This is a genomic window from Sphingomonas aquatilis, assembly GCF_014196115.1.
Lineage (GTDB): Bacteria > Pseudomonadota > Alphaproteobacteria > Sphingomonadales > Sphingomonadaceae > Sphingomonas > Sphingomonas aquatilis.
The window spans coordinates 333,024-387,934 of sequence record NZ_JACIDB010000002.1; the positions used below are offsets into that span (position 1 = coordinate 333,024).

Genomic DNA, 54,911 nt, shown 5'->3' on the forward strand with positions numbered 1-54,911 from the left:
ATGACGCCAATAAGCGTGTCACCACAACGGCGAACGGTAATACCAAGATCGGCATGACCGGCGCGGCCAAGGTGGCGGCGGACGCGGCCGGCAACGTCAAGCTGATCCCGACGGTCTGATCATGCCCGGCTTCCCCGAACACCGGCGGGCGCTGACCGACGCCGCGTTCGCCACGTTCGGGGAAGACGCGGCATGGTCCGGTCGCGCGCAGTCGGTCCGCGTGCGCGTCAGAGGCAAGGACGAAGACGATCGTTTTGGATCGGTTAGCCTCACCCGGCGTACCGTCGTCGTCCTTGTCCGCAGCTGGGAGCTGACGCCGGCGCAAGGCGACATCGTCATAATTTCAACTCCTGCTTTCGCCGGATCGTGGCGTGTGAAGGCGCGGCCGATGCGCGACGGCAAGGGCGTGTGGGTCTGCTCGGTGGAAGAGGTCGCATGACGGCCGCGAAGTTTGGCACGACCGGCTTTCGGGAACTGGATCGTCAGCTCCTGCGGCTGTCAGCCGGCGTCAGCGACGACGAGAAGCGCGCGGCGCTGCTTGAGGGCGGCGAGATCATCGCCACCGAGGCGCGACGCTTGGCGCCGTATCTGACCGGCTTGTTGCAGGAAAGCATTCTGGTCGTGGATGCGCGGGATGCGCGTGTCTACGGCAAGGTCAACCTGCCCGACATGTCGGTGTATGTCGGCCCCGTTGGTTCGACCGACGACGGCGACGTCTATTACGCGCGCTTTCAGGAATTCGGCTGGCGAGATAATCCCGGCAACCCCTTCATGCGTCCGGCTATCGCCACCAAGCGTCCGGAGGCCGAACTTGTCATCGCGCGACGACTGGGCGCGGCTGTCATCGGTGCGGTGCGATGACGATCGAGGAGGCGCTGACCGCACGGCTCGCTGACAGTCGCGATTTCGCGCCAATGCTCGCCGAACACGGCGGCTGGTCGTTGCGGCTGATTAACGTTCCTGGGCTGACACTTCGGATCATCAGCGACGCGCGGCCGCAGCACTACAAGGGGTTCCAATCCCTTCGCCCGACGATTGTACAGGCGGATATTTGGGCGGAGCGTGCCGACACCTGCGCGGCGTGCCGCGACCGGTTGATCGCCTTCCTCGTACCAGCTGCCGTGGTCGGCAGCGTGCGCTTCCAACGCGCCGACGTGACTGGCGTACGCTCGGGAACCGACTTCGATCGTACCGCCGACCCTTCCTCCTATCGCGACGCGCTGGCGCGCGCGTCGATCGATTTTCTCTTCCTCCACAACGCCTGAAGGAGCATTTCATGGACGCCAGCGGCAACAGCGAGGCACAGTCGGGCTACGGCACCGGCTTTTTCCTCACCCCTCCGGGGGGCGCGAAGACCGAAATCGACGAGGTGACCAAGGTCCCGTTCGCCGAAGAATCGGCGGAGACATTCGAAAAGACGCACTTCAAGTCGCCCGGGCGGCGCAAGGAATATGGCGTCGGCATGATCGAACCGGGCGAAGACACGCTGGAGATCAACTACATTCCCGGCAGCCCGACCGATGTGCTGTTGAGGGCCGCCCACAACTCGGGCAAGCCCCACGCCTACGAAACCTATTTGCCCGCGCCAGACGGAAAGTGGTGGAAAGTCTCAGGCTTCCTGATCGTCAAATCCCGCGGCCGTGCGATCCCGATGAATGATCGCATGACCCAAACGATCAACGTCCAGTTCACCGGGGCGTCGGACGAGGCCGCGGCCGCAGCGCAGCCGGTGAAGGCTGCCACCGGCGGCACCGGGGGCGCCTGATGATCGGGGAGCAGACGTTCGACGCCGCGGGGCAGCGCTGGACGCTGTTCCTCGGCAACGCGGCCCAGTGCGCGGTCGAGGAGCATTACGGAAAGGGGTTCTTCGGAGTCGTCGCCGATGCCATTCCGGACATCGATCCAGAAACGGCGTTTGCGATCGGCACCGCCATGTCGACCGGCAACCTCGATGGCCTGAGCATCGCCGCGATCGAAAAGATGCAGGCGGCCATGAAGACCGTGCGGCTTTCTGTGCTGCGCGATCTCGCGTGGTTCGGGCTGCGCCGTCATCATCCCGATGTGACCCTCGACGACGTCAGCGACATCGCCGACGATATCGGCCACGAGGCCTTCGGCGATATCATCGGCAAAGCGATCCGGGCTGCGCAAGGCAAGGGGGATGGCGATGACGCCGCCCCGGGAAAGCGCCGGACCCGCGCGAGCGGACCGACTGGGAAGACCTCGTCCGCGAATGGACGCGAGCGGGGTTCGAGCCTGCCAGCTTCTGGCACCAAACCCCGGCGAGCTACGCCGCGGCCCTCCGCGGAAGGCTGAAGGCGCGCAGCGATGACCTCGAACGCATTCTGTTCGGCGCATGGAAGGGTGAATTTTTCGCGCGCGAAGAGAAGCTGCGCGGTTTCGCCTATTACCTAAAGAAACTGACGGCCCCGGCTCCGAAGCGCTCCGATCGGCAGACGCCGCAGGAGATGCTCGCCGCCTATGCGTACCGCGCCGCGGCGGGGGCGCCCATCAAAATTGAATTGGTGGATCAGAGGGAGTGACCGGCGCGCGTGTGCTGCTATCGTCGCTCAACAATGGTTGGGAGGACCAAAATGCGCGTGATCACCTACGGTCTCTTACCAATGCTCGTGGGGTGCCAGCAGGTTCCGGGAACGGTCGATTACGACCTTCGTGCACGGATGGAAGAAGCCGTTAAAGGGCATCTTAAAGATCCAGAAAGTGCACAATTTTCGGATGTCTCGTATTATTCTGAACGCAATTTAGCATGCGGAATGGTTAACGCAAAAAATTCGCTCGGCGGGTATACTGGGCCAAAGGCATTCGCGTATATTGAAGGCGATGCCTATTCTACGGAGTGGGGCGCTGACCATAATAAATTTCTTCGGGCCAACCATGAATGTTTGGCTGAGCGTATAAAACAGCTCCGGGCCGAGAACCCCGGCGTGAAATTCGACGATCCCGGCCCCTTCCAACCCCTCAAATGACCTTGTCGAGTATGTCCCGAATGGCTTGAGGGCGGGATAAATGCATCTGAGGTTGTCGCGCGATCCATGCATCGAGCCTCTCGATCTGATCCGGCTGTAGGCGCACACCGACCAACTGCCCAACGCCGGTAGGCTTTGGACCGCGTTTCTTTGTTATCACGGTTTCTTGATCGTCCACGGAAACCGTGTTAACAAGGAAGCGAGCCGGACGGAAGCGCCAACTTCTGCCCGGCTCTAACCCATCGCACGGAAGGAACCCGATGCAACAGGCTGACAGAGCGGCTAGCATCCGCGCCGGTGACGCGTCACCGGGAAAGTTCGACGAAATTTCCACCCAAACGGTCGTGCTGGAGATTGCACAGATCGACACGATCGAGCCGCTCGCCGATCATGGCATCCGGCAGCTCGATCGTATCCGTACGCTGCTGCGCGCGGCGGACGAGGTGGCGGAAGAGGCATCGGGGCTGCAGGGCTACTGGTATCGTGAGTCAGGTTGGCAGTTTAGGCGTTTCAACCAGATCAGCTCGTTACTGGATTTGGTCGGTGACGAGGTCGAGCGCCTCGATAAGCTGTTGCATGCCGGGCGGCCGCAATGACCGCCGTTGCATTGCAGAGCTTTGGCTTCGGTGAGCAACTGGTCCGGGCGGTCGATCGCGATGGTATCGCGTGGTTCGTTGGCAACGATGTCTGCGCGGCGCTGGAGATCGGCAACGCCCGCGACGCGCTTCGCCGGTTGGAAGACGATGAGCGCGATGACGTCGGTATTACCGACGTCATCGGGAGGGTTCAGCAAACCACGGTCATCTCCGAATCCGGCATGTACGCGCTGGTGTTCACCAGCCGGAAGGAGGCGGCGAAGCGGTTCCGACGGTGGGTGACGCAGCAGGTGCTGCCGGCGCTGCGCACGACCGGGCGGTATGAGGTGATGCCGGCCGATACGGTCGAGCCGGTGCCCGTGCTGGAGACGCCCGACGAATTCGACGTGCTGCGCGCGCGTTTGCAGATGGTGCGCGAGGCGCGGATGGCGTTCGGCCTGTCCGCCGCGCGGCGCGCATGGCGCATCGTCGGTTTGCCCGAGTTGTCGGAGCGGATGGAGCAGGTCGTTCTGCCGATCGGAACCGTCGCGAACTTACATAGGTCGATCGGCGAATGGATGACCGCGCGGACTGAGGCGGCGCCTGGCCACCGTGAGCCGAGCCAAACACTGTATAACGATTATATCGGGTGGGCGCGGGCGGAAGGTTTCCCGGCCGGCGAGATCGTTAACCTGACCGCGTTCGGCCGCGCGCTGACCAATTGCGGGATTGGGTCGATCAAGTCGGATCGTGTTCACCGGATCGGGCTCAAGCTGGCGGCGTAATTTCGGCCCTATAGCAACATGGTGGCCGTCGGAGTGATCCGGCGGTCATTTTTTATTGGAGACCTAAGTTGCAGGCATTGCTGGCATCGCTCGTCGTCTCGATGGGCGTGAAGGATACTGCCTACAAGGCGGGGATGGCTGCCATGCGCGCCGAGACCAAGAGAACGGGGCAGGACGTTGAAAAGAGCACCGACGGCATGGCCAATGCCGTCGAGCGGACTGCGAAGCGGGTGAATGAAGCCGCGGTCCGCATCGCCGATGCCGTGGCCGAGGCGGGCCAGAAGGTCCGCACCACGGGGCTTGCCCTCACCGCGGGTTTGACGCTCGGCCTGGGGGGCATGGCAAAAGTGTCGAAGGACGCGGCCTCCGACTTTCAGGCGTCGATGAACGCCGTGCATGCGGCGCTGCTGGGTGCTTCTCCAGAGCAACTCGATAAGTTGCGCGCGGCCGCCCTGCAGATGGGGCCTGCCGTTGGGCGTAGTGCCACGGAAGCCGCCGGTGCGATCGAGGCGCTGGCGAAGAACGGTATGAGCGCAGCGGACATTCTCGCAGGTGGCCTGCAAAGCGCGCTGACGCTCGCCGTTGTTGGGCAAACCGACCTCAACGTCGCGGCAGACGCGACGACCGACATCATCCAGCAATTCGGCAAGTCAGCCGGCGATCTCCCGGAGATCGTCAACAAGATCACCGGCGCGCTCGACGTTTCCAAGATGGGGATGGATGACTACCGCCTTGCCATCGGGCAGGCCGGTGGTGTCGCGGGCGGCCTTGGTTATAGCTTCGACGACATGAACACAGCGCTTGCCGCAACCGCGTCCTACTTTCAGTCGGGATCGGACGCCGGCACTTCGTTCAAAACCTTCCTGACGACGCTCAATCCGCAGTCGAAGGAAGCGGAGCGGGTGCTGACCAAGCTCGGCGTCATCACCAAGGAAAATGGAAACGCCTTTTTCACCGCGGCCCACCAGGCGAAGCCGCTGGCGGAGATTGCCGAGGTCCTGCGACAGAAGTTCGGCAAGCTCAGCGATCGGTCGTTGCAGGACGCCATGACCACGGCGTTCGGGACGGACGCCATGCGCACTGGTATCGCGCTCATGAAGGAAGGCGCGGCCGGCATCAACGAGGTGCAGGCCAGCATCGACAAGGTGACAGCAGGCCAGAAGATGGCCGTGCTGCTCGATGGCGAGGCTGCGGCGACGCAAAGGCTGGCTGGCGCCTGGGAACAGCTGAAGATCGCTATCGGCGACGCCGGGATCATACAGGCTTTAACTTTGATCAAGACCACTACGGCGTCGGTGATCGGTGCGATCGCCGGGCTGCCGCGGTGGTTCATGATTATGGTCGTTTCCGCCGGCGCTGTTGCTGCTGCCACTGGTCCGCTCATCTTAGGACTCGGCGTGCTCGCAAAATACGCCATCCCATTCCTATTGCTGCGACTGGGTCCGCTGGCGCTTGGGTTTGCCGTTCTGATTAACCCCATGGGTGTCGTCATCAGGCTGCTAGCCCAACTCGCTCTGCAAGCAGGAGCCACCGCGATGCTTGGTGCGCTCGGCACGCGACTGTTGGCGCTGGCTGGCCCTATCGGCTTGGCCATCAGCCTGTTGACGATCTTGATCCCGCTTATGGGAAAGACGGCGGAGGCCTCGCAAGCGGCCCGCGATGCCGCGCTGAAGCTCGGCGATGCCAACGGTGCGGCGACCGAGACGGCGACCCGGCTTGCGACGGCCACGGGCAAGGCCCGGGACGAAGTGCTGTCGAAGGCGAAGGCCGATCGCGCCGGTGCCGCCGCGGCGATCGCGAGTGCCCGGGCCAACCTGGTCGCGGCCCGCGCTGAACTCGCGCGCGCTCAGGCGCAGGCCCCGAAGACAGGGTCGACGATCGGCACCGCCCTCGATCTGCTCGCCATGGGAGGCTTTGACCCGACGCTGCGCCTGCCGCGTCAGGGGCGCGTCGAGGATGCCCGTGTCGAGGTCGCACAGCGCGCCGCGAACGCCAAGGCGGCAGAGGACAACTTCCGCATCCTCGATGACGCGATCAATGGCGCGGAGGCGGCGGGCAAGGTCTCCAAGATCGACATGAACTTCGACGATCCCAAGAAGACGCCAAAGGGACCGAAGGGGCGCGACGCGGCCAAGGACGAGGCGAATTACCTCGACGAGCTCGGCCGCTCGCGCGTCGATCGCCTGCAGGCCGAGGCCGACCTCACCGGTAACGTCCGCGCCAGATACCGCGCCGACATAGCCAGCCTCGAGGAGGAGCGCGCGTCGTATGTCCGTCAGGTCGCGGTCGACAAGGGCCTTGACGATGCCGAACGCGCGAAGCTGATCGCGGCGAAGGATCAGGTGATCGAACGGCGTCGCGACGTCGCCCAACAGGCGCTGACCGTCGCGCTGGCCCAGGAGGACTATGACCTAGCGAAGGCAAAGAACGATGCCGCGCAGGAGGAAGTCCGCGCCTCGATCGACGCGGCGGACAGCGTCGCCGCACGGCGCGACGGCGAGCTGCGACTGCTCGAACTCCAGCGTCAGCAGGAGGAAGCGGATCTCGACCTCATTCTCGCGACGAAGGCGACGGGATCGGCGGAATGGAGCAATGCCGCGGCCCGCAAGGCAGCGCTCGACGGCGTTTACGCGCAGCGGCGGGAAGCCGCGATGCGCGGCAACGAAACTTCGGCGCAGACCTTCATGCGCCAGATCAACATGTCGGGCGATGCGATGCGGGAAAGCGTCGAAAACGCAGGTGTATCGGCATTGCGCGATCTCAACAGCGAACTGACGGATGCCATCATGGGGGCAAAGAACCTCGGGGCGGCCTTCACGAACATGGGCCGCCGGATCATCGGGTCGCTGATCGACATCGCGTTGCAGCAGGCGATCATCAAGCCGCTCGCCAACAGTCTGTTTGGCGCAGGGGGTGGAGGTGGGTTATTCGCCTCGATCGGCCGCCTCTTCTCCGCGAAGTTCGGCGGAGCCCGCAAGTCGGGCGGCGGAATACAGGCCGGCAAGTGGTACAACGTCGGCGAGGACGGGCCGGAACGCTTCTACCCGGGGATCAGCGGCACGATCGTACCCAACGACGGCAAGGCGGCGCGCTCCGGTGTAGGAACCCAGTACATCGACATGCGCGGTGCCATGGTCGATCGCGATGTCTGGTCGGAGGTCGATCGCATCGCGAGCTTCCGGGCGGGTGAATCCTACAAGGCATCGGTTCAGCACACGCAGGAAACGATGGCGGGCGTCGCCCGGCAGCGCCTGTAATGGCGATCATCGCCGTGCCCGACGCGCTCGCAATCCGCCGCGTCGAATGGTCGTTCGATCGACCTGCTCAGGTGAACCGCTCGGGATGGACGATGCGTCGGCAGGTCGTGCAGCAGCCCGGGCCATCGCTGTGGAGCGCAACGGCGGAGCTTGCCGTCCGCTGCGGCACCGATGAATGGCTTGAGGCCGAGGCCTTTCTGATCGATCTCGAAGGTGCGATCAACACGTTCAGGCTGGAGGCGTCCGCTACCCCGCAGGCACGCGACGATTTGCTGCCTGCCGTCGATGGCGCTGGTCAATTCGGCCGCAGCCTGCGGTTACGCGGCGGGATAGCCGGTGAAGGCCTCAAGCGCGGGCACAAGCTGACGGTCAACGATCAGATGGTGTCGGTCTCGGCGCCCTTCGTCTTCAACGCGCAGGGGGTCGCAACCGTGTCGTTCAAGCCCTCGTTGCGGCAGTCGCCGCCCGACGGCGCGGCCGTCGAAGTCCGCCGGCCGTCCGTCTTGGTCGCGCTGTCGGACAGCGCTGTCGGGTGGACGGAGGATCTGGGCTCGGTCTTCCAGGCCAAGGCCCTGCAGCTGGAGGAGGCCTGGTGAGCTTTGACCCGGCAACTCTATCGATGCTCGGAGCGCCGGTCGTTCGGCCGCCGTTCCTCGTGTGGCTGGACATCCCGGGCGATCCGGTGAGGGCTACGACATGGGAGACCTCGCTCCGTCTTGCGGGGACCGGTGATCCAGACCTCGACGGTCAGCTGTTTTCGTCGATCGATCCGACGATGGGCAACGTGACCGGCGTGAAGCGCGCGACCGGAGGCACCGAGACCGTCGCGGTGACACTGTCGGGCATCGTGGGGCCGAATAGCGACCTGCTGAACATTCTCGGCGACGAGACGCAGTGGAAGGGCCGGGTAGCCCGGTTGTGGTTCCTGACGCTGAACGCCGACGGCAACCGGGTCGGTGCCGTAGTGCCGTTCTACACGGGCCGCATGGTCGGCTTCGCGATCTCGGGATCGCCGAAGGTGCAAACCGCCAAGGTGACGATCGAGACCTATCTCGCCTCGCTGACGTCCGCGTCCAACCGGACGTACCTCGATCAGGGTGACTTCGACCCTTCGGACCGGTCGGCGTCCTTGACGCTCGCCGTCGCCAATGGCGCGAAGGCCGGCTGATGCGGCTGCCCGACTGGGAGGTCCGCCTCGCTGCGTATCTTGTCGCGGTGGCGTCGGAGCCGCACGCCTACGGAAGCCACGACTGCGCGCTGCATGGGGCAAACGCGGTGCTGGCGCAGACCGGCCGCGATCACGGTGCGCCTTTCCGTGGCCGCTACCGAACGCAGCTTGGCGCGGCGCGGGCGCTGCGGAAATACGGCTCCGGAGACCTCGTCACGACGTTCGATCGGCATTTGGATGTCATCCCGCCGTCGCTCGCCCGCCGCGGGGACCTCGTTCTGGCGCAGGGCTCGGTCGGCGTGTGCATCGGGGGCGACGCGATGTTCGCCGGCGCGGACGGATTGGAGCGAATCGCGCGTCTGGAATGGTCGCGCGCCTGGCGCGTGTAGCGAAAACTAGGGGGAACGAACTTGGGTAAGGTTATTGCCACGGTCGGCGTCGTCGTGGGCGCCGTCGCGCTTGCGGCGACCGGTATCGGGGCCATTGCCGCGCCTGCGCTTGCGGGTTCAGTCTCGTTCTTCGGCGTCAGCGCTTCGACGCTGCTGCTCGCCGGCACCGCGCTGCAGGCGGTCGGGCAGGCACTTATCAAGCGGCCGGAGGCCTCGACCTCGACCATGGACCGCCTAAATGCGAGCCTCGTCACCGACACGCCGCGGAAGATCGCCTTCGGCCGAACGGCGCTCAACACGGACCTGCGCTACCAGGAATGGTGGGGTGCCAACCAGGAATACTGCAGTCAGGTCTTCGTCGTCGCCTCGCACTGGTGCGAATCGATTGACGAGATCTGGCTGGACGACAAGCTCGCTTGGTCGTCGGCCGGCGGGGTGGCCGCGCCGTTCGCGGGCTACCTAGTCGTCCAACCCCGTCCGCAGGCGACATCCGGCTTGGCCTTCGCCGCGGGCTGGTCGGGGCGCTGGGGTGTAAACGCCTCGTTCGCGGGCTGCGCGACCCTTTATCTGCAGTTCAAGGTTACCGGAAACGGCAAGAAGGCGACCAGCCCGTTCGCCTCGTCGATCACGTCCCGCGTAACCGTGGTAGGCAAGGGAGCGCGGCTGCCGGATCCTCGCTTCGACAGCACTGCCGGTGGCAGCGGCGCTGTGCGCGTCAGTGATCAGTCGACATGGGCGTGGGCGCCGCAAGGATATGAGGTCGGCCGCAATCCCGCCCTCGCGTTGCTGTTCTACCTCGTGGGCTGGCGCATACAGAACCCGCAGACGGGCACTTGGACGCTGGCGGTCGGTCGCGGCATCCCGGTCGACCGTATCGACCTCGACAGCTTCATCACGGCGGCTAACCTCTGCGACGAGCCTGTGACGCGGGCCGATGGATCGATTGAGCCGCGCTACCGCTGCGACGGCACCTTCTCCGAAGGCGACGATCCGCCGCAGGTCATCGCGGGCTTCGAGGCGTGCATGAACGCCAAGCTGCGCGACAGCACTGGTCGGTTCTCGCTCCAGATTCTGCACAACGACCTCGCCACGCCGGTGGTCGACTTCACCGACGACGATGTCCTCGGTGACTTCACCTGGACGGCCGGCAACAACCTGAACGATCGCAAGAACCTCGTGCGCGGTCGCTACGTGGATCCGTCTGCGCTATACCAGCTGGTCGACTTTCCGGCGGTACGGCTCGCGTCACTCGACGGGATCGACCGCATCGACAGCGTGGATCTCGGTTTAGTCCAATCGCCATCGCAGGCGCAGCGGCTAGCCAAGCAGCGCCTGCAGCGCATGCAGTATCCCGGCGCATTCGGTGCTGAGTTCAACGCGCGCGGCTGGGCGGTGAAGGACGGTGACATCGTGCGCCTGACGTTCTCAGCGCTTGGCTTCGATAGGAAGCTGTTCCGGGTCGCCGAGGGTCTGATCGATCCAACCGGCGTCGTGCCGCTCGTCCTCGTCGAGGAGCACGCTGACATCTATGCATGGGACCAGTCGGAGACGGCGGCCGTGCAGGCCGCTGAGCCCAACAGGTTCGATCCGCTGCTGCTGCCGCTCGTGCAGGCTATCGATGACGCCGGCAAGACGGCCGAATGGCCGGCCATCGTCGGCGAGGGCAAGCCGGAAGACTACGCCACGAATAGCGCCGATCCGAATTCTCCGTTCGGCGACAGCACAGTGAAGGAAGCGGTAGCGAAGCTCGATCGGATCGTGCCGATCGAGACGCGGTTCGGTCCGATCGAGACCGACGTTTCCGCGCTGAAGGATGCCAGCGTCGAGGCGGATGCGGCGTTGAGCGCGCTCACGGGCCGAGTGGACGACAGTGCGAGCGATATCTCCGCGCTGAAGGACGCCGACGCGAAGACGGCCGAGGCTCTCGCCGATCTGGGCGGCGCCGTTGCCGATCAGGACGCCGCGCAGCGTCAGGTCGACGAGTCCATCGGCCGAATCGAGGAAGGCCTGTTGCGGACGCTGCTGGAAAGCGCTCGCACGCGTGACGTGCTGCGTGATGCCGGCATCGTCGTCGATCCCGCGACCGGTCAGGTTCGTATCTATGCCGTCGACCAGCTGAAGGATCGGACCGCCAGCGCCGAAGTCGCGATCGATGGCGTGAAGGGCCTCGTCGCCACCAAGGCCTCGGTCAATTTCGTCCAAGAGCAGATCGCCCTTGCGGTGCTCGATCCGGGGCAGGTCGCCGAGCTGGAGCCGATCATCGCCCGCCTCACGCAGGCGGAAAGCGCGATCGACGGCCTTAACGCCGCGGTCACGTTGAAGGCGTCCGTCGCCGAGCTGACCGCGCTCGCCGCCCGCACCCGCACCGCCGAGATCGACATCGATGCGATGAAGGGCGTGATCGCGCTGAAGGCGAACGCCGACGTCGTCGATCAGATCGGCTTGCGGACGTCGGAGATCGAGCAGACGTTGACCGCGCTGCCCGACACCGCCGGCCTCGTTGTCAGCGTCCGCCAGGCGCGCGGTGCCGCCGATGGCTCGGCCGATGCAATGCTGCGCTCGCTGCTGTCGGGTGAGACGGCCGCCAAATACCAGGTCAGCCAGCTCGCGCAGGCGCGGCAGGAACTGTCGACCCGGATGGACGACGGCTTCTCGGCTGCCGCGGTCGCGCGCACCGCGTTGTCGGCGAAGGTCGACGCCGCCAGCGCTCTGGCGCTGACGGAGGCCGAGGCGAGCGTCACGCGCGACGCGGCGCTGACGCGGCAGCTGACGGCACAGGGCCTGGTGCTCGACGGACAGACGGCCGCGATCGGCCGCCTCGACGAAGCGCGCATCGATGCCGCCGGTGGCATCGCGGGCGCGCAGATGACGATCCGTCAGATGCGTGGTGCGGCCGGTGAAAGCGACGAGGCGCTACTGCGGGCACTGGCGGCCGGCGAGACGTCGGCGCAGACCCGTGCGGCGCAGCTGGTCCAGATTCAGACCGACTTCACGACGACGCTCATAGCCGACAAGGCGGCATCGGCGATCGCGCAGCAGGCGATCCTGGCGCGCATGGGCGCTGCCGAGGCGGCGATAGTCACGACGTCGAAGGTGCTGGCGGATACAACCGGCGCCTACGGCAGCCGGATTAATGCGCTCGAACTCGCCTATGCCGACCCGGTGTCGGGGCAGGCTGCGACGCAGGTGCGGATCAACGCGGTCGAACGCGGCAGCGCGGAGGCCGACGCGGCGCTCGGCGAGCGCATCGATAGCGTCGACGCGATCGTGAACGACGCGCTGACAGGCCTGCCCGCTACCCGCGCGCAGTTGAGCGAGGGCCTGAAGACGGCGGCAGATCGCAATTCCGCGCTCGTCGAGCAATTCGAAGAGCTGCGCGCCGAGCTGGACGATCCCAACACCGGGCTGGCTGCTGCGATGGCGACGATCATCGCCAACAAGGCAGCGCAGGTCGCTGCCGACAAGGTGCAGACCGAACGGATCGACGCGCAGGGCGTGGTGCTGGACGACCAGGTCGCCGCGATCGGCCGGATCGACCGCGCTCTGATCGACAGCGCCGGCGGCATCGCCGGTACGCAAATGACAATTCGTCAGGTGACTGCCGCGGCGGACACCGACGCCGAGGCGCTGCTGCGCTCCATGGCGGCCGGCGAGATTGCCGGACAGACCCGCGCGGCGCAGCTGGTGCAGATCCAGACGGAGTTCACGACGAGGCTGATCGCCGGCGAGCTGTCGGAAGCGACTGCGCGGCAGGCGCTGCTCGCCCGCATGGGCCTCGCCGAGGCGGCGATCGTCAGCACCTCCAAGGCGGTCGCCGACGCGCAGAAGGCGTTCACCTCTCGGCAGGACGCGCTCGAAGCAGCGTTCAACGACGCGGCGACGGGGCTTGCGGCGACCCGCGCGCGCATCATCGCGCTGGAGGACCTCACCGCTGAGCAAAACCGCGTGACGGTCGAGCGGCTCGACCTGATGGATGCGCAGCTGCTCGATCCGACGACCGGTAAGCCGATCTCGGGCGCGACCATCGCGGCCGATCGCAAGGCTGCGGCCGATGCGGACAGCGCGCGCGTCACCGATATCGCGCAGCTGCGGGGCGACGTGTTTGACGGGCCTTCCGGCCTGCCGGCCGTATCCGGGCGGATCGATCGCGAGCGCGAACTCAGCCTCCAGCGCGACAATGCGCTCGGGATCGACGTCGACCGGCTTGCGGTCGAGATCCACGATCCTGACGATGGCCTTGCGGCCGCGCACGCCTCGATCGCGGCCGAGCGGCAAGCCAGCGTGACGCGGGACAACGCGAACGCGCAGGCGGTCCAGCAGGTGACGGCGCGCCTGGATGGCATTGGTGGCGTCGGCGTCGAGCAATCGATCGAGACGGTCGTCGATCGGCTTGGCGTTATCGAAGGGCGCTACACGGTCACGATCGATGCCAACGGCAACCTTACGGGCTTCCAGCTGATCGGGTCCGATGCTGGCCCGGGCACGCTCAACCTCATCAACACCGATCTGCGCATGGGTACGGGCCGGATCGTCCTCAACACCGGCAGCTTCATGCAGGTGCAGGGCCTCGGCTTCGGCAAGGACAGCGACCTCATCGAGTGGTTCGGGCCGACCATGGCGATCAGCCAATGTTCGCGGGCGAACGGCGTGACGTACAAGACGCTGACCGGCATCGCCTATTTCGGCGGGGGCTTGGCTGCCGGCGTCATCAAGAACGCGGTGCAGACCACCGATACTGCGTTCAACGCCGTGCTCGATAGCGGCGTGTTCGGCAGCAACGGCCGATCGCGCCGCGTCGTCGTCAGCTACAATTGGTCGCGGGTAGCGGAGATTCCGCGCGCTCAGGCTGCCGGCAACGGGACGATCAGCGCTCAGCTCCTCATCTATCGCGGCTCGACGCAGATCGGCGAACTCAACGTCGGCGGCAAATGGACGGCCACCGCCTACGGCGGATCCTCGAACCCTGCGCGCTACGAGGAAGACATGGGCGGAGCCGTCACCGTCAACGACAACTTCGGCGGGACGAGCGTCGTGTACCGCGTCGTCTTGGCCACCCGCACGCTGGGTCCCGGCCCCGCCTCCGCGCCAAGCTTCGACAGCCAGGCGCAAGTCATCTCGCTCATCCAGACCGAAGAATAACCCCGAAAGGACATCGACAATGTCATGGTATCGCGCCGGCACGGTTGCGGTGACGAATGGCGGCGCCATCGTCACTGGCACGAACACCGACTTCGTTTCGAACACGCAGGTGGGCGAAATCTTCGTCGGGCCCGACCTGAAGGTGTACGAGGTCGACGTCGTCACGTCGGCGACGCAGATCTCGATCAAGCCGCCGTATCAAAGTGCGTCAGGCGCCGGGCAGGCCTATGGGATCGCGCCGACGCAGAGCTTCGCACGCGACCTCGCGCTGGCCTTCGCCGGGTTCAAGAACACCTTCGGCGGGATCCTCGACACCATCGGGCAGGGCATGTTCCCGGATGGCACGCTGGCCGCGCCCGGCATTCGCTTCGCGGCCGATCAGGACACGGGTATCGCTCGCTCCCAGGCGAATACGCTTTTGCTGATCACCGGAGGCGTCGAGCGGGTAAGCGTCACGAGCGGTGGACTCGGGTTGCCTGGCTCAAGTTCGATCGGCTTTGCGCCCGCAGATCGCTTCGATTACCTGGGAAACAGCGTCGCCAATTACGGTGTGACCTTCGGGGTCAATCTGGGCGGCTCGCCCGCGACGGTTGTTGCAGGCTACGGCGCGGTTGTCATCGCGACCGGGTCGCAAGAGCGATTGCGTGTCGGCCAGTCCGGGGCGGTTGGCATCGGCACCGCTACGCCGGCAGCAAAGCTGCACGCCAATGAGGCCAGCGGCGTCCCCTGTTATGCGATGATCGGCAACCCGACCGGCATGACGCGCATCGGCGTTCGCAGCGACGGCGCCTCTCAGGTGCTCGCCTATTCCAACAATCAGCCGCTGATCTTCGGCAGCGACAACCTTGCAGGGACCGTCACGGAGTGGGGACGCTTCGACGCGACCGGGAATCTCCTAGCCGGGGTCAGCAGCGGAACTGCGCACACGTTTCAAAAGGCAAGCGGCATTGGCGGCGCAATCCTCAACATCGTAAACTGCGGAACGTTCTTCGGTTGCGATGCGACTGGCTTCAATGGTGCTGCGAGCGCGTTGAAGCTGTGGATGAATTCGACGACCGGCCGCTCGATCAGCGCTTCCGGCACGATCAATGCCAGCGGAGCCGACTATGCCGAATATGTCCGCAAGTCGCTGGCTTGCGGCACGATCCTGAAGGGGGACGTCTGCGGCATCGACAGCAACGGCCAGCTTACCCGCACTTGGGCGGACGCGCGCCGCTATGTCGTCAAATCGACCGATCCCAACCTCGTCGGCGGTGACACCTGGGCGGCGCACCTCGGTCCTCGTCCCGAGGCGCCTCTGTATGCCGCCCCGGCCTATGATGGCCCGGCCGAGCCGACCAAGCCGGTCGAGCCCGCCGCATTCGTGCCGCCGGTGATCGAGGTGCCGGTGCAGCCGGTCCGCGCCGATGGCGAGGACGACGAGGCCTATCTGCTGCGGCTCGCCGCGTTCCTCAACGACCGGAACGCCACGATCGCCATGGCGCAGGCGGCGGCTGACGCCCAGGTCGAAGCCGCCAAGGCGCAGGTCGCCTATGCCGCGGCCGTCGACCAGTATCAGGCGGACCTTGCCGCCTATCGTGACGCGCAGGCGGCATATCGCACCGCGGTCGACGCGGCCGAGGCGGCGCATGCCGTCGCGCTCGCCGCGCATGGCGAAGCGCTGACCGCCTGGGAGGCCGAGCTGGAAGCCGCCCGTCAGACGGTCGACCGCATCGCCTTCTCGGGGCAGGTGCCGGTCAACGTCGACCCGGACACGCTCGCGGCGTGCGAAGCGGCGTTGGGCGATGGCGTGGCGGTCTATCTCGTCGCGGTTGCCCGCGGCGCCGGCATCGGCGTCACCGCCGTGCGCGAAACCGACATGACGCTGCCGCTCTACATGCGCCGCCTCGGAGCCGTCTGGGCGATCCGCGACGGCCGCCCCTGGATCGACGTGCAGCACGGGTAAGGGACCGCCCACATGACGAACAGCATTCCTGCCGCCCGTGATCGCGCGGGCGGGGCGCCACGGTCGTGACAGGCGCACCGAACCCGCCCCCTTGGTGGGCACCCTTCGTGCCCGTGATTTCGCTTATCATCGTGATTGCCGGCGTCGTGCTGGCGAGCGGTGGTTACATCAATCAGCTGAAGGATCACGGCCGCCGGCTCGACCAGCTGGAAACCGACGCCCGTACCGATGCGAAGACCCGCACAGAGATGTTGCAGCAGCTCGACCTTCGCCTCGCCCGAATCGAGGTGAAGCTTGAAATGATGGCGCCTCCGAAACCGGAGAAGGTGCCGTGATCGATGGCGGGCTGATCGTCATGCTGATCGGCGCGCTGGCGCTGGCGATCGGGCCGTTCGAACGCGTGCTAGCCAACCGGCGCTGGGTGCGAACCGAATTGATTGAGCCGGCGCTCCGTAGCGCCTTCCCGCCGCCCCCGCCGGAGCAGCGGCTGGATCGCTTGGCGGTGTCTGCCGATGCCGCCGTCGAGAGTGCGAAGCTTCGCCGTCTACGCCGGCCTTTCCGGCGGGGGCGGCCCTAGAACCGCGGGCGGCCGGCTGCCGCCGTTAAAGGAGACAGTGATGAAACTGATCGACGGGTGGCGCCATGCCTGGCGCCTCTGGTCCGTGCGGCTGTCCGCGTTCGGCGCGGTGCTGATGACGTGGGCGGCGCTGACGCCGGATGCGTTGTTGCAGGCGTGGAACGCCCTGCCGGCGGACGTGCGGGCGCTGCTGCCCGAACAGGTGTTGAAGGGGGTGCCGGTCATCCTGTTCGCCGCCACGCTGCTTGCTAGGCTGATCCCCCAGCCCAAGGCGGCGGCAAAGATCGAGGGGGCGGCCGATGGCAACGCCTGATCCGGTTCGGCGCCCGCCGTCGAAGAAGACGCTTGCCGGCGTCGTCGGGTCTGCCGCGGCCGCCGCTGCGCTGTTCATGTTCGTGCCGAAAGAGGAAAGCGGGCGACAGGTGGCGGCGACGGTTAATCCCGACCAGTCCATCACCGTCCGCCACGTCGCCGGCCGGCAATACCTCGACGCCTATCTCGATATCGTGAAGGTGCCGACCGCCTGCGACGGCATCACCAAGGGTGTCCGGCTCGGCATGCGGTTCACGCCGGCCCAGTGCGACGCCATGCTCGAACAGGAGCTTATCGCGCACGCTGAACCGATCATCGGGTGTATCCCGGCATTGAGGGGGCGGACCAACCAGGTCGTCGCGGCGGTGTCGCTGTCCTACAACATTGGGGCCACAGGTGTGTGCAAGTCGAGCATCGCACGGCTGTGGAATGCCGGGCAGTGGCGCGCCGGCTGCGACCGCTTCCCCTTGTTCAACAAGGCAGGCGGACGCGTGATCGGCGGCCTCGTCAAGCGTCGCGCCCGCGAGCAGGCGATATGCGTGCAGGGGCTGGCGGCGTGATCCGGGCGCGTCTGATCGCGGCGGGCGTCGCCGTCGCGGTGCTGCTGGCCATCGTATGGGCGATCCACCGCAGCGGCGAACGAACGGGCGCGGCGCAGGTGACGCAAGGCGTCGAGCGACAGCATTCCGCGCGTGCCGCCGAGGCGCGGGCCGACGAACGGGCCGCGGCTGCCGTTTCCGATTCCATCGGCCGCCGGGTGGCCCGGGCCGATGACCTCTCCACTCAGGCCGTGAAGGCCACGATAAAGGACCTGCGCGATGCGATCGAAGCTGTCCCGCCCGCTGCTGCTGGCGATCCTGTTCCTGCCGCTCCTGTCGACCGCCTGCAAAACAGCCTCAACGCCGGCATCGATCGCGCGAACCGAGCGGCCGAGGATCCCGGCGCTATCTCCCGAACTGGTGAAAACGGAGCATCTTGACCCCCTGACGGCGAAGCCCGTCGGGCAGCTCGTCACGATCGACGTCGCGATCCTCACCGAGATCATCACGCGCTTTGCTGAGGCGGTGGGGGCCGTTGAGCGTGGTAATCGCCGGTCGATTGGTGTCGCTCTGGAGCGCAGATGCACTGCGGGGCTTCTCGCGACGGGCAAAGCTCCGACCGGCTGCCCGTCGGCGTCACCCTGAGCGGCTGACCAGATCGGGGTGGGGGTGCGGTTCGTCCACACCCCATTTGCCATGAGACGGAGAGTGGGCTGAACCGACCATGTCGGGGCGCAACATCACGGTCTCGCTATCGACTGTGCCCATGATCCGCTGCACCAGGTCGTCAGTGACCTCGTTGCGGATGCGATCGACGTTAAGACTGAGCGCCCGCGCCTGGTATGGCTTCAACACAGACAGCGCGACCCAGATATTCGTGCGCAGTTCCTCGCGTGTGATCCGTCTCATGACGCGTGCGCCCAGAGATCGCGGATGCCGAGCGCGCGCTCGGGCAGGCCGAAAAATTCGGCGAGGCGCCTGTGCTCATCCTGACGCAATGCGAGCGGCACGCCGTCGACGACGAAGCGGCGCAGGTAGCCCGCCGGCCGGCCGATCATGCGCGACAACGCGGCATAACTGTCGGGTCCGGCCTCGATCACCTTTGCCAAAGCTGCGCGCGGGTCGGGCGTGCCGCCGCGCGGCGTTGCGGTTCCGGCCCTCATGACGCCAGCCACGCGCTTTCGGCATCCTCAAGGGCTTCCCAGTCGTCGCCGCTGGCGCGCTGCGCCTGTAGCCACTTGCGGGCGTCCTCGACTGTGCCGGTGCGGGGAAAGCTGCGATCCTTAGCGGCGCTGTCGGCAAGCTGCGCGACGAACCCGCGCGCGCCGGTCTGTTTGACCAACCATGCGCCGAACGGCTGGCGGTCGGCGTCGTCGATATATGCTGTCGCCATCGTCTGATCCTCCTGCGAATCGTATGCGCAATAAGATAATCGTTCCGCGTTTGTTCCGCTAGGTCGAACCCGTCAGAATCCCGTCGTCAGTATTCGCCACCAGCGCCGTAAACGTGCCCAAACGCCGGTGCGCGGCGGGGGTGGAGGCGGGCGCCTCGGCGCGGGCGGGGGGTCGATATGGCGTCGAGCGCGCGAGGATGACGGGCGGCGGGCCATTCGCCGGCTATACCATCCGCCGGTTCACGGCACCTGAACACTTCGAACACGTCCGCAGGCCGATGGCCGAGCGGGGGTGCCGTGCGTCAACACGGCAACCAACGGGATAAGAGCCCGTCACGCGCGGCTGGCCTAGCCGCAACGCCCCGCACCTGCGCAACAGGCGGGGCTCCAATGAGCGTCAAACATCATGGAGTCGAATCCTTATCACGTTGCCCCGACATCGTTTGTCGGGGGTGTGGCCGGTGAATCCGCCGGCTATCTTTTGAGCGCGGCCGCCGATCTGTTCGGTCATCGCGAGGTCGTGGGCTTCGGCGAACATGCGTTCTTCGTCGCCTTGCTTGATCGCGATCGAGCCGACGCGATCATTATCGACCGACACTATAGCGCGCGGGTCTATCGCGGCTCGACGCTGCACCTGGGCGTCTGGATCGGGGGGCAGCTGCAGGGCGTGCTGCAATACGGGTTCGCCATGAACCCCGCGTCGGCCGACAGCGTCGTCGCCGGCACTGGGATGACGGAGTACCTCGAACTCAACCGCATGTGGCTCGATGACGCCGCGCCCCGGAACAGCGAAAGCCGAGCACTGGCGGCGTCGATCCGGCTGATCCGGCGGCTGAAACCCGCGGTGAAGTGGATTCAGTCGTTCGCCGACGAGCGCTGCGGATTGTTCGGCACCGTCTATCAGGCAGCCGGCTTCACCTATCATGGGGAGCATATCGGCATTTTTTGGGAGCTGGATGGCGACTTTTACCACAACACGCTGATGACGGCCGGGGGCCGCCGGGCGCAGTCCCCGCGGGCATCGCACCTACTGTCGAACAAGGATCGCGCGATACGCCACGAACTGCGCCAATTCCGCTATCTGCGCTTCCTCAAGCCACGGTTCGCCCGCGGATGCCGTCACCCGGTGTTGCCGTTTCCGAAGCCTGATTATCGGGAAGGGGAATGATGGAGCGGCCCGACGGGGTCGCACCGTCCTCGCGCGCGGGGGAACCGCGCTCGTCCGATGGACGGGCCGCATTGCCGTTCTGCTGAATGATCCAGGCGGCAACTGCAAGCCTCAATCTCGCGGCCGGCGTAGAGGTCGCCGACCAAAATCCAGTTCGGGAATAGTTCGGGACTCTCGGCTCCGGACGTTTCCTTTTTGGTCTCGTCGGTTCCGCGAAACGGGCGCTTGCCCCGGCCAAAAATGGCGGTATTACGCGGGTCTCCCGAGAGGGGGCGCTTAGCTCAGTTGGTAGAGCATCTCGTTTACACCGAGAGGGTCGGCGGTTCGAGCCCGTCAGCGCCCACCATCACCCCGATGATCAGGCCTGTGCCGCCCCGAAGTCCGATGGCGTTCGCCGCGGACCGCCGCTGCCGCGCCGGTTGAGCGCCTGACGCACCCGATCGAGCAATTCGGTGCGCCGATAGGGCTTGCTGAGCACGTCGGTGGCGCGTTTGCGGGGTCCGTTGACGACCAGTTCCTCGTTGTAGCCGGTGGTCAGCAGCACAGAGACGCTGGGATCGCGCTCCATCACCGCATCGGCCAGCATCAGACCGTTCATGCCCCCCGGCATCACCAGATCGGTGAACAGCAGGTCGATATGATTGTCGGGGTGAACCTTGTCGAAGGTCTTGAGGCCCTGTTCGCCGCTAATCGCGGTGGTGACGCGATAGCCCGCGCTCGTAAGGATCTCGCTCGCCACCGCCAGCACTTCGTCATTATCCTCGACGATCAGCACATGTTCGACATAGCCACGCGGCTGCGCCGGTGCCGCGTTTAGCGCGTCGACGCTGGCATCGGACGTGCCCGCCTCTTCGGAGGGGCGCGCGACGGGGAAGATCATCATGACGCTGGTGCCGCGACCGTCTTCGCTCTCGATGTCGAGGCGGCCGCCGGACTGGCGCAGGAAGCCGCTGGCCATGGCGAGGCCGAGGCCCGTGCCCTGACCGACGCCCTTGGTGGTGAAGAACGGTTCAACCGCGCGTTCCAGCACCTCGGGCGGCATGCCCGTGCCTTCGTCCTTCACCTCGAGCACGACATAGTCGCCGGGCGCCAGTTCGCGTGCGGTTTCGGGGGTGAGCGACAAGCGGCGCGTGCCGATCGTCACCTCGCCGCCATTGGGCATGGCGTCGCGGGCGTTGTTGACGATGTTGAGCAGCGCCATTTCGAGCTGATCAGGATCGACGACGACGTGCGGCAGCCCGCGGCGCAGGCTGAGGTGCAGGTCGACGTATTTCGACACCGAGCTTTCGATCACCTCGCTGAATTCGGTGACGAGGTGGCTGAGATCGATCGCGCGCGGTTCCAGCCGCGTCTTGCGGGCGAAGGCGAGCAACTGGCGGGTGAGCTTGGCACCGCGTTCGGCGGCCGACTGCGCCGCGGCGACGTAGCGCTTGGCCTTGTCACTGTCGGTGACGGCGGACAGCAGGTCGAGATTGCCGTTCACCACCTGCAGCAGGTTGTTGAAATCGTGGGCTAGGCCGGCGGTGAGCTGGCCGATCGATTCCATCTTCTGCGCCTGGCGATAGCTCTGTTCGACGTTGCGGCGGCGCGTGACGTCGAGCTGGCTGGCGAAGAAATAGAGGAGGTTGCCCTCGACGTCGTAAACCGGGCCGATGAACACCGCGTTCCAGAACGGCGAGCCGTCGCGGCGGTAGTTGAGCAGTTCGAGCGCGATCGACTGGCGGGCCTCGATCGCCTCGCGCAGTTCGGCGACGGCGCCGCGATCGGTCTGCGACCCCTGCAGGAAGCGGCAGTTGCGGCCCAGCACCTCGGCTTCCTCATACCCCGTCAGGTCGAGGAACGCCTTATTGGCGAAGGCAATCGGATTGTCGTCCTGATTGGGATCGGTCAGGATCATCGGCATCCGCGTCATCTCGATCGCGGCGAAGAAGACGTTGCCGCGATCGTCGAGGCCGGGGCGCGTGATCGTGCTTTCGCGCCAGTGATGCAGGCCCGGGCGGCCGATCGGGTCGTCGTGACCGCTGTCGATCGTGCCGGCGGAGGGGACCCCGGTCGCCTGTCCGATCAATGGCGCGTCGGACGCGGTGCGTTCAGTGGGGTGCTGGGAGTCATCAGCCATGGATTCGGGCATGGCCCAGTCGGCCCCAACAGGCAACTCGCGACCGTGACTGGTTTATTCCACCGATCATGGTCGATCGCCACCCTCGTCGCGATATTTGATCTCTAGATAGCGGCCGCGCGTCGACAGGCTGTCGAGGTCGCTCTGTGCCAGCCGCGCGGTCATGTCGGCGATTTCCTGCTCGATCAGCTTGAGGCCGGCGACGAGTTCGGCGTCGGGCGTGCGGCCGTTGCGCTCGACGCGGCGCAGCGGTTCGGGAACGCGCGCATAATCGGTGACGAAGGCGGGCAGCTGTTCGCCGATCAAGCGGCGGACCTCATAGGCCTCTTCCTCGCGGCCGTCGAGCCGGCCGAGCTGCGCCGACAGCGTTTCGAGACGGACGCCGATCTGGTCGACCAGCCCGCGTGCCGGCGCGGGCAGCATCGGGCGCTGCGCATCGAGCCAGCGTTCGGTCTTGGCGGGCAACGTCTTGATGTCGGTTTCGCGCAGCACCTTTTCACTCGGCGCGCGGGCGGCAGGCGCGATGGCGATGGCGATCGTCACCGCCGCCATCAGCAGCAGCACGGCGAGCCCGCCGAACAGGCCGAGCGGCACGACCATCCCCGCCACCGCGGCGGCGATCAGGATGATCGCGTTGACCGCGCAGATGATCGCGAAGCGCGTGCCGACACCGACCGCCTTGCGCTTCAGCCGCTTGCCGTGCGCGCGATACACGGTGCCGAGCTTTTCGGCGACCGGCCCGCGATAGTCCTCGCTGATCCGGGCCATTGTCGCGCGGGCGCGGGCGATCTGTTCGTCGACCTCGGTCATGCCAGTCTCACAGCGACTCCAGGCGATAGCTGTCGGTCGACGGACCCTTCAGCGCGCCCTGCGCGGCGCCTTCGGCCCGCGCGATATAGCCCTTCGACTTCTCCACCTCGCTGCCAAGCGCCGTGACGGTGGTCTTCATCGAATCGAGCGCCTTGATCTTGAACGTGTCGATCGCATCCATCGTGTCGTAGATATTCTGGAAGGCGCGTTGCAGCGTTTCCAGCGGGATGGTCGAGGCGGCGGCCTGTTCGTGGATCGCGGCGGTGTTGCTGCGCAGCAGTTTGCCAGTCGAATCGATGATGTTGGCAGTCGTCGTGTTGAGCTGGGTGATCGATTCCAGCACCAGTTTCTGGTTGGTCAGCGCTTGCGCCACCGTCACCGCGGTGCGCAGCGCCGAGACGGTCGTGGTGCTGGCGCGATCGACGCCCTTCACCAGTTCGACGTTGTTCTTCTTGACGAGGTCGAGCGCCAGATAGCCCTGCACCGTCACTGCCATCTGCGTCAGCAGGTCTTGCGTACGCTGGCGCGTGTAGAACAGTGCGGTTTCGCGGATCGCCTTCGCCTTGGCGGGATCGGTGTGGTCGAGATCGGCCGCCGTCTCCTCCAGCTTGGCGTCCATCGCCTTGCTGAGGTGGATCATCTGCTCGAGCCGCCCCATCGCGCCCCACAGATTGGCGCGCTCGGTATCGATCGCGGCATTGTCCATCAGCAGCTCGTCCTTGCCCGACGCAAGGTTCTTCAGGATCGCGCTGATGTGCGTCTGCGACGACTGATAGCTTTCGAAATAGTCGCGCATCTTCGATCCGAAGGGGATGATGCCGAAAATCTTCTTGGGGCCGCTGAGCGCGCCCTTGCGGCCGGGATCGAGGTCTTCGATCACCCGGCGTAGCTGCGCGAGATCGGCACCGACGCCGCTTTCCTTGTCCATCGCGCGGATCGGGCGATCGAGAAAGCGGTTCGACTGGCCCGCCGCCTCGCGGATTTCCTTCGCGCCCATCGCGGTGATCGCATCGACGCGCTTGCCGAATTCAGGGCTGTTGACGTCCTCGGCGACGAGATCGCGGACGAAGGTGTCGACGCGGGTTTCGAGCTGCGTCTTCTTGGCGTCGTCGATCGGCACGAGCCCGGCGGCGCGCTCGGCCTGCACGGTCGGCACGGGATCGGGCGGGGTCAGCACCAGCCCCGGTTGCGTAGGTGCGCTCAAGGTATCGGCGCTCGTCGCCATCATCGTCCTCCAGCGGGCATCGGCCCGTTGCCCCGCAATGTGCCGGTTGCGGGGGCGGGGTTCAAGTGTGTCATTGGAATAATACGCTTGTGCTCGATGCCGGGGGTGATTCGGGTCGCGGAAGTGGACGAAGTGGACGGTACGTTACGTCCGGAAACGCCACCTGTGCTGCGCCTGCCGACGGAGGGCAGGGCGAGGGTGGGCGTGGCCATGGCGGCGGTATAGCGGATTGGGGGCGTGTAGGACAGCGGGGTTGCGATACGGTGGGAGGTTGGCGTCCACGTGGTCGTCGGTGACGATCGAAGCATATGGCGGCCATGCGCCCCTTTGGAACGATCGCGCCCGATCCGGCGGCTCACCCCCGTTGAAGGCCCAAGGGAGGACTTTAGCATTATTATCAACAACGAGCCGATAAATATTGCAAGCGCGCGCGAGCCAAAAGCTCTCGATAGTAAAACCGTCGACCGACGTTGTCGAATGCTTGTCGATCCATTTTCGGCTGGTAATGTTGCGAAGACCCTTCACTCGAATGGTCATTATCGGGGGATATATGAAATATTCGAAATTGGGGTTGCTTCCCCTGCTCGCTTTGGTGACCGCATGCGGCGGTAGCGATGGATCAAGCGCGGGTGGGGCGGTGAGCGTTACACCGGCTCCCTCGCCAGCCCCTACGCCGGCGCCCACCCCGACGCCGACACCCGCTCCTACGCCCACGCCCACTCCAGCGCCGACTCCAACCCCGACGCCGACATCGGCAACGCTGCCGATCTCCTCCCCCATCCCCAGCGATGGCAATTGGTCGACCCTGCAGGGTGACCCGGGACATACGGGTTATGTTGCCGGGAGCTATACAGCCGCAAAATTCGCCGACGCCTGGACGATTACGACCCCCAAACCTCCTAGCGATGTCGCGGCACGGGCGGGAAGCGTATTCTACAATGTGCTGCAGGCGGACGGCCACATCTACACGCAGGCCGTATCGACCACGAGCGGCGCGTCGCTGTGGGGTTTCGATCTTGGCGGAAACAATGTTTACCCAAATACGATGCCATTCGGTCCAGCCTACGCGAATGGTCGCGTAATATCGATGGCGCCGAATAACACATCATCTGCCGCACCGTTTCAGGTGATCAATGCTTCGAACGGTGGTTACGTCAGTACGGTAACGTACGATGCACAATTCAGTAACGGTAGCGTCGTAACGCCCGTTGGAGATGAATTGTTTTTCACATCAGGGTATTATGGCAACGTCGTGTTCGCCGCGAACGCCGCCACGGGAGACAAAATCTGGCGTAACTTGGACAGTACGCAGTATGGCGGCTATGTCATGCAGGGGGAGAGTGTCGCCGTCGATCAAAAATACGTCTACTTTTTCCGCGTTGGGTCGCTTTCGATCCTAGGTCGGGATGGAAATCTTCTGCAAAGCATTCAAAACCCGTTCTTTTCGCAAAATTACATAAGTTACTTCGGGGAATATGACGGCGCTCCGATGCTGGACGGTAATGGCCACGTATTTACCTATGCAGACAATTATATGTTCGGTAAATCGTTGCCGCTTATCGGTTTCGCCCTCAATGCCGCCAAGCCAATGTGGCGTACCAGTTATAGCTATACTGGACAGCCTGCAGTCCGGGGTGGTAAAATCTATGCTGTCCGGTCCTCCAGCACGATGGTCGACGTGATCGATGTGCTCACCGGCTTGGTCACGAGCTCGATCAACGTGGGCGGCAGCGGTAACCTGACCAGCAATGTGATCGTCACCGACAGCCATCTGTTCGTCGCGAATGCGGCAACGACGTTCGCCGTAGATCTGAATGGCGGTAATCCGGCGCCTACTTGGACAACGGCATTCGGCGGCAACCTGGCCATCACGCCGGATGGGTATCTGATCATTTCCACCAAGACGGGTCTGCACGCGGTGAAGCTCAGATAGGTTTCGGCTCGTACGGCGGCGGGGGGCGATGATCGGCGCAAGGATCACTCCGTCATCCATCCCCGCCCCCGCCCCCCTTCCCGCGACGCAACATTTCGGCTATGGGCGCCCGCGATACCCTATAGATCAGGAATTCCCATGAGCCTCCGCAACGTGGCGATCATCGCGCACGTCGATCACGGCAAGACGACGCTGGTCGATCAGCTCTTCCGCCAGTCCGGCACCTTCCGCGACAACCAGCGTGTCGAAGAGCGCGCGATGGATTCGAACGACCTCGAAAAGGAGCGCGGGATCACGATTCTCGCCAAGCCGACCTCGGTCGACTGGGCGCCTCCCGGTGGCGGCGAGACCGTGCGCATCAACATCGTCGATACGCCGGGCCACGCCGACTTCGGTGGTGAGGTCGAACGTATTCTCTCCATGGTCGACGGCGTCGTGCTGCTGGTGGATTCGTCGGAAGGCGCGATGCCGCAGACGAAGTTCGTGACCGGCAAGGCGCTGGCGCTGGGCCTGAAGCCGATCGTCGTCGTCAACAAGGTCGACCGTCCCGACGCGCGTATCCAAGAGGTGCTGGACGAGGTGTTCGACCTGTTCGTGTCGCTGGACGCGAACGACGAGCAGCTCGATTTCCCGGTGCTCTATGCCTCGGGCCGCAACGGCTATGCCTCGACCGACATGGACGCGCGTGAGGGCACGCTGATCCCGATGTTCGAGACGATCGTCAACCACGTGCCGCCGCCCAACCTGGACAAGGACGCGCCGTTCACCTTCCTGGTGACGCTGCTCGACCGTGACAACTTCCTGGGCCGCATCCTGACGGGTCGCGTCAATTCGGGCACGGTGAAGACCAACCAGCCGATTCATGCGCTCGACAATGACGGCAACATCATCGAGACCGGCCGCGCGTCCAAGATCCTGTCGTTCCGCGGGCTCGATCGCGTGCCGGTCGACGAAGCGAGCGCGGGCGACATCATCAGCCTCGCCGGCCTGACCGTCGCGACGGTCGCCAACACGATCGCCGACACGACCGTCAGCGAGCCGCTGCACGCGCAGCCGATCGATCCGCCGACGCTGTCGATGCGCTTTGCGGTGAACGATTCGCCGATGGCGGGTCGCGAGGGCAGCAAGGTGACGAGCCGCATGATCCGCGACCGCCTGTTCCGCGAGGCGGAATCGAACGTCGCGGTGAAGGTGACCGAAGCCGCCGATCGCGACAGCTTCGAAGTCGCCGGCCGCGGCGAACTTCAGCTGGGTGTGCTGATCGAGACGATGCGCCGCGAGGGCTTCGAGCTGGGCATCAGCCGCCCGCGCGTGCTGTTCGGCGAGGATGAGGACGGCAAGAAGACCGAGCCGTACGAAACCGTCATCATCGACGTGGACGAGGAGCATTCGGGCACCGTCGTCGAGAAGATGAACCTGCGGAAGGCCGAGCTGACCGACATGCGTCCGTCGACCGGCGGCAAGACGCGCATCACCTTCTCCGCGCCCTCGCGCGGCATGATCGGCTACCACGGCGAGTTCCTGTCGGACACGCGCGGCACCGGCATCATGAACCGGCTGTTCGAGCGTTATGGTCCGCACAAGGGCCAGATCGAAGGCCGCAAGAACGGTGTGCTGATCTCGAACGGGGCTGGCGAAGCGAACAGCTACGCGCTCGGCCCGCTCGAGGATCGCGGCATCCTGTTCGTCGGCCATGGCGAGGCGCTGTACGAAGGCATGATCATCGGCGAGAACGCCAAGACGGATGACCTGGAGGTCAATCCGATGAAGGCGAAGCAGCTGACGAACTTCCGCGCATCGGGCGGCAAGGACGATGCGATCCGCCTGACGCCGCCGAAGAAGATGACGCTGGAACAGGCGATCGCGTACATCGACGACGACGAGATGGTCGAGGTGACGCCGAAGTCGATCCGCCTGCGCAAGCGCCACCTGGATCCGCACGAGCGCAAGAAGGCGTCGCGGGCCAAGATGGCGGCGTAACGCTTTCGGGTTTGGGTTTGAGAAGGGGGCGTCCGAGCGATCGGGCGCCCTCTTTTTTTGTGTGCTGTGCGGCGGGCCGGTGATCTCGCCCTCCTCGTCACCCCCGGCTTGACCCGGGGTCCCGCTTTTTGGCGGGGCGGAGAAGAAGAAGCGGGACCCCGGGTCAAGCCCGGGGGTGACGGGGGAGGGGGCAAGAAGTGGCGACGTGCCGCCTCATGCCGTCGGTGGCGATCGCTTGGCGGGCGTGGGCGCTCGCCGATGAGGCGGGTGGAAGGTGTCTTGACCTCCCCGTCATCCCGGACGGGTACTCTGCAGCGAGGGGCGTTTTGCGCCTCTTGCCGCCCCCTGGCGTCCCGGTGGACCCCGGAACGAGTCCGGGGTGACGGTGTGGTTGGGGCGACGACGGGGCGCAAAAAAAGGGGCGGCGCCTTGTGGTGCCGCCCCTGCTTTAGGTCAGGGAAAATTGCTTACTTGAAGCGGCCGCTGACCGAGACGCCGATGATGCGCGGTTCGTTGAACACCGCGGCCATGTAGTTTTCGATCACGCCCTTCAGGTTCTTTTCGTTGGTGATGTTGCGGGCGAAGGCGGCGACTTCGTAATTGTCGTCCGGCGTCGTGTAGCCGATCTTCAGGCCGCCTTCGAAATTGCCCTTCGAATAGAATTCCGCGGTCTTGTAGAGCACGAAATTCGTATAACCCTGGATGTTCCAGTCGGTCGCGGCGAACAGCTTGCCGCCGTTCGACAGCGGCACGTCGTAGCGCGCGGTGGCGTCGAGGTTCCAGCGCGGGGCGTTGGGCAGCGGGTTGCCGTCGACCGCCGCGAAGGTGTTGGCGCCGACCTTGATCGTCGGATTCTGCACGGTGCATACGACCACGCCGTTGAGGATGCAGACCTGCGCATAGACGCGCTTGTCGCGGATCTTCGAGGCGAGCGCACTGGCGCCGAGGGTCAGCGTCAGGTTCGGGATCGGGCGGAATTCGCTGTCAATCTCGACGCCATAGGCGCGGGCCTTGTCGGCATTGAACAGCACGCCGTTGCCGTTCACGTCATTGCCGTTCAGCTGGATGTCGTTGACGACATAGGTGAACAGCGACGAATTGACGCGCAGGCGCCCGTCGAGGAACAGGCCCTTCGATCCGACTTCCCACGAGGTGATCGTTTCGCTGTTCGCGGTGGTGAACGGCGAGTTGAACACGGCCGAGCGACCCTGGATCGTCGGACCGCGGAAGCCGCGCGCGACGCGGGCGTAGACGCTGTTCTGGCCGTCGATCGCGTAGAGCGCCGAGACGTCCCAGCTCGGCTCCTTGCCCTCGAGGCGCACCGACGTCGGGGCGGTCGCGGGGAACAGGCTGGCGGTGCCCGCGGCGTTGAAGACCGGCTTTACGAGCGCGGTCTTTTTGAGGTCCTCGGTATAGCGTGCGCCGCCGGTGATGGTGAAGTCCGGCGTCACCTTGAAGCTGGCCTGACCGAAGGCCGCCCAGCTGGTGTTGACGTCGCGCAGACGCACCCAGTTGTTGGGATTGCGCGTGTTTCCAAGGGCATCCGGACCGGTCAGGAAGTAGGACCGTTGGTAGAACTCCGTGGTGTCCTTCTGGTTGAAGTAGAATCCACCGACCTGCCAGGTGAAACGCTGGCCTGCGGCCGACGCGAGGCGGACTTCCTGCGTGTACTGGCCGAGCGCGCGGATGTTGCCCTGGCTCTGCCCGTAGCCGTTGGGACGGCCGTTGACCGGATAGTTCACCGCCGCGCCGCCATCGGTGTCGCCGCGGCTGTAGCCCGAGGTCGTCTCATACGCGCTGATCGAGGTGAGCGTGACCGGCCCGAAGTCATAGGCGGCGTTCACCGACGTGCCGTAGGTGTCGTAATCCTGCGGGTTGTCGTTGCCTTCGTCGAGCGCGATGTGGTCGCGCGGTTCGGCCGAAACCGAGTTCGAGCCCTTCTTCAACGCGGCGCGGTGGAAGATTGTCGAGGTGCCGTGATAACCGCGCGCATGGCCCGAGACGTTGACCGAGAAAGCGTCGGTCGGCGTCAGCAGCACCTGGAGGCGCACGTCCTTTTCGGTGAAGCCGCCCATCGCGTTCTTCTGCGGCGTGCGCGTGCTGTCGGCGCTGTAGCCCGCAAAGGTGTTGTCGACCCAGTCGTTGCGATGCTGCATCAGGCCCGACAGGCGGACGGCGACCTTGTCAGCCACGATCGGACCGCCGACGCCGGCGTCATAGGTGAAGGTGCCGAGGCTGCCGGCCGACGCCGACACGCGGCCCTGCCAGGTCTGCGAAGGCTTGATCGTGTCGAACTTAATGATACCGGCGGTCGTGTTACGACCGAACAAGGACCCCTGCGGACCGCGCAAGACTTCGACCTGCTGTACGTCGAACACAGGATTCGACTTCAGGACGACATGCTCCAGAACAACATCGTCCTGGATGATGGAAACTGGCTGGCTGGCGCCCAAATAAAAATCTATGTTGCCCAAACCGCGGATATAAAAGCGGGGGAAGATGCGGCCCGTCGTGGTTTCGGCATAGAGGCCCGGGACGCGGCCCGATAGCGCGAGAATGTCTTCGCCGCCCGACTGGAGATTGCGCAGTTCCGGCCCGCCGACGACGGCGACCGAGATCGGCACGCGTTGGAGGTTTTCGGCCCGGCGTTCGGCGGTGACGACGATGTCGCCGAGATCGCCGGTGTCGGCCTGCGGCGCGGCATCGGCCGGGGCGGGAACGGGCGCAGGCGCCGTCTGGGCGAAAGCGGGCGCCGCGAGGCCGGCGGCGCCGAGCAGCAGCATGGTCTTGAACAGGCGAGACGTCACGAAATTCCCCTTTATGGTCTGGCGCGAGGGGACCATGTTCGCGCGGCAGGCGCGCGGGTGATCCCGTTCGCGAATGCCCGTCGTATCGGATGGCGCCCCCTGCGGCTGTCGCGCGACTAAGCGCGGATTGTGTCGTCTTCGTGAACATATGTGTCCGGGTGGACGGTAAACCCCGGATGAACGCCGCATTCCGGCTCGGTTCAGCCCGAATCACCTAGAGCACAGGCAACACGCTCGGACCGTTGTGCGTTTGGCCCAACCCGGACGTCGTCAGTGAGGAGGTTCGTCATGAACGGGTTTTTGAAGAAGGCAGGATTGGGTGTGGCGCTCGCCGCCACCGCGCTGACCGCCGCCGCGCCGGCCGATGCGCAGCGCTGGGGCGGCTATCGTCACTATAATCGTGGTGGCGGCGATGCCGTTGCCGGTGCGCTGCTGGGCGGCGTGCTGGGCCTGGGCATCGGTGCGGCGATCGCGAGCAGCAACCGTCCGCGCTATTACGATCGCGGCTATTACTACGATGCGCCGCCGCCCCCGCCGCGCGTCGTGTATGAAGACCGCTATTATGCGCCGCCTCCGCCCCCGCCGCGGGTCGTGGTGCGCGAGCGCTACTATAACTACAATTATCCGTCCTACGGATATGGCTACGGCTACTGATAGCAGCGGTTTCGTCGGGAAGGCGGCGTGGGCAGCGATGCCCGCGGCGCTTTTTCGTGGCGGGCGCGCGCCATTGGCGTTAAGCGCGCGCGGATGACCGATACGCCCCCCGATCGCCTGTCGACCGACCCGTCGAGCCCGTATTTCGACCAGCCCGCGCTGGAGCGCGGCATCGGTATCCGCTTCAAGGGCAAGCAGCGTCACGACGTCGAGGAATATGACCGCGCCGCCGGCTGGATTCGCGTCGCGCTGGGCAAGAAGGTCGATCGCCACGGCCGCCCGCTGACGATCAAGCTGACCGGCGAGGTGGAGGCGTGGTTCGAACGCCCCGCGCCGGGCGGCGAGGCTGAGGATAGCGCCGAGGGGTAAGCCCCCGATCGCGACTGGCTGAACGTGAGGGCGTGGCGGGGAACCGGTGCGCCCTTTTTGCTGGGCGCTGGGCGTGACGGTGTGAAGGGCGGCTGCTGTGCCCAAGCGTCAGCCGCAGGCTGAGATCGTTCGGTCAGGGCGCATCAGGAGCCGCGAAAGGCCCCAGCCTGCGCTGGGTGACGCTTTGGGGTAGGCGGATCGAACCGAGTTGAAGCGGGAGCTACGGAAAAAGCCTCCCCGTCATGCCGGACGTGTTCCGGCATCCACCGGCCCGCAGGAGCCGAAGCTCTCGATTGCGTGGAGGAGTGGACCCCGGACCAAGTCCGGGGTGACGATTCGTTTGGGGCGGGTGGATCGACGCGGCGCCGCGTCAGCCCAAAACGCGGCCGATGCGGACGAGGACGCCGGTGGGATCGCTGACGGCGAATTCGTAGGTGCCCCAGGGGGTGGCGTGGGGCGTGTCGGGCAGGATGATGAGCTCGCGCACCCGGTCGGCGATCGCGTCAACGTCGTCGACATAGAGGTAAAGGCCGAAGGGATTGTCCTCGACGTTTGCCGGCCAACCGGGCGCGTGGCGCAGGTGAAGGTGCCAGCCGCGGCCATCCTCCAGAATACGATATTCGCCCCAGTCGGACGCGAGGGTGAAGCCGAGCCTGGCGTAGAAGGCGGTGCTGGCGGCGAGATCGCTGCTCGGCACGATGGCGACGACATGATGGGACATCGGGATCAGCCTCCTGCGGGGACGGCTTATCGCTTCGGCAGATGCCGCAGGGTCGCCGGCATCTCCGCATCGATGACCGGGCGGGGATCGCCGTCGCCGTAGCGCACGCTACTGCGATAGCGGAGCAGCTGTCGATAGGGGTGCGCGCCGGTGCCGGGCGCGCTGACGGTGACCCAATAGGCGAAGGGGGCGGTGCGGGTCGGCTCTGCGACGATGACGTCGCCGGCGAGCGGGCCGGCGTCGATATAGCGCACCTCCTGATTGTTGTTGCGGCCGGTCTGGTGCGTGAAGACGGGGGTGAAGCGGTCGGCGGTCCGGTCGTAGGCGAACAGTGCGGTGGCGATCCGCTGGTCGCCGTTGGCGCCGTGCAGGCTGCCGACACGGAGCAGCAGCAGCGGGGCATGGTCGCGAGGGTGGACGATGCGCGCGGCGAGCAGGTCGTGCGCCTCGGCATAGGGATCGGCGCCGCCGGCTGGGGTGAGCAGGCGCGCGGCATCGGGCTGGCAGGCGCCACCGGGATGACCGAGGCACAGGCGGACCGCGCCGGGGACGGTGCCGTCGCCGAGGATCGGATCGGGGATGGCGGGCCCCTGCGTCGCGGCGAGGCGCCACGGGGTGCGGGTGGCGAAGGGGCGGGTGAGGTCGATCGTGGCCGGCAGCGGGGGCGCGGCGGGGCTGGAGGCGGCGAGCAGGAGCAGGGCGAGCAGCGGCATAAGCATGCATCCTTCGCGGGCGAGGCGCGGGCAATCTGCGCGGTGAAATCTTGCGCGTTGCTGAACGTCGTTGGTGAGCGGGGCGCGTGATGGCGGGGGTGGTTGTGGTTCGCTTGGGCGGTGCGCTGGCGGTGGCGATAGGGGCAGCCTTGCCCGCAGTGGCAAAGTCCGCGAGGGGTGGGCGGGTCCGATCATGGCCACACACCCGTTAACCATATTGGCGCTGGTGGTCATTGGAGTGAGACGCAAGAGGGTTGCGCAGGATTACCGATCTGGTACGTTGGGCTCCGTCGGTGGGGCCATGGCATCCCATCGGCCGGCGATCGCGTCCAGATATTGGCGTGCGACGTCGAGCGTTCCTGGTACATAGCGATAGTGGGTTTCACGCCCCGCGCTGGTCCGGGTGACGAGCCCCGCCTGTTCGAGCAGGTGCAGATGTTTGGTGACGGCTTGGCGGGTCATTCCCGCATGGGTCGCCAACCGGGCAATCGGACGGGCGACGCCGCTGCGTAGGGTCACGAGCAGCAGCAGCCGCGTGGGATCGCCGAGAATGGCGAACAGCCGCGCGGCCTGCACGGGCTTGGCGACGGACGGCGGGACGGACATCGGCAACCTCCCGGTTGCCCAGGCAACCGTCAGGGTGCCGACAGGGCAACCAAACGGTTGCGATGGTGGCAACCCTTGGGTTGCTTATGATCGACGTACGCTGGTTAGGCAACGCCATCGTTGCCATCGATTTGTGGCGCGCATCCTTGACCGTGGTGATGACCGCATTGTGGCGCGTGCCCGATCGACGCAGGCCGCCTTGCCTCAGCGGCGAAGACGGCGGCCGGTGGACGCAAAACCGTCAAAATGCGGCGGCATGATTGGCCCGGGACGTCGGGTGCGATGGCCCGTGTAAATGGACGAGCGTCGGAGGCAGACATGAACCGGGCAGGGCGGGCCGTGATGGCGATGGTGGCGGGCGCGCTGATGCTGTCGGCCGGGCCGGCGGTCGCCAGCGAGCCGGGCCTGGAGCTGATCGGCACGACGCAGATTCCGTTCGACAGCCGGTTCGACGGGATCACGATCGGCGGACTGTCGGGGCTCGATCGGCTGCGCGGCGACCAGTATCTCGCGATATCGGATGACAAGGGCGATGGCCGCCCGCCGCGATTCTATCAGTTATCGATCGGGCTCGATCCGGCGCATCGCGCGATGACGGTGCGGGTCGAACGCCAGACACCGCTGCGCGACGTGCGGGGCGCGCGCTTCCCGATCGACCGCGCGGTCGTCGATCCCGAAAGCATCCGGCATCTGGCGAACGGGCATATCCTGTGGTCGTCCGAGGGCACGTGGAGCGAGGACCCGGCGCTGCGGGTGCAGCCGGCGATCTATGAAAGCAACGCGGCCGGGCGTGTGCTGCGGCAGTTCGATTTGCTGTCGGCCTATCTCTACGCGGACAATCGCACACGCGGGGCGGCTTCGAACGGCGTGCTGGAGGGGCTGGCGGTCGCGCCCAAGGGCGGCGTGTTCGCGATCAACGAGGTGCCGGCATATGAGGATGGGGCGGCGAACGGGCCCGCGCTCCATCGCCTGACGCGCTTCGATCCGCGGACCGGGCGGCCGCTGCGCCAATATGTCTATGACGTGCCGGATGCGCGTTACAGCGTGTCGGAATTGCTGGCGATCGACGACCGGCGTTTTCTGTCGATCGAACGCGTCGCGCCGTTCGACATGCGGCAGGGCGTGCGCGCGCGGATCGTGCTGTCGCGGATCGCCGACGATACGACCGACGTGCTGTCGTGCCCGGCGCTGCCGCGCTGTGCCGCGGTGCCGATGACGCGTGAGGTGCTGCTCGACCTGCCCGGCCGGTATGACGGGGTGCTGATCGACAATCTGGAGGGGATGGCGTGGGGCCCGCGCCTGCCGGACGGGCGGCGCACGCTGATCCTGGTGGCGGACGACAATTTCAATCCGGAGGAGACGACGCAGTTCCTCACCTTCGCCTGGCCGGGGGCGGACCCGCTGCGGTAGCGGGTCCGTCGGCGGCGGTTACGCCGCCTCCAGCGCCTCGGTCGCCTCCAGCCATTGCGCTTCGAGCGCGTCGATGCGGTCCTGCGCGTCGGCGCGGCGCTTCATCAGGTCGCCCATGGCGAGCTTGGCGAAGCGCGGTTCGGCGGTCTTGGGATCGAACATGGCGCGATCGAGCGCGTTGCGTTCGGTGGTGAGCTTGGCGATCTCGGCTTCCGCGTCGCGGATCGCCTTGCGGCGCGCCTTGTCGGCGTCGCGATCGATCGGCTTGCCCTTGTCCTTCTTCTTACCCTTCTCCTCGGGCTGCTTGTCACCCGCGAGGACGAAGGCGATGTAATCGTCAAGGCTGCCGTCGAATTCCTTCGCGGTGCCGCCATCGACCAGCACGAGGCGGTCGGCGGTCATTTCCAGCATGTGGCGATCGTGGCTGACCAGCACGACGGCGCCCGAATAGGCGTTGAGCGCCTGGATCAGCGCCTCGCGCGCGTCGACGTCGAGGTGGTTGGTCGGTTCGTCGAGGATCAGCATGTGCGGCGCGTCGCGGGTGATGAGCGCCAAGGCGAGGCGGGCCTTTTCGCCGCCCGACATCTTGCCGACCTTGCCCACCGCCTTGTCGCCCGAGAAGCCGAAGCGGCCGAGCTGCGCGCGCACCGCCGCCGGGCTGGCGCCGCGCATGATACGGGTCATGTGCTCGAGCGGCGTGTCGTCGGCGTCGAGTTCCTCGACCTGATACTGGGTGAAATAGCCGACCTTCATCTTGCCGGTGGCGTTCATCTCGCCGTCCATCGGGGTGAGCTGCGCGGCGAGCAGGCGGGCGAGCGTGGTCTTGCCGTTGCCGTTGCGGCCCAGCAGCGCGACGCGATCGTCGGGATCGAGGCGCATGTTGAGGCGCTTGAGGATCGGCGTGTCGGCATAGCCGACCGAGGCCATGTCGAGCGTGATGAGCGGGGGTCTGAGCTCGCTGGGATCGGGGAAGTCGAACGACAAAGTCGGATCGTTGGCGAGTTCGGCGATCGGCTGCATCTTCGCCAGCATCTTCTGCCGGCTCTGCGCCTGTTTGGCGGTGGAGGCGCGGGCGGAGTTGCGCGCGACGTAATCCTGCAGCTTGGCGCGCTGCGCGTCCTGGTTCGCCTTGGCGGCGGCGAGCTGCGCCATACGCTCGGCGCGCTGGCGTTCGAAGCTGTCGTAGCCGCCGGCGTAGAGGGTGATCTTGCCGTTCTGCAGGTGCAGGATGTGATCGACGACATTGTTGAGGAAATCGCGTTCGTGGCTGACGACGACGATCGTCGCCTTGTAGTTCACGAGGAAATCCTCGAGCCACATCACCGCTTCGAGATCGAGGTGGTTGCTGGGCTCGTCGAGCAGCAGCAGGTCGGGCTGCGAGAAGAGGAGCGCGGCGAGCGCGACGCGCATCTTCCAGCCGCCCGAGAAGCTGTCGAGCGGGCGCTGCTGCATCTCTTCGTCGAAGCCGAGGCCGAGCAGGATCTGCGCGGCGCGCATCGGCGCCGTATAGGCGTCGATCGCGATCAGCCGCTCGTAGACATCGCCGAGCCGGTCGGGGTCCTCGCACGTCTCCGATTCGATCATCAGCGCGGCGCGCTCGACGTCGGCGGCGAGGACGGTGTCGAACGGCGTGGCGGTGCCCGAGGGGGCTTCCTGCGCGATATAGCCGAGGCGCGCGCCCTTGGGCATGTCGGCGCTGCCGTCGTCGGGCTCCAGCATGCCGGCGATGACGCGCACCAGCGTCGACTTGCCGGCGCCGTTGCGACCGATCAGGCCGACGCGGCTGCCGGGCGGCAGCGCCGCGGATGCGCCGTCGAGGATCGTGCGGCCGCCGAGGCGCACGGTGATGCCGTTGAGGTTGAGCATGGCCGCGCCATAGCAGATGTTGCGTTGCAGCTAAAGCGGGTGGGAAGACGGGGGCTTTCACGCGAAGGCCCGAAGAGGGTGGGGCTTGGCGCCGCCGGTGTGCCCAAGTCAGGGTGCGCGGTAAGCGTGCCTGCGGCGCGAGCCCTGTGCGACTTCGCGGCTTTGCGTGAACCCTATTACAGCGACCGGATCAGGCGGACGGCTTGCGCGATCCAGGGGGGCGAGGGGATCGAGACGGGGCGGGCGGCGGGGGTGGGCGGCAGGACGAGCAGCGCCTCGCCATCGATGCCGATGAGCCGCGCGAACAGGAAGCGGCCGGCGGGTTCGGGGAGCAGGATGTCGCGGTTAAGGGCCTGGGCGAAACCGTCGGGGGCGCGCAGGTCGCACCAGATTTCGTCGCCGGCGCGGTAATCGCCGACGCTGCCGGTCACCGATATGGCGATGCCGCCGTTGCTCGGCTGCGGTGCGGGAAGCGTCATTTCGCGGCGGGGGACGTGGGTGCCGTCGCTGTCCAGCGTCGCGGCGACCGGCAGCGCGGTGCGTTCGGGCAAAGTCACCAGATCGGCGGGCGCGACCTCCAATGCGGCGGCGATGCGGTTCAGCCAGTCGACCGAAACCGTCCGCGTTCCCGTTTCCAGACGGCCGATCGTCTGCGCGGTTGTTGGAGGGACGCACCGCTGCGCGACCTCTTCGAGGGTCAGTCCCTTGGCCCTACGTACTTGACGGATCGCGGTAATCATGGCGGCTCTCTAACCAGTGTGGTTATTTCGCTGTCCTACAACGTGCGCGATATGGCAAGCCCCCGCGACTCGGAAAGCGGAGGAGCGCGGGATATGCGGGAGCTGGCGGAGCGGACGATCGGCGATGCGCGGCGGGTGCGGGTTAACGTCGCGGAATCACCGTTGGGGTGGCTGAAGGCGCGTGGGCTGGTGGACGCGCGGCAGTTCGAGGCGGGCGAGCGGCTGCGCGGCGACTATGAAACGGCGGCACTGGGGCCGCGGGTGACGATGCGCTGGAGCGCGCGCGTCGATGGTGGGGCGGGCGAGGGGCTGGACCCGACGACCGCGCAGATCGCGGCGAAGCGGCGGTTCGATGCGGCGCTCGACGCGGCGGGCAAGGGCCTGTCCGATATCGCGTGGCGGACGATCTGCGCGGGCGAGGCGCTGCCGGTGGCGGAGAAGGCGCTGGGCTGGCCGGTGCGATCGGGGCGGCTGGTGCTGACGCTGGCGCTGGATCGGCTGGCCGATCATTACCGGCTGGCCTGACGGCGCGCGCGGGTGTAGGGCGCGCGGCAAGCAGAACATAAGTGGCACAGATGCGTGCCGATGACGGGACGGGTGCAGTGCGGTTCGACTTCGTGAAATGCCATGGGTCCGGCAACGATTTTCCGTTGATCGACGCGCGTGCGCTGTCGCTGAGCGATGCGGATTGGGCGGCGGTGGCGCGGGCGCTGGCCGACCGGCACGGGCCGGTGGGCGGTGACGGGCTGCTGCTGCTGGGGCAAGGCGCTGGCGACGCTGCGTTTTCGATGCGGATGTTCAATTCGGATGGCAGCGAGGCGGAGACGTGCCTGAACGGCCTGCGCTGCGTGGCGCGGGCGGGGTTCGAGGCGCTGGGGATCGACGCCGCCGAGGTGTCGCTGAAGACGTCGACCGCCTATGTCGAGCGCGATGCCGATGTGGCGCCGGGCGTTTACACGGTGCGCGAGACGGCGGGGCCGGCGGGGCTGGATGCGGCGGCGTGGCCGCTGACCGGCGCCGGGCCGCGGATCGTCGAGGCGGTGGTGCCGCCGCTGGAGAGCGACCGCTTGTTCTCCGCGGTATCGATGCCCAACCCGCATCTGGTGACGTTCGTGGATGCGGTGGACGAGGCGGAGCTGATCGCCGTGGGCGAGCGGTGCGAAGCGGCACCCGCGTGGTTGCCCAATCGCGCCAATGTGTCGTTCGTCGAAGTGCGCGGCGGCGATCTGTTCGTGCGGACGTTCGAGCGCGGCGTCGGGCTGACCGACAGCTGCGGCAGCGCGATGGCGGCGTCGAGCTTCGCCGCCTGCCTGACCGGGCGGCTGGCCTATGGCGCGCCGATCACGGTGTTCAACAAGGGCGGGCTGGTGCGGGCGGTCGTCGCCGAGGACGCGATGGTCAGCCTGTCGGGCAATGCGACCTGGGAATGGCGCGGATCGGTCGACATCGACCTGATGACGGAGCAGGCGGGAAACTTGCGCGTTGAGGGTCATGCCGATGCGGAGATCGCCGCCTGGGCGCAGTTAGCCGACGCCGCGAGCCGCTGACCCGTCCCAGACCTGATCCAGTTGAAGGCGAGGTTCGCCCTTTTGGGCGCATCCTCCTGTACCGCTTAGAGAAAAGTATCACGATGCGTGACGATTCGAGCTATTTCTACGACCGGGCCGAAACCGAGCTCGAACTGGCGCAGCGCGCCACCCACCCGCTGGCGGTGCGCGCGCACTATATCATCGCTAACCATTATCTGGACCGCTGCTACGGCAGCCCGGCCGAGGATGCCCCCGCCGCGCCCGCCGACGAGGGCGACGCCGCCTGATCCTCGCGGCGAACCGGTCGGTGCCGTGCGTGGCGTGACACGGGCCGGGTGAACCCTCGCGATTCCCATGCGTTGCAGGGGAGCGAGGTAGGAATGGCGGACGAGGCGCAAGACCCGACGCCCGGTGGGCATGGTCCGGGCGATACGGAAGCATGGACGGGCACGCGGGCCGATGACGGCCCGGAGGGTAAATTATACCCGGTGGCGGTCGCGTTGCGCGCAACCTTCGACGCCGACAATCATGCGACGCTGAGCCGCGACGTCACCGGGCTGATGCTCGATCTGTCGCGCGTGCCGTTCGAACCACACGAATTCGAACCTCTGCTGCGGCCGCTGGCGCCACCGCCGCCAGCCGGGTGGCTGGCGCGGGCGCGCCTGGCCTTGCGCCGGTTGCGCGAGGCGCGGGGCTGAGCGTGCCGCTCAGGCGGGAACGCGCATGCCTTTCAATTCCGATCCGAGCGAGCTGAACAGCGCCTCGATCTGCGACAGCGCGAGCGGCGACAGCCGAATGGGCGTCTGAGGGCCGAGCGCACCCGGTGCCTCCATCTCGGCGAAACCCGCGTCGATCAGCGCCAGGATCCAGCGGTTGGCGAGCGCTTGCGACGTGCTGATCCGCTTGGCGAGTTCGGCGGCCGTGACCGAGCTTGCCTCCGCCTCTGCCAGATAGGCGATCAGCAGAATCTCGCAGGCGGGATTGCCGGCCAGCGCCGGGCCGAACGCGCGCTTGCTGCCACTGACCGCCTGCAGGAACATCCGCGCCATCCGCCAATAGGCATGAACCGATTCGGTTTCGGTATGGCGGCAGAGCAGGCGGGCGCTGAGGACGAGCAAGGCGGCGTCACCCTGGCCCAGCCGCGAGACGGAGACGTTAATCCAGACGACGCCGCCATCGGCCTGCATACAGCGCAGCGTGCCGCGATGCGTTTTTTGGCTGGGATCGCGCCACGCGGTCTCCAGGAACGCGTCCGCGATCAGCCTTTCGGTCGGATGGGCGAATTCGCTCGCCGGACGTCCGATCACCGCATCGCGCCCGATGCCGACAAGCGCGGCATAACCGTCGTCGATGTCGACGATGTCCCTGCGGCGATTGATCAGCGCATGGCCGATATGTCCTGATCGAAACGGCATAGCGTACGATAGCGGCCTTTCGTGGCAAAATGAAACCCGTTGTCAGACTATTGTACCTTAGTAGCATATCTTGTGCCCGGCCGTGGCTATCCGGCGATAGGATGGGCGTTCATAACCCATATGGTACAAAACGCTTGACATCGTCACGCTCATTCGGTACATAACGGGAACGCTGAAGAATTGCGAGTCGGGCCGGGGTGGCGGGGATCAAGTCCCGTTACGCCCGGCCGCTTGCGTTTCGGAGCCGGGGCGAGGGGGATGGAAATATGGGCACGGAGCGGTCGACGGCGGACGCCGACGAACGGCGCGAGGCAGCGGGGGCGCTCATCGCGCAGGGCAAGCGGCCGACCAAGAAGTGGGCGCGGTGGAATGCGGCGATGCGCGACACGTTCTTCGCGCATCTTGCCGGAAGCTGTAACATCGCCGCGTCAGCCGCCGCGATCGGCCTTAGCCCGTCGCAGGTACAGCACCGGCGCCGGACCAACCCGCAGTTCGCGGCGCTGTGGGCGGATGCGATCGAGGCGGGCTATCAGCTGCTTGAGATGCGGATGCTCGGCTATGTCCTGGCGGGCGGTGGCGAGACGATCGCGCCCGATGATCCGAATGCGCTGGGGCCGGTGCATTGGGAGGGGGCGATCAAGCTGCTGACCATCCACCGCGCGCGGCGGGAGGGGCGCGGCAAGCCGTGCGGCCCAGCGCCCAAGGCGGCGACACGCGAGGAGACGGATGCCGCGATCGTGGCTGGGCTGGCGGCGCTGGCGGCGCGCCGGACCAGGGCGTTGCTGCCGATGGGTGGCGCATGAGCCGGCAAGGGGAGGCGATTGACGCCGTCACGGTGCTGGCCGGGCTGACGCCGGACGATCGCGACTATGTGATGCGCCGCCTGACACCGGCGATGCGGCGCGAGCTGTCGGAACGCTGGATCGGCGGGTGGGCGCGGTTGGGGCAGGCGCCGCCGGAGGGGGACTGGCGGATCTGGCTGATCCGCGCCGGGCGCGGGTTCGGCAAGACACGCGCGGGCGCGGAATGGGTGACGACGCTGGCGGCGGACAAGGATGCGGCGATCGCGCTGGTCGGCGCGACCGAGGCGGACGTGCGGCGGGTGATGATCGACGGGCCGAGCGGGCTGCGGGCAGTCGCCAAGACGGGGCGGATCCCGCGCTATACGATTCACAAGGGCGAGGTGCGCTGGCCCAATGGGGCGGTCGCCTATGTCTATTCGGCCGATGCGCCCGAGCAGCTGCGCGGGCCCGAGCATAGTGCGGCGTGGTGCGACGAGCTGGCCAAGTGGCGGCGCGGCGATGCGGCCTGGGACAATCTGATGATGGGGCTCAGGCGCGGCGCCAATCCGCGCGTGCTGGTGACGACGACGCCGCGGCCGACCAATCTGATGAAGCGCGTGTTGCGATCGAAGGGACTGGTCGAGACGCGCGGGACCACGCGCGACAATCCCTTCCTGCCGCAGGTGTTCGTCGATCATATCGAAGAGGCCTATGCCGGCACGGCGCTGGGCCGTCAGGAACTGGACGGCGAGATGGTGGAGGATCTGGCCGGCGCCTTGTGGTCTCGCGCGCTGCTGGAAACGTGCCGGGGCGACGTGCCCGACGATCTGGTGCGCGTCGTGGTCGGCGTCGATCCGCCGGCGGGGGGACTGGAGGACGGCGCGACGGGCGATGCCTGCGGGATCGTCGCGGTCGGGCTGGACGGCGATGGCGTCGCGCATGTGCTGGACGACGCGAGCGTCTCCGCCGCGTCGCCCGAGGGCTGGGCGCGTGCGGTGGCGGGTTGCGCCGCGCAACATCGCGCTGACCGGGTGGTGGCGGAGGCGAACCAGGGCGGCGCGATGGTGCGATCGGTGCTGATGGCCGCTGACGTGACGCTGCCGCTGACGCTGGTGCGCGCGAGCCGGGGGAAGGTGGCACGGGCCGAGCCGGTGGCGACACTCTACGCGCGCGGGCGGGTGCGGCATTGCGGGCGGTTCTCGGCGCTGGAGGACGAGATGTGCGGGCTGGTGGCCGGGGGCGGCTATCAGGGGCCGGGGCGGTCGCCGGATCGCGCGGACGCACTGGTGTGGGCGGTGAGCGAGCTGATGCTGCGGCCGCAGGGGAAGGCCGGCGTGCGGGGGCTGTAGGGCGGGGCGTCCGTATCTCGGTTCGTCATCCTAGCGCACGCCGGGACGACGAAGGGGGGCCTCGTCCCCGTGACATTACGGGAGATTCGACATGTGGTTGTTCGGGCGGAAGGGGCTGCGCGAAGGCGCGCGGCCGGCGTTGTCGCGTGGGGGCGCGGGCGTGTCCTTGGGGGAGTGGCCGCGCAGCTATGAAGCGCAGGTGCGCGAGGCCTATGCGGGCAATGCGATCGCGCAGCGGGCGGTGAAGCTGGTCGCGGAAAGCGTGGCGGGTGCGCCTGTGGTGGCGAGCGTGCCCGACATGATGGCGTTGCTGGCGGCGCGATCGGGCGGGCAGGTGCTGCTGGAGGCGGTGGCGGCGCAGCTGCTGTTGCACGGCAATGCCTATGTCCAGGTGCTGCGTGGTGCGGGCGAGGGGGCCGAGGGGCAGGTCGGTGCGCTGTATGCGCTGCGGCCCGAGCGGGTGAGCGTCGAGGTGGACGCGGGCGGTTGGCCGACCGCCTATCGCTATGCGGTGGGCGAGCGGCGGGTGCGGCTGGATGCGGAGGGGCCGCGGCCGGATGTGATCCATATCCGCAGCTTCAATCCGATCGACGATCATTACGGCATGGGGTGCTTGGGTGCCGCCGCCGGGGCGGTCGCGGTCCACAATGCGGCGGGCAAGTGGAACAAGGCGCTGCTCGACAATGCGGCGCGACCGTCGGGCGCGTTGGTCTACGATCCGGGCGATGGCGCGGCGCTGTCGGCGGAACAGTTCGAGCGGCTGAAGGCGGAGATGGAGGCGGGGTTCGCGGGCGCGACCAACGCCGGGCGACCGATGCTGCTGGAAGGGGGCCTGAAGTGGCAGGCGCTGTCGTTGTCACCCGCCGACATGGATTTCGTCGGGCTGAAGGCGGCGGCGGCGCGCGAGATCGCGCTGGCGTTCGGCGTGCCGCCGATGCTGCTGGGGCTGCCGGGCGACGCGACCTACGCCAATTATCGCGAGGCGAACCGGGCGCTGTGGCGGCTGACGGTGTTGCCGCTGGCGGGGACGATCCTGACCGCCTTGGCGCAAGGGCTGGGGGGCTGGTTCGAGGGGGCGGCGCTGTCGGTCGATCTGGATCGCGTGCCGGCGCTGGCGGAGGATCGCGAGCGATTGTGGCGCAGCGTATCGGGCGCCGACTTCCTGAGCGTCGAGGAGAAACGGGCGATGCTGGGAGTGGGGGCATGAGCGGGCCGGCACAGGATACGGGGGTGCTCGCGCAGCTGATGGCGCAGGCGGCGCGCGAGGGCGCGGACCTGGCGACGATGCGCGGCATTGCCGAGGAGGCGGGCGAGCTGTCGGCGATGCGCGCGCTGACCCGGCTGGGCCTCAGCGACGAGGCGGCGCGGGGGGACCTTGCCGAACTGCGCGAGCTGCTGGGGGCGTGGCGCGATGCCAAACGGTCGGCGTGGAAGGCGGCGGCGGGGTGGTGCGTGCGGCTGGCGGGTGCGCTGTTGCTGACGGGGCTGGCGGTGAAGCTGGGCTTCGGCGGGTGGCTGGAGTGAGGTTCGCTGGGTACGCCGCGGTGTTCGATCGCGTCGATCGGGCGGGGGATGTGGTGCGGGCGGGGGCCTTTGCGGGGGTGGGGCCCGTGCCGCTGCTGTGGCAGCATCGTGGGCGCGCGGTGGGGCGGATCGACGTTTTGGCCGAAGACGCGCGCGGGCTGCTGGTCGCGGGGGTGATCGACGATGCGGAGGTTGCGAGGATGGTGAGCTGCCGGGCGCTGGATGGCCTGTCGGTCGGCTATCGCCCCATGGTGGTGCGGCAGGGTGCGCGGCGCGAGCTGCTGCGCGTGGCGCTGGCCGAGGTGAGTCTGGTGGTGGTGCCGATGCAGCCGCTCGCGCGGATCACGCAGGTCGGCTGATTTCGGTCGGCGGGCCGACACCGCCCTCAGAATGTTTCAACGAGGAGAAGACGTATGGACGTGGTCGAAAGGCCGGCGCTGGATGGCGCGCGCGTGGAGCAGACGGACGGGGCGTTCGCAGGCTTCGTGCGGACGGGGACGGTGCTGGAGATGAAGGCCTTCACCGGCGTCACCGGCGATGCGGGCGGCTATGCCGTGCCGCGCGAGGTGGATGGTGAGATCGCGCGGGTGCTGAAGGGCATCTCGCCGATCCGCGCGATCGCCAACGTGGTGACGGTGGGGTCGGCGGGCTATCGCAAGCTGATCACCACCGGCGGCACGCCGTCGGGCTGGGCGGCGGAGACGGCGGCGCGGCCGGAGACGGCGAGCCCGGTGTTCGCCGAACTGGTGCCGCCGATGGGCGAGCTGTACGCCAACCCCTCCGCCAGCCAGGCGATGCTGGACGATGCGGCGTTCGACGTCGAGGCGTGGCTGGCGGGCGAGATCGCGACCGAGTTCGCGCGCGCCGAAGGGGCGGCGTTCGTCGGCGGCAATGGCGTCAACCGCCCCAAGGGGTTCCTGACCGCGCCGGTCTCCACCGCCAAGGATGCCACGCGGCCGCTGGGCACGCTGCAATATCTGCCGTCGGGCGCGGCGGAGGATTTCGGCACGGCGCCGGACGAGCGGCTGCTCGATCTGGTGCACAGCCTGCGGGCGCCATACCGGCAGGGCGCGAGCTTTGTGATGAACGCCAACACGCTGGCGCGCATCCGCAAGTTCAAGACCGCGGACGGCATGCCGCTGTGGCAGCCGAGCCTGGCGGCGGGGCAGCCGGCGACGCTGCTCGGCTATCCGGTGGTCGAGGCGGAGGACATGCCCGACATCGCCGCCAATGCGCTGAGCATCGCCTTCGGCAACTTCCAGGCGGGCTATCTGATCGCCGAACGCGGCGAGACGGCGATCCTGCGGGATCCGTACAGCAACAAGCCGTTCGTCAGCTTCTACGCGACCAAGCGCGTCGGAGGCTGCGTCGCGGACAGCGCGGCGATCAAGCTGATGAAGATTGCCACCGCCTGATGGCGCGCGGCCCCCGTCGGGATGGGTGGGGGCCGCTTTCTTTTGCGGGGAGAGCGGGATGGGAGCGGCGGCGATGCCGGCCGCGGCGGTCGCGAACGCGGCGGCTGCGACGGCGACCTATTTGCGGATCGGCGAGGCGCCCGATGCGGTGCTGCTGCGTGCGAGCGGCACGGCGTTGGGGCTGGCGGAGGCGTTCTGCGGGCAGATGCTGGTGGCGCGCGACTGTGAGGAGCGATTGCAACCGCGCGCCGGGTGGCAGCGGCTGGCGGCGATGCCGGTGCGGGGGATTACCGGCGGCACCGGGCTGGGGATCGATATCGATGCGGGCGGGGTCGGCTGGGTGAGGGTCGATGGCGGCGAGATGGTGGTGCGCTATTCGGCCGGCTTGGCGGCGGCGTGGGAGGCGCTGCCCGAGGCGGTGATGCAGGGCGTGGTGCTGCTGGCGGCGCATCTGTTCGAGCGGCGCGATGGCGATGCGATGCCGCCCGCGGCGGTGGCGGCGCTGTGGCGGCCGTATCGGCGGATGCGGCTGAGCATGGAGGCGCGGCCATGAGCGCCGGCGTGGTGCTGCACGCGGCGGTGCTGGCGCACCTGAAAGCGACGTGCCGGGTGTTCGACGCGCCGACGGCGCGGGCGGCGATGCCGGTCGCGGTGCTGGGCGAGGCGGTGCTGGGCGCCAGCGATGCGGCGGGCGTGAGCGGGCGGACCGGCACGATCGCGGTCGACTATGTCGACACGGGCGAAAGCCCGGCGCGGCTGCGCGCGCTGGTCGGCGCGGTCGAGACGGCGGCGGCGGGCGTGCCGCGGGGCCTGGGCGAAGGGTGGCAGCTGACGGGGCTGCGGCTGACCAAAAGCCGGATCCAGCGCGGCAAAGGCGATCGCTGGGTCGCGTCGAGCGAGTTCGCGGTGCGGATGTACCGGGTTCAATAACAGGAGAATCGTGATGGCGGTGGAACGGGGCAGTGCGTTCCTGCTGAAGGTCGGCGATGGGGCGGCGACGCCGGCCTTCGCAACGGTGGCGGGGCTGCGCACGACGCAATTGAGCGTCAACGGCGAAGCGGTGGTGGTGACGACCAAGGATTCGGGCGGCTGGCGGCAGCTACTGTCGGGCGCGGGCGTGCGCAGCGTCAGCGTGAGCGGCGCGGGCGTCTTCACCGGATCGGCGGCGGAGACGCGGATCAAGGCGAGCGCGCTCGGCGGTACGATCGACGATTACCGGCTGAGCTTCGAGAGCGGCGACAGCATGACCGGCCGGTTCCTGGTCACGCGGCTGGATTATGCCGGCGATTTCAATGGCGAGCGGTCGTACACGATCGCGCTGGAAAGCTCCGGCCCGGTGGTGGCGGCATGAGCGGGGCCAATGAGGCGCGCCCCGCCAATGAAGCCAGGGGGGAATGCGCGGTGCGGGTCAACGGGTGCGACCTGGTGTTGCGGCCGAGCTTTCAGGCTTTGGTCGCGGCGGAGGCGGAGCTGGGGCCGTTGTTCGAACTGGTCGAGCGCGCGGCGGCGGGGAAGCTGGGGTTCGGCGAGCTGGTCGCGCTGTTCTGGCACTGCCTGCGCGAAGTGCCGGAAGAGGTGACGCGCGAGGTGCTGGGCGAGGCGCTGGCGGCGCTGGGGCTCGCCCGGCTGACGCCGGTGCTGCGCGTGCTGCTCGGCCAGATCCTGGCCGGGCGGTGAGCGACTTCCGGATGAGTGCGGTGCGGCTGGCGGGCTTTGCCGGGGCGGCGTTGGGCTGGACGCCCGATGCCTTCTGGCGGGCGACGCCGGCCGAACTGGCGGCAGTGGTGACGGCGGCGAGTGGTGGCGGTGCGGCGGCGGTGACGCCGCCCGATGCCACGACGATCGCCGCGATGCGGAGGGCCGATCCCGATGGATGAGGTGGAGCGGATGGCGGTGGGCATGCGCGCCGACACCGCGGGTTTCGCGCGCGAGGTGGAAACGATGCGCGCGACGCTGGAGGGCGAGCTGGGCGCGGGGGCCGAGCAGGCAGGGCGGTCGATCGAGCGGGCGCTGCTGCGCGCGGCGCGGACCGGGCAGTTCGGGTTCGACGACCTGAAGGCGACCGCGCTGGGCGTGCTGGCGGAGATCGCGCGCGCGGCGGTGCGCGGCGGGGTGCAGGCGGCGGGCGGGGGTTCGTTGGGCGGCGTGCTGGCGGGGTTGCTTGGCGGGTTGCCGGGGCGGGCGACCGGCGGGCCGGTGACACCGGGGCGCGGCTATGTCGTCGGCGAGCGCGGGCCGGAGGTGTTCGTGCCGACGACGAGCGGGCGGGTGGAAGCGGCGGTTCCCGCGGCGGCGCGGGATGTGCGGGTGACGATCCATGTGCAGGCGGGGGCGGGGGACGCGCCGGCGGCGCTGCAGCGATCGAGCCGACAGGTGGTGCGCGCGGTGCGGGCGGCGTTGGAGGGGTAGGGGCGGCCAGTGTCGCTTCGTCACCCCGGACTCGTTCCGGGGTCCACTGGGCCACGGGGGGATGGTGGAGCCTCTGGCGATCCCCCTCGCCGCGGAGTGGACCCCGGAACGAGTCCGGGGTGACGGGATGGGTGGGGAGCGGTTCCGAACCTCGCCGGCCGTCCCCAATTATGGAGACACATCATGGCGCATTGGCTGTGTTCGCAGCGGGTGGAGCAGGAGGCGGGTGTGCTCAGCCGGTTCGATCCGCGATTCTGGACGGTCAATTTCCCGCGGCCGATGATGGCGGCGGTGACCAATCCGGCGCCGGATGCGCTGCGGGTGGATGCCGTCTTCTATCGGCGGAGCGATCTGGCCGGGCTGATCTGGGAGGCGGAGGATCGGTTCGACCATCCGCTGCTGCGGTACGAGACGGCGCGGGATTTTCGGGGCTGTCGGCTCCGGTTCCGCTGGCGGTCGGCGGGGGTGAAGCCGCTGGACGCGATCCGGGGGCCGACACTTACGATCGAGGGGCGCGATGCGGCGGGCAAGGCGCGCGTGTGGCATGTGCGGCTGTGGAATTATGCGACCGGCAACCCGGAGGATGCCAGTGTCGTGATCGACTTTGCGAGCGTCGTGGGCGGCGTTGCGCTGCCGAGCGAGGCGGACCCGGTATGGGCGGGCGATGTCGACCGGATGTTCGTATCGCTGGTCGCGCCCGAGTTCGACGAGACCGACGTGCCGCTGGCCGCAGCGCAGGAGGCGTGGGTCGAGCTGACCGGGATGGCGTGCGAGGGGCCGGGGGCGGTGATCGGCATCGGCGAGGCGGTGCTGCCCGAACACGGCTTCCAGATCGCGAGCGGCTATGACGACAGCTATAACCTGACGCCGGCGCGGTTGCTGCGCAATGCGCTGCACCTCGGCTATCGCGGGGCGATCACGCATTATGTCGGGATGAGCCATTATTTCCGGCTCGATGCGCTGTACGGCGGCTTCTACGTCGGGCTGACCGGCGGCGTGCTGAACGTGGCGTGCGCGGCGTGGCATCGCGACTTTGCGATGCGCGCGAAGGCGCTGGGTTATGACGTCATCTGGTCGCTGAGCTACGAGCTGTTCGACGCGCATTGCTGGAACGACTGGAAGCAGCGTGCGGCCGATGGTGCGCCGGCGCTGACCGGGTGGGAGCCGCCGTCGACCCTGCTGTCGCCGTGCCAGACGAACGCGATGGCCTATCTGCGGCAGGTGGCGGCGGCCTTCGTCGGGATCGGGGTCGCGGCGGGATTGCGGCCGAAGTTCCAGATCGGCGAGCCGTGGTGGTGGACGATGCCGGACGGGCGGCCGTGCCTGTACGACGCCGCGGCCGCGGCGGCGCTGGCGCCGGTGGCGATCCCGAGCGTGCGTGGGACCATGGACGCCAGTCAGCGCGAGACGATGGATCGGGCGGGGGCGGCGCTGGCGGCCTCGACAGCGGCGCTGGCGGGATGGGTGAAAGCGGCGTTTCCGGAAACGCAGACGCTGCTGCTCACCTATCTGCCGACGGTGCTCGATCGCGCGGCGCCGGAGTTGAAGCGCGCCAATATGCCGCTGGGCTGGGCGTATCCCGCCTTCGACGTGCTGCAGCTGGAAGACTATGATTGGGTCACGGAGGGCGATGCCGCGGCGACCGCGCGGGGTGTCGCCGCGGCGGAGGCGCGATTGGGCTATCCGCGCGACCGGCAGCATTACCTATCGGGCTTCGTGCTGCGCCCCGACCAGGCGGCGCAATGGGCGCTGATCGAGACGGCGGGACAGGTGGCGCGGGCGCGTGGCGTCGCATCGGTGGTGCTGTGGGCGCTGCCGCAGGTGATGCGCGACGGCTTCGTCCGCTTCGAGGGAGAGGCTGACATGCAGGACTATGACGACGTGCTGTTCCCGTTGGCGCTGGGGCGCGAGGCGGAGGTGGCGCCGGCCTTTTCCACCGCGATCCTGACCGCGGCGGGCGGCGCGGAGCAGCGCAGCGCGGGTTGGGCGGAGGCGCGGACGAGCTATGACGTCGGACCGGGCATACGGTCGGAGGCGGATATCGCGACGTTGCTCGCCTTCTTCCGCGCGCGGATGGGGCCGGCGCGGGCGTTCCGGCTGCGCGACCCGTTCGATGCGAGCGGCGTGGACGAGGTGATCGGGACGGGTGACGGTGCGGTGCGGCGGTTCGAGCTGGTCCGCCATTACGGCGCGGCGACGCGGCGGATCGTGCGGCCGGTGGCGGGCAGCGTGCGGATTGGCGTGGATGGCGTTGCGACGCAGGGCTTCAGCGTCGAGGCCGATGGCGTGGTGGTGCTCGACACGGCGCCGGCCAAGGGTGCGGTGGTGCGGGCGAGCTTCACCTTCGACGTGATGGTGCGCTTTGCCGAGGATCGGCTGCGGGTGGCGCGATCGACGTTCCTGGCGGGCGAGGCGGTGTCGGTGCCGCTGATCGAGGTGCGCGGGTGAGCGCGCTGTCGTGCATCGCGCTGTGCTGGCGGGTGGAGCGGCGCGACGGGGTCGCGATCGGGCTGACGACGCACGATCGCGATGTGACCGTCGACGGCCTGATCCATCGCGCCGCGCCGGGCATGGTGCCGTCGGCGATCGAGCGCTCCGACGGGCTGGAGGCGGATACGATGGATATCGGCGGGGCGCTGACTAGCGCGGCGATCGGCGAGGCGGACCTGCTCGCCGGGCGCTGGGACGGGGCGCGGGTGCGGGTGTTCGCGGTCGACTGGGAGACGGGCGCGCGGCTGGCCGAACTGGGCGAGGGGCGGATCGGCGCGGTCGAGCTGACCGACCATGGCTTTACCGCGGAGCTGGCGGGCGTGAGCGCGGCGCTGGCGCGCGCGGTGGTGGAGGAAACGTCCGCCGAATGCCGCGCCGATTTGGGCGATGCGCGCTGCCGCGTCGCGATGGCGGGGCGGCGGCGGTTCGCGCGGGTGGTGTCGGCGGTCGAGCGGGTGGTGACGCTGGACGCGGGCGAGCCGGTAGCGGGCGCCTATGCGGGCGGCGTGCTGCGCTGGTTCGGGGGCGGCAATGCGGGCCTGTCGCAGGGGATCGATGCGTCGGACGGCGCGACGGTGACGCTGCGCGCGGCGCCCGCTTTTGCTGTGGCGACGGGGACGTTGGTCGAGGTGAGCGAGGGATGCGACAAGAGCTTCGCCACCTGTGTGGCGCGGTTCGGCAATGGCGTGAACTTTCGCGGCGAGCCGCATCTGCCGGGGATCGACCTGCTGACGCGCTATCCTGGTGGGTGACGGCGCGGCGGATGCGGTTGCGGCCGCCGCGCTGGCGTTGGTCGGCACCCGGTTCCGGTTGCACGGGCGGGATGCGCTGCATGGGCTCGATTGCATCGGGGTGATTGCGGCGGCGCTGCGGGGTGCCGGCTGGGAGGGGGAGGTGCCGAGCGGCTATCCCCTGCGTGGCGGCGATCCGGCGCTGGTGGCGGCGGGCTTCGATGCGGTGCTCGCGCGGGGCGACGGAAGGCGAGCGGGCGATGTGCTGCTGTTCGCGGTGGGCCCGGGGCAGATTCACGGTGCGGTGAAGACGGCGGCGGGCTTCGTCCATGCCGATGCGGGATTGCGCCGCGTGGTCGAGCGGCCGGGAGCGGCGGAGTGGCCGCTGATCGGGGCATGGCGCTATATCAGGGGAGGGGCGGATGGCGACGCTGGTACTGACGACGGTCGGGCGGGCGATCGGCGGACCGACCGGGGGTGCGCTGGGTGCGCTGGCGGGGCAGGCGATCGACGGGCGATTGTTCCGCGGGGCGGCGCGCGAGGGGCCGCGGCTGAGCGACCTGTCGGTGCAGACATCGAGCTATGGCACGCCGATTCCCAAATTGTTCGGCACGATCCGGGTGGCGGGAACGGTGATCTGGTCGACCGACCTGATCGAGACGCGCACGACCAGCCGCGGCGGCAAGGGGCAGCCGGGGACCAACACCTATAGTTATAGCGTGTCCTTCGCCGTCGCGCTGTCGGCGCGGCCGATCCGCAGCGTGCGGCGGATCTGGGCGGAGGGCAAGCTGCTGCGTGGGGCGGCGGGCGACTGGAAAAGCGTGACGGGGTTTCGCTTGCACACCGGCGGCGAAGATCAGGCGGTCGATCCGCTGATCGCTTCGGCCCTGGGGGCGGTGCCGGCGTATCGCGGCATCGCTTATGCGGTGTTCGAGGGGATGCAACTGGCCGATTACGGCAACCGCATCCCGTCGCTGACCTTCGAGGTGGAGGCCGACGCGGCGCCGGTGGCAAGCGGGGCGGTCGCGGCAGCGCTGGCGCCCGAGGTGCGCGGCGGGGGCGGGGTGATGCTGGGCGGCTTTGCCGCCTCGGGCGCGAGCGTGCGCGGCGTGCTAGAGACGCTGACGACGATCGATGGCGGCTGGTGGCGGGCGGAGGGCGCGACGCTGGTGCGGAGCGATGCCGGCGGGGCGGCGGTGGCGATCGCCGATACCGGCAAGGAACGCAGGCGCAGCGTCGCGGCGGCGGGCGGAACCGCGCGAGAGGTGGCGGTGGCGCATCATGACCCGGCGCGGGACTATCAGATCGGCGTGCAGCGCGTGCGGCGGCCGGGGGCGGGCCAGGCGGTCGATCGTGTCGATCTGCCGGCGGTGCTAGACGCGAGTGAGGCGAAGCGCGTGGCGGCGGCGCTGCTGGCGCGGAGCGAGAGCGAGCGGACGCGGCGACGGGTAACGCTGGGGCGCGAAGGGCTGGGGATTGCGCCGGGTGCGATCGTGACGATCGCCGGAGAGGCGGGGCGGTGGCGCGTGGCGCAGGCGGCGATGGCCGGACTGGCGACGACGCTGGACCTGGTGCCGCTGGCGCCGGCCGCCTTGTCGGTGCGGGCAAGCAGCGGAACGGTTGCGGGGGCGGCGGACGTGCGCATCGGGCGGACGCTGCTGGTCGCCGCGGAATGGCCGGGGCTGGAGGACACGCCGCTAAGCCAGCCGCGGGTATCGGTTCTGGCCTGTGGCGAGGGGGCGGGGTGGCGACAGGCGGCGCTGCTCTACAGCCTCGACGATGGCGCCAGCTGGACGGGTGCGGGCGGGACGGCGGCGCCCGCGACGATCGGGGTGATCGAGGGGGTGCCGGAGGTAGCGTCTCCCTGGCTGATCGATTCGCGCAGCCGGGTGATCGTGCGGCTGATGCGGGCGGACATGGTGCTCGGCGATGCCGACGCGACGCGGCTGGCGCAGGGTGGCAATCTGGCGCTGGTCGGTGACGAGCTGATCCGGTTCGCGCTCGCTGAGCCGCTGGGTGCGGGGCGCTGGGCGTTGACCGGGCTGCGACGGGGCGTGCGGGGAACCGAGGCGGCGATCGGCACGCAGCGGCCGGGCGATCGCTTCGCGCTGATCAAACGCGATGCGGTGGCGTCGATCGACCTGCCGGTGACGGCGATCGGGCGAAGCGTGCGGTTGATGGCCAGCGGCGTCGGCGATGCCGCCGCGCCCGCCACCGCCGCGGTGATCGTGACCGGCGCGTCCGTGGCGCCGCCATCGCCGGTGCATCTGGGGTTGCAGCGTGATGCGGGCGGCGGGCGGCGGCTCGGCTGGATCCGGCGCAGTCGCGCGGGGTGGACCTGGCGCGATGGGCTCGACGCGGCCGTGGGGGAAGAGGGCGAACGCTATCGCGTCACGATCGAGCGGCCTGATGGCGGCGTGCGCAGCGTCGAGACGATTGCGCCGACACTGTCGATCGAGGCAGGCGATGCCGGTGCCGTCGTCACCGTCGTGCAACAGGGAACGCTCGCGATCTCGCCGCCGGGGCACGTGACATTTTCCGATCTGGGAGCTTGATCGATGAACAGTCTGACGACGTCGCGATTCGCCCTGCCGCTGCTGGCGGCGGGGCAGGCCGACAAGGAACTAACGCACAATGAGGCGCTGACGCGGATCGATATGCTGTTGCACCCGGTCGTGCAGGCGGTCGGGCTGTCGGTTCCGCCGACGACGCCCGGTGTTGGGCAATGCTGGGTTGTCGGAGCCAATCCGACCGGCGCGTGGGCGGGCCAGGCTAATCGACTGGCGGGCTGGAGCGAGGGGGGATGGCGCTTCGTCGACCCGCGGGAGGCACTCGTCGTATGGGATGTTTCGCAAGCGATACCAATCGCTTATCGGGGAGGGCTGTGGCAAGAAAGTGACGTCCACGGGGCGCGCCTGACGGTGGGCGGGCAGCAGGTCGTCGGCAGCCGCAAGGGCGCGATCGCCGACCCGCAGGGCGGAGGCACGATCGACGATGTCGCCCGCTCCACCCTGGTCGCGATCCTTGCCGCGCTGCGCGGCCACGGTCTGATCGGCACCAGCTGACCTGTGACATTGGCG

The 54,911-nt window shown here is 67.6% G+C and carries 60 protein-coding genes and 1 tRNA gene (1 of these 61 only partly in view); 48 read left to right on the forward strand and 13 right to left on the reverse strand.

Going from position 1 to position 54,911, the window contains the following annotated elements; translation table 11 throughout:
• From GGR47_RS07590 to GGR47_RS07685, 20 genes are all read left to right on the forward strand, one after another.
• Nucleotides 1–119 carry the final stretch of a DUF2190 family protein gene (locus tag GGR47_RS07590; protein ID WP_147035315.1) on the forward strand. It extends 217 nt beyond the left edge of the window, so 119 of the gene's 336 nt are visible here — the last part of the coding sequence; its start codon lies beyond the left edge, outside the window; its stop codon occupies nt 117–119.
• A 2-nt stretch (nt 120–121) separates the two neighbouring features.
• Nucleotides 122–439: a head-tail joining protein gene (locus GGR47_RS07595; protein WP_147035318.1), complete on the forward strand. Its 318-nt coding sequence runs from the start codon at nt 122–124 to the stop codon at nt 437–439.
• A complete protein-coding gene (locus GGR47_RS07600; RefSeq protein ID WP_147035320.1) occupies nt 436–861 on the forward strand; it encodes an HK97-gp10 family putative phage morphogenesis protein in 426 nt (141 codons plus the stop codon). The genes GGR47_RS07595 and GGR47_RS07600 overlap by 4 nt, the downstream gene beginning before the upstream one ends.
• Entirely contained in the window at nt 858–1,265 is a 408-nt protein-coding gene (locus GGR47_RS07605; RefSeq protein WP_147035321.1) for a hypothetical protein, read from the forward strand. The genes GGR47_RS07600 and GGR47_RS07605 overlap by 4 nt, the downstream gene beginning before the upstream one ends.
• 11 nt (nt 1,266–1,276) lie before the next feature.
• Nucleotides 1,277–1,765 carry a phage tail tube protein gene (locus GGR47_RS07610; protein ID WP_147035323.1) on the forward strand — a complete coding sequence of 163 codons (489 nt, stop codon included), beginning with the start codon at nt 1,277–1,279 and terminating at the stop codon, nt 1,763–1,765.
• Entirely contained in the window at nt 1,765–2,316 is a 552-nt protein-coding gene (locus tag GGR47_RS07615; protein WP_147035325.1) for a hypothetical protein, read from the forward strand. The genes GGR47_RS07610 and GGR47_RS07615 overlap by 1 nt, the downstream gene beginning before the upstream one ends.
• 278 nt (nt 2,317–2,594) lie before the next feature.
• Nucleotides 2,595–2,987 carry a hypothetical protein gene (locus GGR47_RS07620; protein ID WP_147035327.1) on the forward strand — a complete coding sequence of 131 codons (393 nt, stop codon included), beginning with the start codon at nt 2,595–2,597 and terminating at the stop codon, nt 2,985–2,987.
• Between the two features lie 260 nt (nt 2,988–3,247).
• Nucleotides 3,248–3,583, forward strand: a complete 336-nt coding sequence (locus GGR47_RS07625) for a hypothetical protein (protein WP_147035332.1) — start codon at nt 3,248–3,250, stop codon at nt 3,581–3,583.
• Entirely contained in the window at nt 3,580–4,347 is a 768-nt protein-coding gene (locus tag GGR47_RS07630; RefSeq protein WP_147035333.1) for a BRO-N domain-containing protein, read from the forward strand. The genes GGR47_RS07625 and GGR47_RS07630 overlap by 4 nt, the downstream gene beginning before the upstream one ends.
• Nucleotides 4,348–4,415: 68 nt before the next feature.
• Complete coding sequence (locus tag GGR47_RS07635; RefSeq protein ID WP_147035335.1) at nt 4,416–7,604, forward strand: phage tail tape measure protein; 3,189 nt, start codon at nt 4,416–4,418, stop codon at nt 7,602–7,604.
• Nucleotides 7,604–8,200 (forward strand): hypothetical protein, encoded by a 597-nt coding sequence (locus GGR47_RS07640; protein ID WP_147035337.1) that lies wholly within the window; start codon nt 7,604–7,606, stop codon nt 8,198–8,200. The genes GGR47_RS07635 and GGR47_RS07640 overlap by 1 nt, the downstream gene beginning before the upstream one ends.
• A complete protein-coding gene (locus GGR47_RS07645; protein ID WP_147035339.1) occupies nt 8,197–8,772 on the forward strand; it encodes a hypothetical protein in 576 nt (191 codons plus the stop codon). Before GGR47_RS07640 ends, GGR47_RS07645 begins: the two co-directional genes overlap by 4 nt.
• Nucleotides 8,772–9,161, forward strand: a complete 390-nt coding sequence (locus tag GGR47_RS07650) for a DUF6950 family protein (protein WP_147035341.1) — start codon at nt 8,772–8,774, stop codon at nt 9,159–9,161. Before GGR47_RS07645 ends, GGR47_RS07650 begins: the two co-directional genes overlap by 1 nt.
• A gap of 21 nt (nt 9,162–9,182) precedes the next feature.
• The gene (locus tag GGR47_RS07655) at nt 9,183–14,300 is read left to right on the forward strand and encodes a hypothetical protein (protein WP_147035343.1); all 5,118 of its coding nucleotides are present in this window, start codon (nt 9,183–9,185) and stop codon (nt 14,298–14,300) included.
• Nucleotides 14,301–14,319: 19 nt separating this feature from the next.
• Nucleotides 14,320–16,245: a hypothetical protein gene (locus GGR47_RS07660; protein WP_147035344.1), complete on the forward strand. Its 1,926-nt coding sequence runs from the start codon at nt 14,320–14,322 to the stop codon at nt 16,243–16,245.
• 107 nt (nt 16,246–16,352) lie between these two features.
• Nucleotides 16,353–16,580, forward strand: coding sequence for a hypothetical protein (locus tag GGR47_RS07665; RefSeq protein ID WP_147035346.1), 228 nt, complete (start codon nt 16,353–16,355; stop codon nt 16,578–16,580).
• Nucleotides 16,577–16,822 (forward strand): hypothetical protein, encoded by a 246-nt coding sequence (locus GGR47_RS07670; protein ID WP_147035347.1) that lies wholly within the window; start codon nt 16,577–16,579, stop codon nt 16,820–16,822. The genes GGR47_RS07665 and GGR47_RS07670 overlap by 4 nt, the downstream gene beginning before the upstream one ends.
• 40 nt (nt 16,823–16,862) lie before the next feature.
• The gene (locus GGR47_RS07675) at nt 16,863–17,135 is read left to right on the forward strand and encodes a DUF7940 domain-containing protein (protein WP_147035349.1); all 273 of its coding nucleotides are present in this window, start codon (nt 16,863–16,865) and stop codon (nt 17,133–17,135) included.
• Complete coding sequence (locus GGR47_RS07680; RefSeq protein ID WP_147035351.1) at nt 17,122–17,694, forward strand: lysozyme; 573 nt, start codon at nt 17,122–17,124, stop codon at nt 17,692–17,694. Before GGR47_RS07675 ends, GGR47_RS07680 begins: the two co-directional genes overlap by 14 nt.
• Nucleotides 17,691–18,113, forward strand: a complete 423-nt coding sequence (locus GGR47_RS07685) for a hypothetical protein (protein WP_147035353.1) — start codon at nt 17,691–17,693, stop codon at nt 18,111–18,113. Before GGR47_RS07680 ends, GGR47_RS07685 begins: the two co-directional genes overlap by 4 nt.
• A 196-nt stretch (nt 18,114–18,309) precedes the next feature.
• Here the strand turns inward: GGR47_RS07685 and GGR47_RS07690 are convergent, their stop codons facing one another.
• Genes GGR47_RS07690 through GGR47_RS07700 form a run of 3 tightly spaced genes read right to left on the reverse strand, consistent with a single transcriptional unit; the run spans nt 18,310 to nt 19,066 of the window.
• Nucleotides 18,310–18,582, reverse strand: coding sequence for a hypothetical protein (locus GGR47_RS07690; protein WP_147035355.1), 273 nt, complete (start codon nt 18,580–18,582; stop codon nt 18,310–18,312).
• Entirely contained in the window at nt 18,579–18,836 is a 258-nt protein-coding gene (locus GGR47_RS07695; protein WP_221204683.1) for a hypothetical protein, read from the reverse strand. Before GGR47_RS07695 ends, GGR47_RS07690 begins: the two co-directional genes overlap by 4 nt.
• Nucleotides 18,833–19,066: a hypothetical protein gene (locus GGR47_RS07700; RefSeq protein ID WP_147035358.1), complete on the reverse strand. Its 234-nt coding sequence runs from the start codon at nt 19,064–19,066 to the stop codon at nt 18,833–18,835. Before GGR47_RS07700 ends, GGR47_RS07695 begins: the two co-directional genes overlap by 4 nt.
• A 406-nt stretch (nt 19,067–19,472) precedes the next feature.
• On the opposite strand from GGR47_RS07700, the gene GGR47_RS07705 reads away from it, so the two are divergent.
• Both GGR47_RS07705 and GGR47_RS07710 read left to right on the forward strand, forming a co-directional pair.
• The gene (locus GGR47_RS07705) at nt 19,473–20,234 is read left to right on the forward strand and encodes a Mom family adenine methylcarbamoylation protein (RefSeq protein WP_147035360.1); all 762 of its coding nucleotides are present in this window, start codon (nt 19,473–19,475) and stop codon (nt 20,232–20,234) included.
• Between the two features lie 270 nt (nt 20,235–20,504).
• A tRNA-Val gene (locus GGR47_RS07710) sits at nt 20,505–20,580 on the forward strand.
• 12 nt (nt 20,581–20,592) lie between these two features.
• Here the strand turns inward: GGR47_RS07710 and GGR47_RS07715 are convergent.
• The 3 genes from GGR47_RS07715 to GGR47_RS07725 all read right to left on the reverse strand — a co-directional run bounded on the left by GGR47_RS07715 (nt 20,593) and on the right by GGR47_RS07725 (nt 24,388).
• Nucleotides 20,593–22,353, reverse strand: coding sequence for a histidine kinase famiy protein (locus GGR47_RS07715; protein ID WP_147035362.1), 1,761 nt, complete (start codon nt 22,351–22,353; stop codon nt 20,593–20,595).
• A 66-nt stretch (nt 22,354–22,419) separates the two neighbouring features.
• Nucleotides 22,420–23,163, reverse strand: coding sequence for a hypothetical protein (locus GGR47_RS07720; protein ID WP_147035364.1), 744 nt, complete (start codon nt 23,161–23,163; stop codon nt 22,420–22,422).
• 7 nt (nt 23,164–23,170) lie between these two features.
• Nucleotides 23,171–24,388, reverse strand: a complete 1,218-nt coding sequence (locus GGR47_RS07725) for a toxic anion resistance protein (RefSeq protein WP_043060855.1) — start codon at nt 24,386–24,388, stop codon at nt 23,171–23,173.
• 550 nt (nt 24,389–24,938) lie between these two features.
• Between GGR47_RS07725 and GGR47_RS07730 the strand changes: the two genes are divergently transcribed.
• A complete protein-coding gene (locus GGR47_RS07730; RefSeq protein WP_244304970.1) occupies nt 24,939–26,321 on the forward strand; it encodes an outer membrane protein assembly factor BamB family protein in 1,383 nt (460 codons plus the stop codon).
• 138 nt (nt 26,322–26,459) lie between these two features.
• Complete coding sequence (typA, locus tag GGR47_RS07735) at nt 26,460–28,301, forward strand: translational GTPase TypA (protein WP_043060842.1); 1,842 nt, start codon at nt 26,460–26,462, stop codon at nt 28,299–28,301.
• Between the two features lie 467 nt (nt 28,302–28,768).
• Here typA and GGR47_RS07740 read toward each other — a convergent pair whose 3' ends face one another.
• Nucleotides 28,769–31,084 carry a TonB-dependent receptor gene (locus GGR47_RS07740; RefSeq protein WP_371859727.1) on the reverse strand — a complete coding sequence of 772 codons (2,316 nt, stop codon included), beginning with the start codon at nt 31,082–31,084 and terminating at the stop codon, nt 28,769–28,771.
• 312 nt (nt 31,085–31,396) lie between these two features.
• Between GGR47_RS07740 and GGR47_RS07745 the strand changes: the two genes are divergently transcribed.
• Nucleotides 31,397–31,762: a hypothetical protein gene (locus GGR47_RS07745; protein WP_017980088.1), complete on the forward strand. Its 366-nt coding sequence runs from the start codon at nt 31,397–31,399 to the stop codon at nt 31,760–31,762.
• Nucleotides 31,763–31,855: 93 nt separating this feature from the next.
• Nucleotides 31,856–32,131 carry a DUF3297 family protein gene (locus tag GGR47_RS07750; RefSeq protein WP_017980087.1) on the forward strand — a complete coding sequence of 92 codons (276 nt, stop codon included), beginning with the start codon at nt 31,856–31,858 and terminating at the stop codon, nt 32,129–32,131.
• A 370-nt stretch (nt 32,132–32,501) separates the two neighbouring features.
• On the opposite strand, the gene GGR47_RS07755 is transcribed toward GGR47_RS07750, so the two are convergent.
• From GGR47_RS07755 to GGR47_RS07765, 3 genes are all read right to left on the reverse strand, one after another.
• Nucleotides 32,502–32,852, reverse strand: a complete 351-nt coding sequence (locus tag GGR47_RS07755) for a VOC family protein (protein WP_063686523.1) — start codon at nt 32,850–32,852, stop codon at nt 32,502–32,504.
• A gap of 26 nt (nt 32,853–32,878) precedes the next feature.
• A complete protein-coding gene (locus GGR47_RS07760) occupies nt 32,879–33,565 on the reverse strand; it encodes a hypothetical protein (RefSeq protein WP_147035368.1) in 687 nt (228 codons plus the stop codon).
• 264 nt (nt 33,566–33,829) lie between these two features.
• On the reverse strand, nt 33,830–34,171 hold the full coding sequence (locus GGR47_RS07765; protein ID WP_147035370.1) for an ArsR/SmtB family transcription factor: 342 nt from the start codon (nt 34,169–34,171) through the stop codon (nt 33,830–33,832).
• 86 nt (nt 34,172–34,257) lie between these two features.
• Here GGR47_RS07765 and GGR47_RS07770 point away from each other — a divergent pair, with 86 nt between their 5' ends.
• Nucleotides 34,258–34,431: a hypothetical protein gene (locus GGR47_RS07770; protein WP_167509707.1), complete on the forward strand. Its 174-nt coding sequence runs from the start codon at nt 34,258–34,260 to the stop codon at nt 34,429–34,431.
• Between the two features lie 58 nt (nt 34,432–34,489).
• Entirely contained in the window at nt 34,490–35,581 is a 1,092-nt protein-coding gene (locus tag GGR47_RS07775) for an esterase-like activity of phytase family protein (RefSeq protein ID WP_147035372.1), read from the forward strand.
• 18 nt (nt 35,582–35,599) lie between these two features.
• On the opposite strand, the gene GGR47_RS07780 is transcribed toward GGR47_RS07775, so the two are convergent.
• Nucleotides 35,600–37,447, reverse strand: coding sequence for an ABC-F family ATP-binding cassette domain-containing protein (locus GGR47_RS07780; RefSeq protein WP_147035374.1), 1,848 nt, complete (start codon nt 37,445–37,447; stop codon nt 35,600–35,602).
• Nucleotides 37,448–37,623: 176 nt separating this feature from the next.
• On the reverse strand, nt 37,624–38,187 hold the full coding sequence (locus GGR47_RS07785; protein WP_043060836.1) for a helix-turn-helix domain-containing protein: 564 nt from the start codon (nt 38,185–38,187) through the stop codon (nt 37,624–37,626).
• Nucleotides 38,188–38,280: 93 nt separating this feature from the next.
• On the opposite strand from GGR47_RS07785, the gene GGR47_RS07790 reads away from it, so the two are divergent.
• The 4 genes from GGR47_RS07790 to GGR47_RS07805 all read left to right on the forward strand — a co-directional run bounded on the left by GGR47_RS07790 (nt 38,281) and on the right by GGR47_RS07805 (nt 40,414).
• The gene (locus GGR47_RS07790) at nt 38,281–38,712 is read left to right on the forward strand and encodes a DUF6456 domain-containing protein (RefSeq protein ID WP_147035376.1); all 432 of its coding nucleotides are present in this window, start codon (nt 38,281–38,283) and stop codon (nt 38,710–38,712) included.
• A 50-nt stretch (nt 38,713–38,762) separates the two neighbouring features.
• The gene (dapF, locus tag GGR47_RS07795; RefSeq protein WP_147035378.1) at nt 38,763–39,734 is read left to right on the forward strand and encodes a diaminopimelate epimerase; all 972 of its coding nucleotides are present in this window, start codon (nt 38,763–38,765) and stop codon (nt 39,732–39,734) included.
• Between the two features lie 83 nt (nt 39,735–39,817).
• Nucleotides 39,818–40,003, forward strand: coding sequence for a hypothetical protein (locus GGR47_RS07800; RefSeq protein ID WP_147035380.1), 186 nt, complete (start codon nt 39,818–39,820; stop codon nt 40,001–40,003).
• Nucleotides 40,004–40,096: 93 nt separating this feature from the next.
• Nucleotides 40,097–40,414, forward strand: a complete 318-nt coding sequence (locus GGR47_RS07805; RefSeq protein WP_147035382.1) for a hypothetical protein — start codon at nt 40,097–40,099, stop codon at nt 40,412–40,414.
• Between the two features lie 9 nt (nt 40,415–40,423).
• Here the strand turns inward: GGR47_RS07805 and GGR47_RS07810 are convergent, their stop codons facing one another.
• Complete coding sequence (locus tag GGR47_RS07810) at nt 40,424–41,131, reverse strand: PAS domain-containing protein (protein ID WP_147035384.1); 708 nt, start codon at nt 41,129–41,131, stop codon at nt 40,424–40,426.
• Nucleotides 41,132–41,397: 266 nt separating this feature from the next.
• Between GGR47_RS07810 and GGR47_RS07815 the strand changes: the two genes are divergently transcribed.
• The 16 genes from GGR47_RS07815 to GGR47_RS07890 all read left to right on the forward strand — a co-directional run bounded on the left by GGR47_RS07815 (nt 41,398) and on the right by GGR47_RS07890 (nt 54,896).
• Nucleotides 41,398–41,934, forward strand: coding sequence for a hypothetical protein (locus tag GGR47_RS07815; RefSeq protein WP_147035386.1), 537 nt, complete (start codon nt 41,398–41,400; stop codon nt 41,932–41,934).
• Entirely contained in the window at nt 41,931–43,262 is a 1,332-nt protein-coding gene (locus GGR47_RS07820) for a DNA-packaging protein (RefSeq protein ID WP_147035387.1), read from the forward strand. Before GGR47_RS07815 ends, GGR47_RS07820 begins: the two co-directional genes overlap by 4 nt.
• 91 nt (nt 43,263–43,353) lie before the next feature.
• Complete coding sequence (locus GGR47_RS07825) at nt 43,354–44,469, forward strand: phage portal protein (protein WP_147035389.1); 1,116 nt, start codon at nt 43,354–43,356, stop codon at nt 44,467–44,469.
• Nucleotides 44,466–44,786 carry a DUF6127 family protein gene (locus tag GGR47_RS07830; RefSeq protein WP_043060828.1) on the forward strand — a complete coding sequence of 107 codons (321 nt, stop codon included), beginning with the start codon at nt 44,466–44,468 and terminating at the stop codon, nt 44,784–44,786. Before GGR47_RS07825 ends, GGR47_RS07830 begins: the two co-directional genes overlap by 4 nt.
• Nucleotides 44,783–45,145 (forward strand): HK97 family phage prohead protease, encoded by a 363-nt coding sequence (locus GGR47_RS07835; RefSeq protein ID WP_147035391.1) that lies wholly within the window; start codon nt 44,783–44,785, stop codon nt 45,143–45,145. Before GGR47_RS07830 ends, GGR47_RS07835 begins: the two co-directional genes overlap by 4 nt.
• Nucleotides 45,146–45,199: 54 nt before the next feature.
• Nucleotides 45,200–46,201: a phage major capsid protein gene (locus GGR47_RS07840; protein WP_147035393.1), complete on the forward strand. Its 1,002-nt coding sequence runs from the start codon at nt 45,200–45,202 to the stop codon at nt 46,199–46,201.
• Between the two features lie 73 nt (nt 46,202–46,274).
• Nucleotides 46,275–46,754 carry a head-tail connector protein gene (locus GGR47_RS07845; protein ID WP_147035395.1) on the forward strand — a complete coding sequence of 160 codons (480 nt, stop codon included), beginning with the start codon at nt 46,275–46,277 and terminating at the stop codon, nt 46,752–46,754.
• Complete coding sequence (gene gp17, locus GGR47_RS07850) at nt 46,751–47,131, forward strand: tail completion protein gp17 (RefSeq protein ID WP_147035397.1); 381 nt, start codon at nt 46,751–46,753, stop codon at nt 47,129–47,131. The genes GGR47_RS07845 and gp17 overlap by 4 nt, the downstream gene beginning before the upstream one ends.
• 13 nt (nt 47,132–47,144) lie before the next feature.
• Entirely contained in the window at nt 47,145–47,552 is a 408-nt protein-coding gene (locus GGR47_RS07855; RefSeq protein ID WP_147035399.1) for a phage major tail protein, TP901-1 family, read from the forward strand.
• Nucleotides 47,549–47,878 (forward strand): gene transfer agent family protein, encoded by a 330-nt coding sequence (locus tag GGR47_RS07860; protein ID WP_147035401.1) that lies wholly within the window; start codon nt 47,549–47,551, stop codon nt 47,876–47,878. The genes GGR47_RS07855 and GGR47_RS07860 overlap by 4 nt, the downstream gene beginning before the upstream one ends.
• A gap of 11 nt (nt 47,879–47,889) precedes the next feature.
• Nucleotides 47,890–48,078: a phage tail assembly chaperone gene (locus GGR47_RS07865; RefSeq protein ID WP_147035405.1), complete on the forward strand. Its 189-nt coding sequence runs from the start codon at nt 47,890–47,892 to the stop codon at nt 48,076–48,078.
• Nucleotides 48,071–48,610 (forward strand): tail tape measure protein, encoded by a 540-nt coding sequence (locus tag GGR47_RS07870; RefSeq protein ID WP_183949490.1) that lies wholly within the window; start codon nt 48,071–48,073, stop codon nt 48,608–48,610. The genes GGR47_RS07865 and GGR47_RS07870 overlap by 8 nt, the downstream gene beginning before the upstream one ends.
• 183 nt (nt 48,611–48,793) lie before the next feature.
• Nucleotides 48,794–51,058 (forward strand): DUF2460 domain-containing protein, encoded by a 2,265-nt coding sequence (locus tag GGR47_RS07875; RefSeq protein ID WP_147036909.1) that lies wholly within the window; start codon nt 48,794–48,796, stop codon nt 51,056–51,058.
• A complete protein-coding gene (locus GGR47_RS07880) occupies nt 51,055–51,852 on the forward strand; it encodes a DUF2163 domain-containing protein (protein ID WP_147036910.1) in 798 nt (265 codons plus the stop codon). The genes GGR47_RS07875 and GGR47_RS07880 overlap by 4 nt, the downstream gene beginning before the upstream one ends.
• A gap of 401 nt (nt 51,853–52,253) precedes the next feature.
• Complete coding sequence (locus tag GGR47_RS07885; RefSeq protein WP_147036911.1) at nt 52,254–54,386, forward strand: phage tail protein; 2,133 nt, start codon at nt 52,254–52,256, stop codon at nt 54,384–54,386.
• 3 nt (nt 54,387–54,389) lie between these two features.
• Nucleotides 54,390–54,896, forward strand: a complete 507-nt coding sequence (locus tag GGR47_RS07890) for a DUF2793 domain-containing protein (protein WP_147036912.1) — start codon at nt 54,390–54,392, stop codon at nt 54,894–54,896.
• Nucleotides 54,897–54,911 lie beyond the last annotated feature (15 nt).

Coding starts and splice junctions, on each gene's coding strand:
- GGR47_RS07625 (WP_147035332.1), top strand. CDS start 3,248: ATGCAACAGGCTGACAGAGCGGCTAGCATCCGCGCCGGTGACGCGTCA.
- GGR47_RS07620 (WP_147035327.1), top strand. CDS start 2,595: ATGCGCGTGATCACCTACGGTCTCTTACCAATGCTCGTGGGGTGCCAG.
- GGR47_RS07660 (WP_147035344.1), top strand. CDS start 14,320: ATGTCATGGTATCGCGCCGGCACGGTTGCGGTGACGAATGGCGGCGCC.
- GGR47_RS07855 (WP_147035399.1), top strand. CDS start 47,145: ATGGCGGTGGAACGGGGCAGTGCGTTCCTGCTGAAGGTCGGCGATGGG.
- GGR47_RS07780 (WP_147035374.1), bottom strand. CDS start 37,447: ATGCTCAACCTCAACGGCATCACCGTGCGCCTCGGCGGCCGCACGATC.
- GGR47_RS07845 (WP_147035395.1), top strand. CDS start 46,275: ATGCCGGCCGCGGCGGTCGCGAACGCGGCGGCTGCGACGGCGACCTAT.
- GGR47_RS07825 (WP_147035389.1), top strand. CDS start 43,354: ATGTGGTTGTTCGGGCGGAAGGGGCTGCGCGAAGGCGCGCGGCCGGCG.
- GGR47_RS07740 (WP_371859727.1), bottom strand. CDS start 31,084: ATGCTGCTGCTCGGCGCCGCCGGCCTCGCGGCGCCCGCTTTCGCCCAG.
- GGR47_RS07860 (WP_147035401.1), top strand. CDS start 47,549: ATGAGCGGGGCCAATGAGGCGCGCCCCGCCAATGAAGCCAGGGGGGAA.
- GGR47_RS07770 (WP_167509707.1), top strand. CDS start 34,258: ATGATCGACGTACGCTGGTTAGGCAACGCCATCGTTGCCATCGATTTG.
- GGR47_RS07885 (WP_147036911.1), top strand. CDS start 52,254: ATGGCGACGCTGGTACTGACGACGGTCGGGCGGGCGATCGGCGGACCG.
- GGR47_RS07875 (WP_147036909.1), top strand. CDS start 48,794: ATGGCGCATTGGCTGTGTTCGCAGCGGGTGGAGCAGGAGGCGGGTGTG.
- GGR47_RS07700 (WP_147035358.1), bottom strand. CDS start 19,066: ATGGCGACAGCATATATCGACGACGCCGACCGCCAGCCGTTCGGCGCA.
- GGR47_RS07705 (WP_147035360.1), top strand. CDS start 19,473: ATGGAGTCGAATCCTTATCACGTTGCCCCGACATCGTTTGTCGGGGGT.
- GGR47_RS07805 (WP_147035382.1), top strand. CDS start 40,097: ATGGCGGACGAGGCGCAAGACCCGACGCCCGGTGGGCATGGTCCGGGC.
- GGR47_RS07715 (WP_147035362.1), bottom strand. CDS start 22,353: ATGGCTGATGACTCCCAGCACCCCACTGAACGCACCGCGTCCGACGCG.
- GGR47_RS07810 (WP_147035384.1), bottom strand. CDS start 41,131: ATGCCGTTTCGATCAGGACATATCGGCCATGCGCTGATCAATCGCCGC.
- GGR47_RS07775 (WP_147035372.1), top strand. CDS start 34,490: ATGAACCGGGCAGGGCGGGCCGTGATGGCGATGGTGGCGGGCGCGCTG.
- GGR47_RS07745 (WP_017980088.1), top strand. CDS start 31,397: ATGAACGGGTTTTTGAAGAAGGCAGGATTGGGTGTGGCGCTCGCCGCC.
- GGR47_RS07680 (WP_147035351.1), top strand. CDS start 17,122: ATGGCAACGCCTGATCCGGTTCGGCGCCCGCCGTCGAAGAAGACGCTT.
- GGR47_RS07870 (WP_183949490.1), top strand. CDS start 48,071: ATGGATGAGGTGGAGCGGATGGCGGTGGGCATGCGCGCCGACACCGCG.
- GGR47_RS07630 (WP_147035333.1), top strand. CDS start 3,580: ATGACCGCCGTTGCATTGCAGAGCTTTGGCTTCGGTGAGCAACTGGTC.
- GGR47_RS07725 (WP_043060855.1), bottom strand. CDS start 24,388: ATGGCGACGAGCGCCGATACCTTGAGCGCACCTACGCAACCGGGGCTG.
- GGR47_RS07695 (WP_221204683.1), bottom strand. CDS start 18,836: ATGAGGGCCGGAACCGCAACGCCGCGCGGCGGCACGCCCGACCCGCGC.
- GGR47_RS07840 (WP_147035393.1), top strand. CDS start 45,200: ATGGACGTGGTCGAAAGGCCGGCGCTGGATGGCGCGCGCGTGGAGCAG.
- GGR47_RS07820 (WP_147035387.1), top strand. CDS start 41,931: ATGAGCCGGCAAGGGGAGGCGATTGACGCCGTCACGGTGCTGGCCGGG.
- GGR47_RS07730 (WP_244304970.1), top strand. CDS start 24,939: ATGAAATATTCGAAATTGGGGTTGCTTCCCCTGCTCGCTTTGGTGACC.
- GGR47_RS07815 (WP_147035386.1), top strand. CDS start 41,398: ATGGGCACGGAGCGGTCGACGGCGGACGCCGACGAACGGCGCGAGGCA.
- dapF (WP_147035378.1), top strand. CDS start 38,763: ATGCGTGCCGATGACGGGACGGGTGCAGTGCGGTTCGACTTCGTGAAA.
- GGR47_RS07650 (WP_147035341.1), top strand. CDS start 8,772: ATGCGGCTGCCCGACTGGGAGGTCCGCCTCGCTGCGTATCTTGTCGCG.
- GGR47_RS07790 (WP_147035376.1), top strand. CDS start 38,281: ATGCGGGAGCTGGCGGAGCGGACGATCGGCGATGCGCGGCGGGTGCGG.
- GGR47_RS07595 (WP_147035318.1), top strand. CDS start 122: ATGCCCGGCTTCCCCGAACACCGGCGGGCGCTGACCGACGCCGCGTTC.
- GGR47_RS07755 (WP_063686523.1), bottom strand. CDS start 32,852: ATGTCCCATCATGTCGTCGCCATCGTGCCGAGCAGCGATCTCGCCGCC.
- GGR47_RS07600 (WP_147035320.1), top strand. CDS start 436: ATGACGGCCGCGAAGTTTGGCACGACCGGCTTTCGGGAACTGGATCGT.
- GGR47_RS07690 (WP_147035355.1), bottom strand. CDS start 18,582: ATGAGACGGATCACACGCGAGGAACTGCGCACGAATATCTGGGTCGCG.
- GGR47_RS07830 (WP_043060828.1), top strand. CDS start 44,466: ATGAGCGGGCCGGCACAGGATACGGGGGTGCTCGCGCAGCTGATGGCG.
- GGR47_RS07640 (WP_147035337.1), top strand. CDS start 7,604: ATGGCGATCATCGCCGTGCCCGACGCGCTCGCAATCCGCCGCGTCGAA.
- GGR47_RS07720 (WP_147035364.1), bottom strand. CDS start 23,163: ATGACCGAGGTCGACGAACAGATCGCCCGCGCCCGCGCGACAATGGCC.
- GGR47_RS07765 (WP_147035370.1), bottom strand. CDS start 34,171: ATGTCCGTCCCGCCGTCCGTCGCCAAGCCCGTGCAGGCCGCGCGGCTG.
- GGR47_RS07675 (WP_147035349.1), top strand. CDS start 16,863: ATGAAACTGATCGACGGGTGGCGCCATGCCTGGCGCCTCTGGTCCGTG.
- GGR47_RS07890 (WP_147036912.1), top strand. CDS start 54,390: ATGAACAGTCTGACGACGTCGCGATTCGCCCTGCCGCTGCTGGCGGCG.
- GGR47_RS07800 (WP_147035380.1), top strand. CDS start 39,818: ATGCGTGACGATTCGAGCTATTTCTACGACCGGGCCGAAACCGAGCTC.
- GGR47_RS07785 (WP_043060836.1), bottom strand. CDS start 38,187: ATGATTACCGCGATCCGTCAAGTACGTAGGGCCAAGGGACTGACCCTC.
- typA (WP_043060842.1), top strand. CDS start 26,460: ATGAGCCTCCGCAACGTGGCGATCATCGCGCACGTCGATCACGGCAAG.
- GGR47_RS07610 (WP_147035323.1), top strand. CDS start 1,277: ATGGACGCCAGCGGCAACAGCGAGGCACAGTCGGGCTACGGCACCGGC.
- GGR47_RS07750 (WP_017980087.1), top strand. CDS start 31,856: ATGACCGATACGCCCCCCGATCGCCTGTCGACCGACCCGTCGAGCCCG.
- gp17 (WP_147035397.1), top strand. CDS start 46,751: ATGAGCGCCGGCGTGGTGCTGCACGCGGCGGTGCTGGCGCACCTGAAA.
- GGR47_RS07615 (WP_147035325.1), top strand. CDS start 1,765: ATGATCGGGGAGCAGACGTTCGACGCCGCGGGGCAGCGCTGGACGCTG.
- GGR47_RS07865 (WP_147035405.1), top strand. CDS start 47,890: ATGAGTGCGGTGCGGCTGGCGGGCTTTGCCGGGGCGGCGTTGGGCTGG.
- GGR47_RS07760 (WP_147035368.1), bottom strand. CDS start 33,565: ATGCCGCTGCTCGCCCTGCTCCTGCTCGCCGCCTCCAGCCCCGCCGCG.
- GGR47_RS07605 (WP_147035321.1), top strand. CDS start 858: ATGACGATCGAGGAGGCGCTGACCGCACGGCTCGCTGACAGTCGCGAT.